This window comes from Klebsiella sp. CN_Kp091, from assembly GCF_040065095.1.
Lineage (GTDB): Bacteria > Pseudomonadota > Gammaproteobacteria > Enterobacterales > Enterobacteriaceae > Klebsiella > Klebsiella aerogenes.
The window spans coordinates 1-57,671 of the sequence record NZ_JBEAIO010000037.1 but is presented as its reverse complement, the minus strand read 5'-3'; the positions used below and the strand labels follow the sequence as shown (position 1 = coordinate 57,671).

50 protein-coding genes (1 of these 50 running past the window's edge) are annotated in these 57,671 nt (G+C 55.3%); 30 read left to right on the top strand and 20 right to left on the bottom strand.

Annotated elements, in window-relative coordinates:
* On the bottom strand, positions 1-1,029 hold the 5' portion of the coding sequence (locus ABLV17_RS14770; RefSeq protein ID WP_113374408.1) for an MFS transporter. The gene continues 282 nt to the left of window position 1, outside the view; only the first 1,029 of its 1,311 coding nucleotides appear in the window; it begins with the start codon at positions 1,027-1,029; its stop codon lies beyond the left edge, outside the window.
* Positions 1,030-1,259: 230 nt separating this feature from the next.
* Between ABLV17_RS14770 and ABLV17_RS14765 the strand changes: the two genes are divergently transcribed.
* A complete protein-coding gene (locus ABLV17_RS14765) occupies positions 1,260-2,156 on the top strand; it encodes a LysR family transcriptional regulator (protein WP_087860899.1) in 897 nt (298 codons plus the stop codon).
* 37 nt (positions 2,157-2,193) lie between these two features.
* Here the strand turns inward: ABLV17_RS14765 and aroD are convergent, their stop codons facing one another.
* The 9 genes from aroD to leuL form a co-directional block, all read right to left on the bottom strand.
* Positions 2,194-2,949, bottom strand: a complete 756-nt coding sequence (gene aroD, locus ABLV17_RS14760) for a type I 3-dehydroquinate dehydratase (protein WP_087860898.1) — start codon at positions 2,947-2,949, stop codon at positions 2,194-2,196.
* A 29-nt stretch (positions 2,950-2,978) separates the two neighbouring features.
* Positions 2,979-4,193, bottom strand: coding sequence for an MFS transporter (locus ABLV17_RS14755; protein ID WP_308957709.1), 1,215 nt, complete (start codon positions 4,191-4,193; stop codon positions 2,979-2,981).
* Between the two features lie 10 nt (positions 4,194-4,203).
* Positions 4,204-5,067 (bottom strand): shikimate dehydrogenase, encoded by an 864-nt coding sequence (locus tag ABLV17_RS14750; RefSeq protein WP_045376448.1) that lies wholly within the window; start codon positions 5,065-5,067, stop codon positions 4,204-4,206.
* 11 nt (positions 5,068-5,078) lie between these two features.
* Positions 5,079-7,112 carry an FAD-dependent oxidoreductase gene (locus ABLV17_RS14745; protein WP_308957708.1) on the bottom strand — a complete coding sequence of 678 codons (2,034 nt, stop codon included), beginning with the start codon at positions 7,110-7,112 and terminating at the stop codon, positions 5,079-5,081.
* Between the two features lie 369 nt (positions 7,113-7,481).
* Positions 7,482-8,087 carry a 3-isopropylmalate dehydratase small subunit gene (gene leuD / locus ABLV17_RS14740; protein WP_087860895.1) on the bottom strand — a complete coding sequence of 202 codons (606 nt, stop codon included), beginning with the start codon at positions 8,085-8,087 and terminating at the stop codon, positions 7,482-7,484.
* Between the two features lie 10 nt (positions 8,088-8,097).
* On the bottom strand, positions 8,098-9,498 hold the full coding sequence (gene leuC, locus ABLV17_RS14735; protein ID WP_047065212.1) for a 3-isopropylmalate dehydratase large subunit: 1,401 nt from the start codon (positions 9,496-9,498) through the stop codon (positions 8,098-8,100).
* A 2-nt stretch (positions 9,499-9,500) separates the two neighbouring features.
* Positions 9,501-10,592, bottom strand: coding sequence for a 3-isopropylmalate dehydrogenase (gene leuB, locus ABLV17_RS14730; RefSeq protein ID WP_015368262.1), 1,092 nt, complete (start codon positions 10,590-10,592; stop codon positions 9,501-9,503).
* The gene (leuA, locus tag ABLV17_RS14725) at positions 10,592-12,163 is read right to left on the bottom strand and encodes a 2-isopropylmalate synthase (RefSeq protein WP_015368261.1); all 1,572 of its coding nucleotides are present in this window, start codon (positions 12,161-12,163) and stop codon (positions 10,592-10,594) included. Before leuA ends, leuB begins: the two co-directional genes overlap by 1 nt.
* A gap of 93 nt (positions 12,164-12,256) precedes the next feature.
* Entirely contained in the window at positions 12,257-12,343 is an 87-nt protein-coding gene (gene leuL, locus ABLV17_RS14720) for a leu operon leader peptide (RefSeq protein WP_020079614.1), read from the bottom strand.
* 603 nt (positions 12,344-12,946) lie between these two features.
* Between leuL and leuO the strand changes: the two genes are divergently transcribed.
* The 23 genes from leuO (at position 12,947) to mutT (ending at position 40,277) form a co-directional block, all read left to right on the top strand.
* Entirely contained in the window at positions 12,947-13,915 is a 969-nt protein-coding gene (leuO, locus tag ABLV17_RS14715; RefSeq protein ID WP_015368259.1) for a transcriptional regulator LeuO, read from the top strand.
* 390 nt (positions 13,916-14,305) lie between these two features.
* Positions 14,306-16,030, top strand: coding sequence for an acetolactate synthase 3 large subunit (ilvI, locus tag ABLV17_RS14710; RefSeq protein ID WP_087860893.1), 1,725 nt, complete (start codon positions 14,306-14,308; stop codon positions 16,028-16,030).
* Between the two features lie 2 nt (positions 16,031-16,032).
* Entirely contained in the window at positions 16,033-16,524 is a 492-nt protein-coding gene (gene ilvN, locus ABLV17_RS14705) for an acetolactate synthase small subunit (protein ID WP_015368257.1), read from the top strand.
* Between the two features lie 197 nt (positions 16,525-16,721).
* Positions 16,722-17,726, top strand: a complete 1,005-nt coding sequence (gene cra, locus ABLV17_RS14700) for a catabolite repressor/activator (RefSeq protein ID WP_087860892.1) — start codon at positions 16,722-16,724, stop codon at positions 17,724-17,726.
* Positions 17,727-18,364: 638 nt separating this feature from the next.
* On the top strand, positions 18,365-18,823 hold the full coding sequence (gene mraZ, locus ABLV17_RS14695) for a division/cell wall cluster transcriptional repressor MraZ (protein WP_015368255.1): 459 nt from the start codon (positions 18,365-18,367) through the stop codon (positions 18,821-18,823).
* Between the two features lies 1 nt (position 18,824).
* Complete coding sequence (gene rsmH, locus ABLV17_RS14690) at positions 18,825-19,766, top strand: 16S rRNA (cytosine(1402)-N(4))-methyltransferase RsmH (protein ID WP_015368254.1); 942 nt, start codon at positions 18,825-18,827, stop codon at positions 19,764-19,766.
* A complete protein-coding gene (gene ftsL / locus ABLV17_RS14685; protein ID WP_015704398.1) occupies positions 19,763-20,128 on the top strand; it encodes a cell division protein FtsL in 366 nt (121 codons plus the stop codon). The genes rsmH and ftsL overlap by 4 nt, the downstream gene beginning before the upstream one ends.
* Before the next feature lie 15 nt (positions 20,129-20,143).
* Positions 20,144-21,910 carry a peptidoglycan glycosyltransferase FtsI gene (locus ABLV17_RS14680; RefSeq protein WP_087860891.1) on the top strand — a complete coding sequence of 589 codons (1,767 nt, stop codon included), beginning with the start codon at positions 20,144-20,146 and terminating at the stop codon, positions 21,908-21,910.
* Positions 21,897-23,384: a UDP-N-acetylmuramoyl-L-alanyl-D-glutamate--2,6-diaminopimelate ligase gene (gene murE / locus ABLV17_RS14675; RefSeq protein ID WP_087860890.1), complete on the top strand. Its 1,488-nt coding sequence runs from the start codon at positions 21,897-21,899 to the stop codon at positions 23,382-23,384. Before ABLV17_RS14680 ends, murE begins: the two co-directional genes overlap by 14 nt.
* Positions 23,381-24,739 carry a UDP-N-acetylmuramoyl-tripeptide--D-alanyl-D-alanine ligase gene (murF, locus tag ABLV17_RS14670; protein ID WP_087860889.1) on the top strand — a complete coding sequence of 453 codons (1,359 nt, stop codon included), beginning with the start codon at positions 23,381-23,383 and terminating at the stop codon, positions 24,737-24,739. The genes murE and murF overlap by 4 nt, the downstream gene beginning before the upstream one ends.
* The gene (mraY, locus tag ABLV17_RS14665; RefSeq protein ID WP_087860888.1) at positions 24,733-25,815 is read left to right on the top strand and encodes a phospho-N-acetylmuramoyl-pentapeptide-transferase; all 1,083 of its coding nucleotides are present in this window, start codon (positions 24,733-24,735) and stop codon (positions 25,813-25,815) included. Before murF ends, mraY begins: the two co-directional genes overlap by 7 nt.
* A gap of 2 nt (positions 25,816-25,817) precedes the next feature.
* Positions 25,818-27,134, top strand: coding sequence for a UDP-N-acetylmuramoyl-L-alanine--D-glutamate ligase (gene murD / locus ABLV17_RS14660; RefSeq protein ID WP_271031932.1), 1,317 nt, complete (start codon positions 25,818-25,820; stop codon positions 27,132-27,134).
* On the top strand, positions 27,134-28,408 hold the full coding sequence (gene ftsW, locus ABLV17_RS14655) for a cell division protein FtsW (RefSeq protein WP_015368247.1): 1,275 nt from the start codon (positions 27,134-27,136) through the stop codon (positions 28,406-28,408). The genes murD and ftsW overlap by 1 nt, the downstream gene beginning before the upstream one ends.
* Positions 28,405-29,475: an undecaprenyldiphospho-muramoylpentapeptide beta-N-acetylglucosaminyltransferase gene (gene murG, locus ABLV17_RS14650; protein WP_113374414.1), complete on the top strand. Its 1,071-nt coding sequence runs from the start codon at positions 28,405-28,407 to the stop codon at positions 29,473-29,475. The genes ftsW and murG overlap by 4 nt, the downstream gene beginning before the upstream one ends.
* Positions 29,476-29,522: 47 nt before the next feature.
* Positions 29,523-30,998 (top strand): UDP-N-acetylmuramate--L-alanine ligase, encoded by a 1,476-nt coding sequence (gene murC, locus ABLV17_RS14645; RefSeq protein ID WP_020079611.1) that lies wholly within the window; start codon positions 29,523-29,525, stop codon positions 30,996-30,998.
* A complete protein-coding gene (locus tag ABLV17_RS14640; protein WP_045390016.1) occupies positions 30,991-31,911 on the top strand; it encodes a D-alanine--D-alanine ligase in 921 nt (306 codons plus the stop codon). Before murC ends, ABLV17_RS14640 begins: the two co-directional genes overlap by 8 nt.
* Position 31,912: 1 nt before the next feature.
* On the top strand, positions 31,913-32,746 hold the full coding sequence (ftsQ, locus tag ABLV17_RS14635) for a cell division protein FtsQ (RefSeq protein ID WP_087860884.1): 834 nt from the start codon (positions 31,913-31,915) through the stop codon (positions 32,744-32,746).
* Entirely contained in the window at positions 32,743-34,005 is a 1,263-nt protein-coding gene (ftsA, locus tag ABLV17_RS14630; protein WP_002888625.1) for a cell division protein FtsA, read from the top strand. Before ftsQ ends, ftsA begins: the two co-directional genes overlap by 4 nt.
* Positions 34,006-34,067: 62 nt before the next feature.
* Positions 34,068-35,219 (top strand): cell division protein FtsZ, encoded by a 1,152-nt coding sequence (gene ftsZ, locus ABLV17_RS14625; RefSeq protein ID WP_004857884.1) that lies wholly within the window; start codon positions 34,068-34,070, stop codon positions 35,217-35,219.
* Positions 35,220-35,319: 100 nt separating this feature from the next.
* The gene (lpxC, locus tag ABLV17_RS14620) at positions 35,320-36,237 is read left to right on the top strand and encodes a UDP-3-O-acyl-N-acetylglucosamine deacetylase (RefSeq protein ID WP_015368241.1); all 918 of its coding nucleotides are present in this window, start codon (positions 35,320-35,322) and stop codon (positions 36,235-36,237) included.
* Positions 36,238-36,559: 322 nt separating this feature from the next.
* A complete protein-coding gene (gene secM, locus ABLV17_RS14615) occupies positions 36,560-37,057 on the top strand; it encodes a secA translation cis-regulator SecM (protein ID WP_015368240.1) in 498 nt (165 codons plus the stop codon).
* 61 nt (positions 37,058-37,118) lie between these two features.
* On the top strand, positions 37,119-39,824 hold the full coding sequence (secA, locus tag ABLV17_RS14610) for a preprotein translocase subunit SecA (RefSeq protein WP_032709883.1): 2,706 nt from the start codon (positions 37,119-37,121) through the stop codon (positions 39,822-39,824).
* A gap of 60 nt (positions 39,825-39,884) precedes the next feature.
* Entirely contained in the window at positions 39,885-40,277 is a 393-nt protein-coding gene (mutT, locus tag ABLV17_RS14605) for an 8-oxo-dGTP diphosphatase MutT (RefSeq protein WP_213794604.1), read from the top strand.
* Positions 40,278-40,344: 67 nt separating this feature from the next.
* On the opposite strand, the gene yacG is transcribed toward mutT, so the two are convergent.
* From yacG to coaE, 3 genes are read right to left on the bottom strand one after another with little or no spacing between them, the layout of a single operon-like run.
* Positions 40,345-40,539, bottom strand: coding sequence for a DNA gyrase inhibitor YacG (gene yacG / locus ABLV17_RS14600; protein ID WP_015368237.1), 195 nt, complete (start codon positions 40,537-40,539; stop codon positions 40,345-40,347).
* A gap of 9 nt (positions 40,540-40,548) precedes the next feature.
* Positions 40,549-41,292: a cell division protein ZapD gene (gene zapD / locus ABLV17_RS14595; protein WP_087860882.1), complete on the bottom strand. Its 744-nt coding sequence runs from the start codon at positions 41,290-41,292 to the stop codon at positions 40,549-40,551.
* A complete protein-coding gene (gene coaE / locus ABLV17_RS14590; protein ID WP_271031933.1) occupies positions 41,292-41,912 on the bottom strand; it encodes a dephospho-CoA kinase in 621 nt (206 codons plus the stop codon). The genes zapD and coaE overlap by 1 nt, the downstream gene beginning before the upstream one ends.
* A gap of 337 nt (positions 41,913-42,249) precedes the next feature.
* Between coaE and ABLV17_RS14585 the strand changes: the two genes are divergently transcribed.
* Entirely contained in the window at positions 42,250-43,293 is a 1,044-nt protein-coding gene (locus tag ABLV17_RS14585) for a GMP reductase (RefSeq protein WP_015368234.1), read from the top strand.
* A gap of 30 nt (positions 43,294-43,323) precedes the next feature.
* Here ABLV17_RS14585 and hofC read toward each other — a convergent pair whose 3' ends face one another.
* The 4 genes from hofC to nadC form a co-directional block, all read right to left on the bottom strand.
* Positions 43,324-44,529 carry a protein transport protein HofC gene (gene hofC, locus ABLV17_RS14580; protein ID WP_348854344.1) on the bottom strand — a complete coding sequence of 402 codons (1,206 nt, stop codon included), beginning with the start codon at positions 44,527-44,529 and terminating at the stop codon, positions 43,324-43,326.
* Positions 44,519-45,904 carry a type II secretion system protein GspE gene (gene gspE, locus ABLV17_RS14575; protein ID WP_113374417.1) on the bottom strand — a complete coding sequence of 462 codons (1,386 nt, stop codon included), beginning with the start codon at positions 45,902-45,904 and terminating at the stop codon, positions 44,519-44,521. Before gspE ends, hofC begins: the two co-directional genes overlap by 11 nt.
* 10 nt (positions 45,905-45,914) lie before the next feature.
* Positions 45,915-46,346 (bottom strand): prepilin peptidase-dependent pilin, encoded by a 432-nt coding sequence (gene ppdD, locus ABLV17_RS14570; RefSeq protein WP_087860878.1) that lies wholly within the window; start codon positions 46,344-46,346, stop codon positions 45,915-45,917.
* A 180-nt stretch (positions 46,347-46,526) separates the two neighbouring features.
* Positions 46,527-47,420 (bottom strand): carboxylating nicotinate-nucleotide diphosphorylase, encoded by an 894-nt coding sequence (gene nadC / locus ABLV17_RS14565; RefSeq protein ID WP_015368230.1) that lies wholly within the window; start codon positions 47,418-47,420, stop codon positions 46,527-46,529.
* A 137-nt stretch (positions 47,421-47,557) separates the two neighbouring features.
* On the opposite strand from nadC, the gene ampD reads away from it, so the two are divergent.
* On the top strand, positions 47,558-48,121 hold the full coding sequence (gene ampD, locus ABLV17_RS14560; RefSeq protein WP_308958823.1) for a 1,6-anhydro-N-acetylmuramyl-L-alanine amidase AmpD: 564 nt from the start codon (positions 47,558-47,560) through the stop codon (positions 48,119-48,121).
* Entirely contained in the window at positions 48,118-48,972 is an 855-nt protein-coding gene (gene ampE / locus ABLV17_RS14555) for a beta-lactamase regulator AmpE (protein WP_087860876.1), read from the top strand. Before ampD ends, ampE begins: the two co-directional genes overlap by 4 nt.
* A 76-nt stretch (positions 48,973-49,048) precedes the next feature.
* Here ampE and ABLV17_RS14550 read toward each other — a convergent pair whose 3' ends face one another.
* The 3 genes from ABLV17_RS14550 to aroP all read right to left on the bottom strand — a co-directional run bounded on the left by ABLV17_RS14550 (position 49,049) and on the right by aroP (position 52,956).
* Entirely contained in the window at positions 49,049-50,005 is a 957-nt protein-coding gene (locus ABLV17_RS14550; RefSeq protein ID WP_348854343.1) for a family 43 glycosylhydrolase, read from the bottom strand.
* Complete coding sequence (locus ABLV17_RS14545) at positions 50,005-51,411, bottom strand: MFS transporter (RefSeq protein WP_015368226.1); 1,407 nt, start codon at positions 51,409-51,411, stop codon at positions 50,005-50,007. Before ABLV17_RS14545 ends, ABLV17_RS14550 begins: the two co-directional genes overlap by 1 nt.
* A gap of 171 nt (positions 51,412-51,582) precedes the next feature.
* Positions 51,583-52,956, bottom strand: coding sequence for an aromatic amino acid transporter AroP (gene aroP, locus ABLV17_RS14540; RefSeq protein ID WP_183269049.1), 1,374 nt, complete (start codon positions 52,954-52,956; stop codon positions 51,583-51,585).
* A gap of 645 nt (positions 52,957-53,601) precedes the next feature.
* Between aroP and pdhR the strand changes: the two genes are divergently transcribed.
* From pdhR to ABLV17_RS14525, 3 genes are all read left to right on the top strand, one after another.
* Positions 53,602-54,381, top strand: coding sequence for a pyruvate dehydrogenase complex transcriptional repressor PdhR (gene pdhR, locus ABLV17_RS14535; RefSeq protein ID WP_015368223.1), 780 nt, complete (start codon positions 53,602-53,604; stop codon positions 54,379-54,381).
* Between the two features lie 140 nt (positions 54,382-54,521).
* Positions 54,522-57,185 (top strand): pyruvate dehydrogenase (acetyl-transferring), homodimeric type, encoded by a 2,664-nt coding sequence (gene aceE / locus ABLV17_RS14530; RefSeq protein ID WP_015368222.1) that lies wholly within the window; start codon positions 54,522-54,524, stop codon positions 57,183-57,185.
* A gap of 14 nt (positions 57,186-57,199) precedes the next feature.
* Positions 57,200-57,671 (top strand): biotin/lipoyl-containing protein (locus ABLV17_RS14525; RefSeq protein WP_348854342.1); only part of this gene is annotated, 472 nt, incomplete at its 3' end.

The window sequence follows — 57,671 nt, the reverse complement described above, 5'->3', positions numbered from 1 at the left end:
CACCGTCGAATTCGCACTGACCCAATTAGCGGCGATAATGCAGCTAGAAAGGAGCAGTCCGGAAATTATTGGAAGTTTTCGGCTAATGTTTGCCGAACCGGTACGCTTAAGTAGCCTGTCGGAAAGCCAGCCGCCGAAGATGATGCCAACCGCGGCGGCCAGGAATGGCCAGGTGGCGAAAAATCCCACGTGAAGCCACGGCAGATGGCGTTCGTTGGCCAGGTAAGTGGGGAACCAGGTAAGGAAAAAGACTAGCGTAGTGTTACCGGCAAACTGCCCCAGACTGGCGCCGATAATTTGTCGGCAGCAGAGTAGCCGTTTGGCATCGCGCCAGTTAAATGGAATATTTTCACTCGTATTGGTAATCTGGTTGGCGCCAATATAATCCAGCTCTGCTTTATTTGCCGTTTTTGATTCATGTGGCTCATGATAAAAACGCCACCATACGAAAGTGAATAAAATACCCAGCCCGCCGGTCAGGAAAAATAAGGTTCGCCAGCCGTGATGTTCAAGAATTAAATATAGCAATGGCGAGAAGGCGGCTAATCCAATATATTCCCCAACTGTATAAGTGGCGGTGGCTCTGGCGCGTTCATGCTGGGGAAACCATTTGCTGACGATGCGGCTATTGGCCGGAAAGCAGGGGGCCTCGCTGACACCTAGCCCCAGACGCAGAAGGAGCAAAGATTTCAGCCCCAGAGAGAAACTTTGCAGTAGGGTAAATAGCGACCAAAAGAAGATGGACAGGGCGTAGGTCAATTTATTACCGAAACGGTCTAAAAACATGCCGCCAGGAATTTGCGCCAGCGCATAAGTCCAGGCAAAAGCGGAAAAAACAATGCCCATCATTGCCGGGTCAATGTGGATTTCAGTGGTTAATTTTGGAGCGACGATTCCAAGAATGGTACGATCGAGATAATTAATCATCGTACCCAGCGATAACAGCGTTAAAATAAAAATACGCGTTCTGCTTCTTTTTAGCGTGCCGGGCGATGACGCCAGGCTTCCTTGAGAGCCAGGTATAGACATAAAGATTTCCTTTAAAGTTTAAAATATTTTTGCATGTATTTATGCATGCAGAAATATTCTAATGACTCATAGACTGGGTCTATGAATGGCAACGCTTTGTTACGCACAAAAGAAAATATCAAATAATATTTGATGTGAATCTGATATTGACTCGTTGTAGCGTATTATCAACCTGCCGCATGGTATATTAAACGCAGTGGTCTTATTCTTATATTATACGGACAAAAATAATGAACCTGAAGCAACTTTATTATTTTAAGCGATTGAGCGAGACGGAGCATTACACCGAAGCTGCCTCCAGCCTGTTCATCACACAACCTTCGCTAAGCCACGCCATATCTGAGTTGGAGAAAGAACTTGGCGTGGCGCTGTTCGCCAGAAAAGGGCGCAACGTCAAAATTACGCAAAACGGTAAACGTTTTTTACCCTATGTGGAAGATGCGCTCGCTTCTTTAGAGAATGGGCGGCTGACGCTGCAAAACAATGATAGCGAAAAGAAAGAGAATATTCGTATCGCCTTTATTTATACGATGGGTGAATTTGTTGTTCCGCAGTTAATTAATAAATACACTAATTCACCATCCAGTCACAAGGTGACTTTTTCCTTTACGCAAGGCACTTCGCTTTCGTTATTACAAGCGTTAAAGGCAGGAAAAACCGATCTGGCGATTTGTTCATATATTGCCGATGAACCAGACATCGATTTTATTCCCATCATTCAGCAGGAACTGGTGGTGGTGACGGCGAAAGATCATCCCCTTGCCAGATTATATGAAAATGAGGTCGATCTGGTTGAGACGATTCACTATCCCTATATCTACTTCTCGGAGAACAGCGGTTTGCGGCCTTTTATTGATAATGTCTTTATGCAGCAAAAACTGGTGCCGGATATCGCCTGCTACGTCGATGAAGATACCGCGATGGCGGGGTTGGTTAGCATCGATTATGGTATTGCGATTATGCCGAGGATCTCCGCACTGGCAAATTATAACGTGCACATTCTGAAAATAAAAAATGAGCTCCCCCCGCGTTATATCTACCTCGCAACGATGAAGGAAAGGGTACTTTCTTCAGCAATTCAATCGTTTAAAAACGTTATTATTAACGATAGCCAGAGAATCAACTGAGCAAGCGCCCGGAGAGTGGCTCCGGGCAGCCTGTTTATCAGGACAGAATGTCCATTAGCTCGCGCAGCTTAGCGATGGCAATCTGGCCCGGCGCGGAGGCCTGGCCGACGGTGCCAAAGGTCATCGCAGAACCGAACAAGCGTCCGGTTACCCGGCTAACGCCGCCGGATTTGCCCATCGACATGGTGATCAGCGGGCGCGTCGCGTACTTCTCTTTCATGGTCAGCGTGGCGGAAAGCAGAGTGAGAACGTCCTGAGGCGTCTGCGGCATCACCGCGATCTTTGGTAGATCGGCACCCAACTCCTGCATTCGACGCAGTCGATAGATGATATCTTCCTGTGCCGGCGTTTTATGGAAATCATGATTGCTCATGATCACTTTTACGCCGGCTTGATGCGCATCGTTCACCAGCGCGCGGATTTGCGCTTCGTCGTTAAACAGCTCGATGTCGATAACATCGGCTAATCCGCTTAGCGCCGCCTGACGGTTAAGTTCAAAATACGCTTCGTCGCTGATTTCCGTTTCGCCGCCCTCTTTCTTACTGCGAAAGGTGAACAGCAGCGGTAGAGCCTTCAGCGTATGACGGATTTCCGCCAGCGCGGCCAGCACCTGGGGGATTTCCCGGACGTGGGTAAAATGGTCAACTCGCCATTCGATAATATCAGCGCCAGCGTCAACCAGGCCCTGCGCATTAGTCAGCAGTTCATCCAGCGTTTTCCCGATCAGCGGTACGCAAATTAAGGTTTCGCCTTCCTTGAAGGTGATGTTCTTTACGGTTACTGCAGTTGTCATGTAGGTATCCATTATTGTTGTCGTGAACCTCAGGCGGTGACGGTGGTGCGAGACACTCTTTGCGCCGCGCGCGCCTGAAGTTGACGATAGCCGATGTACAGGGCGATCACAAAGCCGATAACGGCGATCAGGAAATCAAACCACATAATGCTGGCAATACTAATCTGTGAAAGCCTGGCGGTGATAAGCGGGATCGTGAAGCTCGCGATACTGCCTGCGGTGTAGAAGATCCCGGTCGCCTTGCCTTTGCCATTCGGAAAGCTCATTGCCATGATGGTCGCTCCCAGCTGCAATACCCCGCCGGCAGCGGCAAAGCCGATGACGAAGGCGAAACCGGTAACCATCAGCGGGGTGGGGAACAGGCACACTAACAGCAGTGAGACCATCGACAGGCAGGTATAGATGATCATCGCTACCGCAGAGCTGAATACCTCTTTGACGAAAGCGGCGGTCACGAAGACGCAGACCAGCGAACCGACGGTGTAGATGCTCAAGAGCTTGATCGCCGATGCATAAGGCATACCGACCACGAACTGACCATATTGCGCCAGCCACTGACTGACCAGGTAAAAAGTTGCCATGCCGATATAGCCGTACAGGGTAAAGACAACCATATCCAGTTTGTTGGCTTGCGGCTTAGCTGAAGCCGATGCCTGCGCCGCTGGAGTTTCTTCCTTTTTGGCCGCCTGGCTATCGGGGAACGGCATCTTGAGCAGATAGATTGCGCTCAGTACAAACAGAGCCGCCGCGATCACGAACGACCAGCCAAACCACAGATTTGCCCATATCAGCAGGCTGATAATGAACGGCAGCAGAAATTGCCCTGCGGAAACGAAGGCTTTGATGAGTACATTAGCGCGGCTGGCGGAGTGCGGGAAAGACTCCATCAGCGCCGGATAGGTTCCGGAGTCGAGGAAGCTGTTCGCCAGACCAGCCATGATGCCAAATACGTAGGCCAGATAAATATTTTTAGTCAGCAGAATGCCGACGAAGAAGATCAGATAACTCAGGATCCCGAGATAAATAAAAGGCTTGCGACCAAAGCGATCCGACAAAAAACCGGTCACGATCGTCGCCAGTTTACCGATACCTAATGAGGAGATAACGATCGATACGCCAGCAGCATCTGTTCCCCACTGTTCCTGAAGATGGGCCATGTTGAGGGTGATTAAAAGCACCCCCATGCCGTGGATCAGGTAGTTGAGATACAGCCCTGCCGCAGTAGGGATGTATTTGTTTTTCATCTCTTGCCTCTTAGAACAGAATGCTCTTGACGTAGTCAACCGGCATCTCTTTGCCCGTCCAGATTTCGAACGCGCGCGCGCCTTGCCACAGCATCATTCCCAGGCCGTTAAGGGTGCGGCAGCCTTTTTTCTCCGCCACTTCCAGCAGATGGGTTTTACGCGGGTTATAGACGACGTCGGAGACAATCAGGTCCGGGCGCAGGAAGCTGTCGTTTGGCAGCAGCATCTGGCCTTCGAATGGTTTCATACCGACGCCGGTGGCGTTGGTGAGGATCACGCTGCTGTCGATTTCGGCGCGCAGCTTGTCATGATCGTCGAGATCGAAAAGGTGGATCTCGCAGTCGGTGTTATCGCGGATCTTGGCGACGGTCTGCTCGGCATTGGCGAAGAACTTGTCTTTACGGTTGAAGATCGAGATGGCCTTCACGCCGTCGAGCGCGGCCTGTACGCTGATGGCGGTAGCCGCGCCGCCCGCGCCGAGGATGGTCATCTTTTTGCCGATGATATCGATACCGGCTTCTGACAGCGCGCGCATATAGCCGGTGCCGTCGGTAATGTGACCGGTCAGGACGCCATTATCGTTGACGACGGTATTGACCGCGCCGACCAGCTGCGCCGCCGGTGAAAGCTTGTCGAGATACTGACAAATCTCGGTTTTATTCGGCATTGAGACGTTGTAACCGCGCAGTTTCAGCGCGCGGAAGCCCTGCACGACATCTTTTAGCTCCTGGTTATCGACTTCGAACGCCAGGTAGGCGTAATCGAGACCAAGATGCGCAAAGGCTTCGTTGTGCATGGTCGGCGACATGCTGTGTCTAATCGGGGTAGCGATTAAGCCAATCAGCTCGGTATGACCGGTAAGACGTTCTGCCATGATAAATATCCTCAATATGTTAAAAATGGAATCTGTTGCGCTTCGCGATTGCCGAGTACGCCCATGTCTTCGAGTATTTCCAGCACGTTGCGGCCTTCGCGCACGCCGTCAATAATTCGCCGGGCCGACAGGCTGTCGCCGATATTCATGATTTTTACGTTGTTGTCGGCGGCCCACTGGGCGATGTCGTCGAGACCTGCGCGGTTGGCGCGCATTCCCAGGCACACAAAGCCGTAGTCGAAGGGAATATCGAACGTGCCGTTGATGGTATTAACGGTGAAATGGTCTGGAGCGACGGCGGTCAATCGGGTCTGCATGTGTTGCTCCACCTGGTGTTCTTCCAGCATGGTCAACATCGCGTTTTTGGTAATAATGTCGAGGTCCTGTCCCGGCGCGTCCTGCATTTCAATCAGCACCGTTTCGGCGCCGCGCGCGGAAAAGTATTCGATGACGTCCAGGCCGACGGCGCCGCCGCCAACCACCACGATGCGTTTACCTGCGGCATCGGCAAAGGCGTCAAGGTGTTCAATCATGCCGGTTATTGAGAACAGGCGGCCACCCTTGGCGTCAATGTTCTCGCGCAGGCCGTCGATCGGCGGCAGTAGGGGAACCGAGCCGGTGGCGTTAACGATGAGCTGTGGATGCAGCGCGGCGACTGAAGCGACGTCGGCGCGTTTACCGACCTGCAGCATCAGATTACTGAGCCCGGAAAGGCGGTTTTTCATAAACTGCGGGAAATCGGCGATGCGCTTTTTCTCCGGCAGCAGCGCAATGGTGCTGGCCAGGCCGCCGACGTGGCTTTTCTCTTCCAGCAGCCAGGTGTTGCAGCCGACTTCCGCGGCGGTGCAGGCAGCTTCCATTCCGGCCGTGCCGGCGCCGATTACCACGACGTTGGTTTCGCGCGAAACACGCTGCTGTTTGTAAGCGTCGCCGTGGATGATGTCCGGGTTGATCGAGCAGCGCAGCGGGCGAGAGCGGGCGATGCGGTGATCCGCGCAGCCGATATTACAGGAGATGCATTTGCGCATCAGACGCTCATTGCCGCTTTGTACTTTCTGCACCCATTCAGGCTCGGCAATCAACCCACGACCAATGGCGATCAGATCGGCATCGCCGGTCGCGAGGATATCTTCGGCGATTTTTGGCGAACGAATGTTGCCGGCGATCACCGTCGGCTTATGGAATTTGTCGCGTACCGCGCGGGAGAGATAGCGCTTCCAGCCATCTTCCAGCGACATCTGGTCGATTTGCAGGTTCAGGTTATCGTTCTGCGCGGCAGAGACGTTAATGATGTCGACTTTGTCCTGACACAGTTCGAGGATGCGCAGCGAATCTTCCAGCGTGTTGCCGCCCTTTAAGAAATCGTCGGCGCTGATGCGCAGACTTATTGGGAAACGCGGCCCGACGCAGGCGCGAACCTTATCGATAATCAGGCTTAATATGCGGGTGCGGTTTTCGATACTACCGCCGAATTCGTCGGTACGTTTATTAAATAGCGGCGATAAAAACTGGCTAATTAAATAGGAGTGGCCGCCATGAATTTCTACACAGTCAAAACCGGCGCGGCGTACGCGCTCCGCGGCGTCGCCAAATTTGTCTACCGCGTGATAAATTTCTTCATGGGTCATTGGCCGCGGAATATTACCGTGCTTTTTCGACGGCGTGCTGGATGCGGAAAGCGGCGTCTGCCCATTCAGGCGATAAGCATAAGCCGAAGCACCAGCGTGATTTAGCTGAATCGCTACGCAGGCGCCGTGTTTATGAAGGGTTTCGGTTAATTTAAACAGACGCGGAATATATTGATCGTTATCGATACGTAACTGCGTCGTGCCATTGGAGGCGAAGGGAAAATCGATGCAGATATTTTCCACGGTAATGAGCCCGGTGCCGCCTTTCGCCCGCAGCTCGTAGTATTCAAGCTGTTCCTGCGAGACCTCGCCGTTGAGGGTAGCCATATTGGTGCCCATCGGCGGCATAATAATACGGTTTTTTATGGTCATCCCGTTGATGGTTAGCGGGCTGAATAGATGAGGATAGTGGCTCATTTAGGCTCTCCACAAGAACGGCAGGCGGCCCACGTTGTGAAGCAGGCGACGTGACGTATCTAAAGTTAATATTTCTCTGTCAGGAAAGATAACGAGCCGGGGAGGGGAAAAATAATGCTTTTTTTTGTGCTGAGCTATAGGGGTTTTCTATGGAGTTAACCGTTAATTCACATATTGGACGGTTTGTTTTAAATACTTCTGCTGATTATTTACTTGTCATTGTGGATCTATACAAAAATAGCCCGGCAACGCCGGTATAAATGCACGATGAGGTACGGGAAGGATAAATTTATCTATAAATTATACGTAATAATAGGCGCCGGAAAGGAACACAAAGAGAAAGCCCGGCTTGTTCGCCGGGCTTGAAGGTTAGTTCATAAAGGCGGGCTGTTGGCGCTCGTAGGCGGAAATCGCCTCTTCATGCTGCAGCGTCAGGCCGATGCTATCCAGGCCGTTGAGCATGCAGTGGCGGCGGAAGTCGTCGATTTTAAAGCTGTAGGTTTTATCCCCGGCTTTAACCACCTGCGCTTCAAGATCCACTTCAAAGCGGATGCCCGGGCTCGCCTGTACCAGCTTGAACAGCTCGTCCACCTGCTCATCGCTGAGCGTCACCGGCAGCAGTTGGTTATTGAAGCTGTTACCGTAAAAGATATCGGCAAAGCTTGGCGCAATCACCACTTTGAAACCGTAATCGGTCAACGCCCACGGCGCGTGCTCGCGCGAGGAGCCGCAGCCGAAGTTTTCACGCGCCAGCAGGATAGACGCCCCTTTATATTGCGGGAAGTTCAGTACGAACTCCGGGTTCGGTTGCTGCCCCTGGTCGTCGAGAAAACGCCAGTCGTTAAACAGGTGCGCGCCAAAGCCGGTACGCGTTACTTTCTGCAGGAACTGCTTAGGAATGATCGCATCGGTATCGACGTTTGCGGCATCCAGCGGAACCACCAGGCCAGTATGTTGGGTAAATTTCTCTGCCATGATGGTCTCCTTATTTCAAGTTACGAATATCGGCGAAATGGCCGGTCACCGCTGCCGCCGCGGCCATTGCCGGGCTGACTAAATGAGTGCGTCCGCCGCGGCCTTGACGGCCTTCAAAGTTACGGTTGCTGGTAGAGGCGCAACGTTCGCCGGGATTCAGGCGGTCGTTGTTCATCGCCAGGCACATGGAGCAGCCCGGTAAGCGCCACTCAAAACCGGCGTCGATGAAAATCTTATCCAAACCTTCGGCTTCCGCCTGCGCTTTCACCGGGCCGGAGCCGGGGACAACCAGCGCCTGTACGCCCGGCGCCACTTTACGTCCTTTGGCGATTTCCGCCGCCGCGCGTAAATCTTCGATTCGCGAGTTAGTACAGGAACCGATAAAGACTTTGTCGATCGCGACCTCGGTCAACGGTACGCCGGATTTCAGCCCCATATAGGCCAGCGCTTTTTCGGCGCTGGCGCGCTCGACCGGATCGCTGAAAGACGCCGGATCCGGGATAATATCGGTGACGGAGATGACCTGGCCTGGATTGGTACCCCAGGTGACCTGCGGCGCAATCTCTTCTGCCTGCAGCGTCACCACGGTATCGAAGGTGGCGTCATCGTCGGTTTTCAGCGTTTTCCAGTATTCCACCGCGTCGGCGAAATCCTGGCCCTTCGGCGCGTGCAGGCGGCCCTGCACGTAATTGAAGGTGGTCTCGTCCGGCGCGACCAGACCCGCTTTGGCGCCCATTTCGATTGCCATATTGCACAGAGTCATACGGCCTTCCATGCTCAGGTCGCGAATGGCTTCGCCGCAGAATTCGACCACGTGACCGGTCCCACCGGCGCTACCGGTTTTGCCGATGATCGCCAGCACGATGTCTTTCGCGGTAATGCCCGGCGCCGCTTTGCCACGAACTTCGATTTTCATCGTCTTCGCGCGACCCTGTTTCAGGGTCTGGGTCGCCAGTACATGTTCAACTTCAGAGGTGCCGATACCGAATGCCAGCGCGCCGAATGCGCCGTGAGTGGCGGTATGGGAATCGCCGCATACGATGGTCATCCCCGGCAGGGTGACGCCCTGTTCCGGGCCCATGACGTGTACGATGCCCTGGAATGGGTGATTTAAGTCATACAGCTCAACGCCAAACTCTTTGCAGTTCTTAATCAGCTCCTGCATCTGAATACGGGCCATTTCGCCGGAGGCGTTGATATCTTTGGTCTGCGTTGAGACGTTGTGATCCATGGTGGCGAACGTTTTGCCCGGCTGACGCACCGGACGACCGTGCGCGCGCAGCCCGTCAAACGCCTGCGGAGAGGTGACTTCGTGCACCAGATGGCGGTCGATATACAGCAGTGGGGTTTCATTCTGCGCTTCGTACACCACGTGCGCATCAAACAATTTTTCGTATAAGGTCTTCGCCATGATTACACCCCTTCCGCGACATAGCGGGCAATGATATCGCCCATTTCATCTGTACTGACCGCCGCCGTACCGCGCGCTAAGTCGCCGGTACGAATGCCTTCTTCTAATGCGCGGTTGATAGCGCGTTCAATGGCGCTCGCCGCGTCGCCCGCATCCAGGCTGTAGCGCAGCAGCAGCGCCAGCGACAGGATTTGCGCAATCGGGTTGGCGATATTTTTGCCCGCGATGTCCGGCGCCGAGCCGCCCGCCGGTTCATACAGGCCAAAACCTTGCTCGTTGAGGCTGGCGGACGGCAACATGCCCATAGAGCCGGTGATCATCGCGCACTCGTCGGACAGGATGTCGCCAAACAGGTTGGAGCACAGCAGGACATCGAACTGCGACGGATCTTTGATGAGCTGCATAGTGGCATTATCGATATACATATGCGCCAGCTCGACGTCCGGATACTCTTTGCCAATCTCGTTGACGATTTCGCGCCACAGGATAGAAGACTGCAGGACGTTGGCTTTATCGATTGACGTCACTTTGTGACGACGCTTGCGCGCCGATTCAAAGGCAATACGCGCGATACGCTCGATTTCAAAGCGGTGGTATACCTCGGTGTCGAAGGCTTTTTCATGCTGGCCGCTGCCTTCACGGCCTTTCGGCTGACCGAAGTAAATGCCGCCGGTCAGTTCGCGCACGCACAGAATGTCGAAGCCGTTGGCGGCGATATCGGCGCGCAGCGGGCAGAACGCTTCCAGCCCCTGATACAGTTTAGCCGGGCGCAGGTTGCTGAATAATTTGAAGTGCTTACGCAGCGGCAGCAGCGCGCCGCGCTCCGGCTGCTCGGCCGGCGGCAGATGTTCCCACTTCGGGCCGCCGACGGATCCGAACAGAATCGCGTCAGCCTGCTCGCAGCCATCAACGGTGGCTTGCGGCAGCGGCATGCCCTGACGGTCGATGGCGATGCCGCCAACGTCGTACTGGCTGGTGGTGATACGCATTGAAAAACGGTTACGAACGGCTTCCAGTACTTTCATCGCCTGGTTCATCACTTCCGGGCCAATTCCATCACCCGGCAAAACGGCAATATGATAATTCTTCGACATTACACGGTTTCCTTGTTGTTCTCTTTATTCTGAGCTTGGCGTTGCAATTCTTTTTCGACTTCGGCGGCGCGCCAGATATTGTTCAGCACGTGTACCATCGCTTTTGCTGACGATTCGACGATATCGGTCGCCAGACCGACGCCATGGAAGCGGCGACCGTTGTATTCCACAACAATGTCCACCTGACCCAGCGCATCTTTGCCGTGGCCTTTGGCGCTTAAGCCATACTTCACTAAGTCGATGTTGTAGTCCGTCACGCGGTTGATCGCCTGGTAGATAGCGTCAACCGGGCCGTTGCCGTTGGCGGCTTCGGTTTTGATGTCATCACCGCAGGCCAGCTTGATAGAGGCGGTAGCGATATCGCTGGAGCCAGACTGGACGCTGAAGTAGTCGAGACGGAAATGCTCTGGTTCTTCCTGCTGTTTGTTAATGAAGGCCAGCGCCTCCAGGTCGTAGTCGAAGACCTGGCCCTTTTTATCCGCCAGCTTCAGGAAGGCGTCATACAGATGATCCAGGTTGTAGTCGCTCTCTTTGTAGCCCATCTCTTCCATACGGTGTTTCACCGCCGCGCGGCCGGAGCGTGAAGTCAGGTTCAGCTGTACCTGGTTCAGGCCGATGGATTCCGGGGTCATGATTTCGTAGTTTTCGCGGTTCTTCAGCACGCCATCCTGATGAATACCGGAAGAGTGGGCGAAGGCGCCGGTACCGACGATAGCTTTGTTAGCCGGGATCGGCATATTGCAGATTTGGCTGACGGTCTGGCTGGTACGCCAGATTTCGTGGTGATTGATGTTGGTGTGCACGTTCATAATGTCTTTGCGCACTTTGATCGCCATGATCACCTCTTCCAGCGCGCAGTTGCCGGCGCGTTCGCCGATACCGTTCATCGCGCCTTCTACCTGACGCGCGCCAGCGTGGACGGCGGCGAGGGCGTTGCCGACGGCGATGCCTAAATCATCATGGGTGTGGACTGAAATAATCGCTTTATCAATGTTTGGTACGCGTTCGTACAGGCCGCTGATGATGTTGGCGTATTCAAACGGCATGGTGTAGCCGACGGTATCCGGGATATTAATGGTCGTGGCGCCAGCGCGGATAGCCGCTTCGACAACGCGAGCCAGATCGTCGATCGGCGTACGGCCTGCGTCTTCACAGGAAAATTCGACGTCATCGGTATAGTTACGCGCGCGTTTCACCATGTAAATAGCGCGCTCGATGACTTCATCCAGCGTACTGCGCAACTTGGTGGCGATGTGCATCGGTGAGGTGGCGATGAAGGTGTGAATACGGAATGCTTCCGCCACTTTTAAGGATTCCGCCGCCACGTCGATATCTTTCTCAACGCAGCGCGCCAGCGCGCACACGCGGCTATTTTTGATGGTGCGAGCGATGGTCTGCACCGATTCAAAATCGCCTGGGGAAGAAACCGGGAAACCGACTTCCATCACATCGACGCCCATACGTTCAAGGGCCATGGCTATTTGCAGCTTCTCTTTCACGCTCAGGCTGGCCTGTAACGCTTGTTCCCCATCACGTAAGGTCGTATCGAAAATAATGACTTGCTGGCTCATGGTTTAGATCCTTAATCTGTTGCCTGGCGCCTTGCTTCGAGCATAAAAAAACCCGCGCAATGGCGCGGGTTTAGTGTCTTGCTGGAAGATGACTTAACGCTGAACGTCGCCCAACAGCCTACCGCGCACAATGGATGCGTTTAGTAGTAGTAGGCTGGTGAAGCGAGTAGTGCGAATCATGCGTCATACTCCAGTTGAAATCGATATGCTTTTAGAGTTACTGGATAGCGGTTTTGATGTCAACCCCAGGCAAGATAAAAACTGTTTTTCACAAGCCTGGTGAATTAGCTAATTGTGCTGGATTATCCCTTGTTTCGCCGACGATCCTATTTGAGACATTTATCTGCCTCTGGAAAAATAAAACAATTAGAAAAAATTTTATCATAAAGGGGGGCGATAAAGACAGGAGGGAGGAATGTGCTTATCTTAATGAAACATAAGGGATTAGTGGTGTTGTCGTTGCTGGTTTTGAGAATTACAGGCGAGAGGAAGGATAACAAAGTGTTAATTAATAGCAGAGGGAAAATAGATAGTTAATTGATACTTAAATTGCAATTAACTAATAGTGGTGTTGTTTATTCCTGTGATCTATGGGTACACTTTATATCATCAAGTAAATGATATGTTTTAGGCGGGTTCCGGTGATGTCCTGTGAGGTTTTTCGTCGCTACTCATAACCTTGATATATTCCTAAAATTCAACTTTACCCTTTTGCAGATTTAATATGCATGATAAATGATATTGTCTTAATTAATTACTGCACTTTGGTAAAAGGAATTTAGCGTGACGGTGGAGTTAGATATGTTAATTGAAAATACTGAATATAAATCAGCCCCGGGACAGGAAGTCGTTAAACCACAACTGCGGATGGTGGATCTCAACCTGCTGACCGTCTTTGATGCGGTGATGCAGGAACAAAATATTACCCGCGCGGCCCATACTCTCGGCATGTCCCAACCGGCGGTAAGTAACGCGGTATCGCGTCTTAAGGTGATGTTTAATGATGAACTGTTTGTTCGCTATGGGCGCGGCATTCAGCCAACGGCGCGGGCATATCAGCTGTTTGGCTCAGTACGCCAGGCATTGCAACTGGTGCAAAATGAGCTGCCGGGTTCCGGTTTTGAACCGCTGAGTAGCGAACGCGTATTTAACCTCTGCGTTTGTAGCCCATTGGATAATTACTTAACCTCGCTAATATTTAATAAAGTTGGTGAAATCGCGCCAAATATTCATCTGGTCTTTAAATCAGCGCTACATCAAAACACCGAACATCAGCTGCGTTATCAGGAAATTGAATTTGTTATCGGCTATGAAGAGTTTCGTCGTCCTGAGTTCGCCTGCATACCTTTATTCAAAGATGAAATGGTTCTGGTTGCCAGCCGTAAACATCCGCGTATTTCCGGGCCGTTAACGGAAGCGGATATTTATCAGGAAGAGCACGCGGTCGTCGCATTGGATCGTTATGCGTCATTTAGCCAGCCGTGGTATGACTCCGTAGATAAACAATCCTGTATTGCTTATCAGGGCAATGCCATGGTCAGTGTATTAAATGTAGTTTCGCAAACCCACATGGTGGCGATAGCGCCACGCTGGTTAGCCAATGAATTCGCGGATAAATTAGACCTGCAGATATTACCGCTGCCGCTGAAGGTAAATAGCCGCACCTGCTTCCTCTCCTGGCACGAAGCGGCCGGTCGCGATAAAGGCCATCAATGGATGGAAGAGTTACTGGCGAATATCTGCCAGCGCTAATTGCCGTTATCTACAAAGGGGAGCGAAAGCTCCAGCTTATCTGAATAAATAGCCAAAAAGCAGAATATTATTCTGTTTATCACCGCGGGTTCTCGCAACCCGACGGTGAAAAATGGATGATTTTCTGCCGTAAGCCATTTTCCCCGAGTATTGGCTGTCTCATTTTGCTATTCATGAAGCAATCCTCCATATATTTCTCCAGATGCTTTCTTTTCTGCTTTTGAGACCCGCTGCAGACCCCGGCAGGCGAATTGCCTGCCTGTTGGCGAGCAGTTATGGTAATGCACAGCAAGTCGTTCACCTCAATGCGCTGCCGCTGGCGGCGCATCATACGACGCGCGCGGAAAATGACTTCCGCCGTCGTGAAAACAATAAGCCTGGAGGCAAACCATGGAGATGTTGTCAGGAGCCGAGATGGTCGTCCAATCGCTTGTCGATCAGGGCGTCAAGCAAGTATTCGGCTATCCCGGAGGCGCAGTCCTCGATATCTATGATGCATTACATACCCTCGGCGGCATTGACCATGTGCTGGTGCGCCATGAGCAGGCGGCGGTGCATATGGCCGACGGGCTGGCGCGCGCGACTGGCGAAGTCGGGGTGGTGCTGGTGACCTCCGGCCCGGGAGCGACAAACGCTATTACCGGTATTGCAACGGCTTACATGGATTCTATTCCGCTGGTCATTCTTTCCGGGCAGGTCGCGACCTCGCTGATTGGCTACGATGCCTTCCAGGAGTGCGATATGGTGGGGATCTCGCGGCCGGTGGTCAAACACAGCTTCCTGGTGAAACAGACTGAAGATATTCCAGGTATTCTAAAGAAAGCGTTCTGGCTGGCCGCCAGCGGCCGTCCTGGGCCCGTGGTGGTCGATTTGCCGAAGGATATTCTTAATCCGGCGAAGAAGCTGCCTTACGTTTGGCCGGATGCGGTTAGCATGCGTTCCTATAACCCGACGACCAGCGGCCATAAAGGGCAAATTAAACGCGCGCTGCAAACGCTGGTGGCGGCGAAAAAACCGGTCGTATACGTTGGCGGCGGGGCAATCAATTCGCAGTGTGAAGCGCAGCTGCGTACGTTGGTCGAAAAGCTGAAGCTACCGGTGGTCTCTTCATTAATGGGTTTAGGCGCTTTTCCGGCGACTCATCAGCAGGCGCTGGGGATGTTGGGGATGCACGGTACCTATGAAGCCAACATGACTATGCATCATTCTGACGTTATTTTTGCAGTTGGCGTCCGCTTTGACGATCGCACCACCAACAATTTGGCTAAGTATTGCCCGAACGCCACGGTGCTGCATATTGATATCGATCCTACGTCGATCTCCAAGACCGTCCCGGCGGATGTGCCGATCGTCGGCGACGCGCGTCAGGTGCTTGACCAGATGTTTGATCTGCTTGAACAGGAAGAGAGCCAGCAGCCGCTGGATGAGATCCGCGACTGGTGGCAGCAGATCGAACAGTGGCGTTCCCGCCATTGCCTGCAATACGACACGCAAAGCGGCAAGATCAAACCGCAGGCGGTGATTGAGGCTATCTGGCGCCTGACCAACGGCGACGCTTACGTGACTTCCGACGTCGGCCAGCATCAGATGTTCGCCGCGCTCTATTATCCATTTGATAAACCAAGACGTTGGATTAACTCCGGCGGCCTCGGCACGATGGGCTTTGGTCTGCCTGCGGCGCTGGGCGTGAAGATGGCGCTACCGCATGAAACCGTTATCTGCGTGACCGGGGACGGCAGCATCCAGATGAACATTCAGGAGCTTTCCACCGCCCTGCAGTACGAACTGCCGGTACTGGTATTGAACCTGAATAACCGTTACCTCGGGATGGTGAAGCAGTGGCAGGATATGCTCTATTCCGGCCGCCATTCGCAGTCCTATATGGAATCGCTGCCGGACTTCGTGCGCGTCGCTGAGGCTTATGGCCACGTCGGTATTCGCATCAGCGAGCCGCAAGAGCTGGAGGCTAAACTGGCGGAAGCGCTGGAGCAGGTGCGTAATAACCGTCTGGTGTTCGTTGATGTTACGGTTGATGGTAGCGAGCATGTTTACCCCATGCAGATCCGCGGCGGCGGCATGGACGAAATGTGGTTGAGCAAAACGGAGAGAACCTGATTATGCGCCGGATATTATCTGTATTACTGGAGAACGAATCGGGGGCATTATCCCGGGTGATCGGCCTGTTTTCCCAACGCGGCTACAATATTGAAAGCCTGACGGTAGCGCCAACCGACGATCCGACGTTGTCCCGCATGACCATCCAGACGGTGGGCGACGAAAAAGCCATTGAGCAGATCGAAAAGCAATTACATAAGCTGGTGGACGTGCTGCGGGTCAGCGAACTGGGCCAGGGCTCCCACGTCGAGCGTGAAATCATGCTGGTGAAAGTGCAGGCCAGCGGTTATGGCCGCGAAGAGGTGAAACGCAACACCGAGATATTTCGCGGGCAGATTATTGATGTCACGCCTTCTATCTATACCGTGCAGCTTGCCGGAACCAGCGATAAGCTGGATGCCTTCCTGGCCTCCTTGCGCGACGTCGCGCGCATTGTTGAAGTGGCGCGCTCCGGAGTGGTCGGCCTGTCGCGCGGCGATAAAATCATGCGCTAAACGCTGAAAAAATGACGTAAAAATAGCCCGGCACAAACTGTCGGGTTATTTTTTTGCGAATTCCGTAGGAACTGTGGACGAAAGCGGTTGCCGCGCTAACTATTCTGCGTTTAGATGTTATAAAAATGGATCTCTATACTCTAATGAGTATATCTATTTAATGGTTGTTTTTTGTACTTCTTACCCAAGGGGCAATTGTGAAACTGGATGAAATCGCCCGGCTGGCCGGTGTTTCAAGAACCACCGCGAGCTATGTGATTAATGGCAAAGCGAAGCAGTATCGCGTCAGCGATAAAACGGTCGAGAAGGTGATGGCGGTGGTGCGCGAGCATAACTACCACCCGAATGCGGTCGCTGCTGGCCTGCGCGCAGGACGCACGCGTTCAATTGGTCTGGTGATCCCGGATCTCGAGAATACCAGTTATACCCGTATTGCGAACTATCTGGAGCGTCAGGCGCGTCAGCGCGGCTACCAGCTGCTGATCGCCTGCTCGGAAGATCAGCCGGATAACGAAATGCGCTGTATTGAGCATCTGCTGCAGCGCCAGGTGGATGCCATTATCGTTTCGACTTCATTGCCGCCTGAGCATCCATTCTATCAGCGCTGGGCGAACGATCCTTTCCCGATTGTCGCGCTCGACCGCGCGCTCGATCGTGAACACTTTACCAGCGTCGTCGGCGCGGACCAGGACGACGCTGAAATGCTCGCCGCCGAGCTGCGCAAATTCCCCGGTGACAATGTGCTGTATCTGGGAGCGCTGCCGGAGCTGTCGGTAAGCTTCCTGCGCGAGCAGGGGTTCCGTTCGGCGTGGAAGGATGACCCGCGGGAAGTGAACTTCCTCTATGCCAACAGCTATGAACGCGAAGCCGCGGCCCAGCTGTTTGAAAAGTGGCTGGAAACGCATCCGATGCCGCAACTGCTGTTCACCACCTCTTTCCCGCTGCTGCAGGGCGTGATGGACGTCACGCTGCGCCGTGAAGGCAAACTGCCATCCGAACTCGCCATCGCCACCTTCGGTGATAACGAACTGCTCGATTTCCTGCAGTGTCCGGTGCTGGCAGTTGCGCAGCGTCACCGCGACGTTGCCGAGCGTGTTTTAGAGATTGTACTGGCAAGCCTGGATGAACCGCGTAAGCCAAAACCAGGCTTAAGCCGTATTCGTCGTAACCTTTATCATCGCGGAAGTTTGAATCGCCGCTGATCCATTAGCGAAAAAAGATTAAGATTCTTCGTAGGTTATTCGCCAGATGGATTAGCATCTGGCGATAATCCATACAATTTACGTAGAGATTCGTAAATCTATTCGCTTTCAGACAAATCCCTAAACTTCTTTACGCCTTATTTTGTTTTATTCCTGAGAAAGATTTTTTTGTATCCAAATGGTGCAAGAAAATGCGCAATGCCATCTGTTAGTATTATTTTGTTACATTCATCGGAATAATTGCTGAATTAACAATCGCTTTATCCTGCCTTCATCGCCGTTGAGAGCGTCAGGCCGCGGCACAAGTGCTTCTCCGTCCACAACAGGCACTGTTAACGGACATCAGAATGGCCTAAAATGCCGCTCGCGTCGCAAACTGACACTTTATATTTTCCCGCTGAAGATATTTTGTCGCTTTTAACTGTTACGAGTTTGTTGGTTATTTTCTTACACGTATTCATAACGTTAATTTGCCTCGTTTGTTGGTGATTTATTCATCAGGGCTAATATCGGCTGTAAATAATGGGTTTTTGCGCTCCGTTGGCATTAGTGCTGGCTTGACAAGCTTTTCCTCCGCTCCGTAAACTCCTTTAGGTGGGAATTTGTGGGGTAAAGTGGCGAAAAGGGGTGAGGCTGGCATGTTCCGTGGAGCAACGTTAGTCAATCTCGACAGTAAAGGCCGTTTGGCCGTACCGACGCGCTACCGCGACGGGCTGATCGAGGATGCTTCTGGTCAAATGGTGTGCACCATTGACATTCATCACCCGTGCCTGCTGCTTTATCCTTTGCCTGAATGGGAAATCATCGAGCAAAAATTGTCGCGTTTGTCGAGCATGAATCCCGTTGAGCGGCGCGTACAGCGTCTGCTTTTGGGGCATGCCAGCGAATGTCAGATGGATAGCGCCGGACGATTGCTAATCGCGCCGGTGCTGCGGCAACATGCCGGGCTGACAAAAGAAGTGATGCTGGTCGGACAGTTTAATAAATTTGAACTGTGGGATGAAACGACCTGGTATCAACGGGTCAAGGAAGATATCGACGCTGAGCAGTCCGCTACCGGTGAACTGTCGGAGCGCCTGCAGGATTTGTCTTTATAAAATGATGGAAAATTTTAAACACACTACGGTACTTCTGGATGAAGCCGTTAACGGCCTGAATATTCGTCCAAATGGTATCTACATTGATGGAACCTTTGGCCGCGGTGGTCACTCGCGTCTGATCCTCTCCCAACTGGGGGCGGAAGGGCGCCTGCTGGCAATCGATCGCGACCCAACGGCTATTGCCGTTGCGCAAACCATCGATGACCCACGCTTTTCCATCGTACATGGTCCTTTCTCGCAGCTGGCTGACTACGTCGCCGAGCGCAATCTTACCGGCAAGATCGACGGTATTCTCCTCGATCTTGGCGTTTCTTCACCGCAGCTGGACGACGCGGAACGCGGATTCTCCTTTATGCGCGATGGTCCGCTGGACATGCGCATGGATCCGACTCGCGGTCAGTCCGCCGCCGAATGGTTACAGACCGCCGAAGAAGCCGACATCGCCTGGGTAATCAAAACCTTTGGCGAGGAGCGTTTCGGTAAACGTATCGCGCGCGCGATCGTTGAACGTAACCGCATTGAGCCGATGACCCGTACTAAAGAGCTGGCGGAAGTTATCGCGGCGGCGACGCCGGTGAAAGATAAGCACAAACATCCCGCTACCCGTACCTTCCAGGCGGTGCGCATTTGGGTGAACAGTGAACTGGAGGAGATAGAGCAGGCGCTAAAAAGCTCGCTCGGCGTGCTGGCCCCCGGCGGCCGGCTGTCGATTATCAGTTTCCATTCGCTGGAAGACCGCATTGTGAAGCGCTTTATGCGTGAACAAAGTCGCGGTCCGCAGGTTCCAGCGGGGATCCCGATGACTGAAGAGCAGCTCAGGAAACTGGGCGGCCGTCAGTTGCGAGCACTAGGCAAGTTGATGCCGGGCGAAGAAGAGGTGGCAGAGAATCCACGCGCCCGTAGTTCAGTGCTGCGTATCGCAGAGAGGACGAACGCATGATCGGCAGAGTGACAGTAGCCTTAAGCAAAGTTAAAGGATCGTTAGGAAGCAACGAGCGCCATGCCTTGCCTGGCGTTATCGGGGACGATCTTCTGCGGTTTGGGAAGCTGCCACTCTGCCTGTTCATTTGCATCATCATAACGGCAGTGACCGTGGTGACGACGGCGCACCATACCCGTCTGTTAACCGCGCAGCGTGAACAATTAGTTCTGGAGCGTGACGCTCTGGATATTGAATGGCGCAACCTGATCCTCGAAGAGAACGCCCTTGGCGATCACAGTCGGGTTGAGCGGATCGCGACAGAGAAGTTGCAGATGCAACACGTTGATCCATCACAAGAAAATATAGTGGTACAGAAATAAGGATTATTGCGACGCATGAAAGCAGCGCCGAAAACGCCAAAAGCAAAACGTCAGGAAGAACAGGCCAACTTTATCAGTTGGCGTTTTGCGTTGCTGTGCGGATGTATTTTAATCGCTCTCGCCTTCCTGCTTGGCCGCGTCGCGTGGCTGCAGGTGGTGAGTCCGGATATGCTGGTGCGTCAGGGAGATATGCGTTCCCTGCGTGTGCAGGAAGTGTCAACCGCGCGCGGCATGATTACCGACCGCTCCGGCCGCCCGCTGGCGGTCAGCGTGCCGGTAAAAGCCATCTGGGCCGACCCGAAAGAGCTGCATGATGCGGGCGGTGTGACGCTCGATAACCGCTGGAAAGCGTTAGCCGATGCGCTGAATATGCCGCTGGACCAGCTGGCATCGCGCATCAACAGCAACCCGCGGATGCGTTTTATCTATCTGGCGCGTCAGGTGAACCCTGACATGGCCGACTACATCAAAAAACTGAAGCTGCCGGGGATACATCTGCGCGAGGAGTCTCGCCGTTATTATCCGTCAGGCGAAGTAACCGCTCACCTCATTGGCTTTACCAACGTCGATAGCCAGGGGATCGAGGGGGTTGAGAAAAGCTTCGATAAGTGGCTAACCGGCCAGCCGGGCGAGCGTATCGTGCGTAAAGACCGCTATGGCCGCGTGATTGAAGACATTTCTTCCACCGACAGCCAGGCGGCGCATAACCTCGCGCTGAGCATCGACGAACGCCTGCAGGCGCTGGTGTATCGTGAACTGAATAATGCGGTGGCGTTCAACAAAGCGGAATCAGGCACTGCCGTTTTGGTCGACGTCAACACCGGTGAAGTGCTGGCGATGGCCAACAGCCCGTCGTACAACCCAAATAATTTCGCGGGTACGTCCAAAGATACCATGCGTAACCGCGCCATCACCGACGTATTTGAACCGGGTTCAACGGTGAAGCCGATGGTGGTGATGACGGCGCTGCAGCGCGGCATCGTCAATGAAAATACCGTGCTGAATACCATTCCATATCGAATTAACGGCCACGAAATCAAAGACGTGGCGCGCTACAGCGAATTGACCCTGACCGGGGTGCTACAGAAGTCGAGTAACGTCGGCGTTTCTAAGTTGGCGTTAGCGATGCCGTCCTCAGCGTTAGTAGATACTTACTCACGTTTTGGGCTTGGAAAGGCGACCAATTTGGGGTTGGTCGGAGAACGCAGTGGCTTATATCCTCAAAAACAACGGTGGTCTGACATAGAGAGGGCCACCTTTTCTTTCGGCTACGGGCTAATGGTAACACCGTTACAGTTAGCGCGAGTCTACGCAACGATTGGCAGCTACGGCATCTATCGCCCGCTGTCGATTACCAAAGTTGATCCACCGGTGCCGGGCGAGCGCGTATTCCCGGACTCACTGGTACGTACCGTCGTTCACATGATGGAAAGCGTGGCGCTTCCCGGCGGCGGCGGCGTGAAAGCAGCGATCAAAGGCTATCGTATCGCGATTAAAACCGGTACGGCGAAAAAAGTGGGGCCGGATGGCCGCTACATCAACAAATATATTGCTTACACCGCAGGCGTTGCGCCCGCCAGCCACCCGCGTTTCGCGTTGGTGGTGGTGATCAACGACCCGCAGGCAGGTAAATACTACGGTGGCGCCGTTTCCGCGCCGGTGTTCGGTGCCATCATGGGCGGCGTATTGCGCACCATGAACATCGAACCGGATGCGCTGGCAACGGGCGAAAAAAGTGAATTTGTGATTAATCAAGGCGAGGGAACAGGTGGCAGATCGTAATTTGCGCGACCTTCTCGCTCCGTGGGTGCCAAATGCGCCGGAGCGAATTCTGCGAGAGATGACGCTGGACAGCCGCGTGGCGGCGTCCGGCGACCTCTTTGTCGCGGTACAGGGTCATCAGGCGGACGGGCGTCGTTATATCCCGCAGGCGATAGCGCAAGGTGTTGCTGCCATTATTGCTGAGGCGCAGGGCGAGGCCGCAGACGGCGAAGTTCGCGAGATGCACGGCGTGCCGGTCATCTACCTGAGCCAACTGAACGAGCGGTTATCCGCGCTGGCCGGGCGTTTTTACCAACAACCTTCGCAGCAGATGCGTCTGGTGGGCGTCACCGGTACTAACGGTAAAACCACGACTACGCAGCTGTTGGCGCAGTGGGCGAAACTGCTCGGCGAAACCAGCGCGGTGATGGGGACCGTCGGTAACGGCCTGCTGGATAAAGTAGTGCCGACCGAGAACACCACCGGCTCTGCGGTTGATGTTCAGCACGTGCTTTCCGGCCTGGTAGGGCAGGGGGCGACTTTCGGCGCGATGGAAGTCTCTTCTCACGGCCTGGTGCAGCACCGCGTGGCGGCGCTGCAGTTTGCCGCCTCGGTGTTTACCAACCTGAGCCGTGACCACCTCGACTACCATGGCGACATGGAACATTACGAAGCGGCGAAATGGCTGCTCTATTCCACCCACCATTGCGGCCAGGCCATCGTCAACGCTGACGATGAAGTCGGGCGCCGCTGGCTGGCGAAACTGCCGGATGCGGTGGCGGTGTCGATGGAAGATCATATCAATCCGAACTGCCATGGCCGCTGGCTGAAGGCGACCGCGGTCAACTATCACGACAGCGGCGCGACCATTCAGTTTGACTCGAGCTGGGGTAAAGGCGAAATCGAAAGCCACCTGATGGGCGCCTTTAACGTCAGTAACCTGCTGCTGGCGCTGGCGACGCTGCTGGCGCTGGGCTATCCGCTGGCGGATCTGCTGAAAACCTCTTCGCGTTTACAGCCGGTGTGCGGCCGTATGGAAGTGTTCAGCGCGCCGGGCAAACCGACCGTGGTGGTCGATTACGCCCATACGCCTGACGCGTTGGAAAAAGCGCTGCAGGCCGCGCGTCTGCACTGTAGCGGCAAGTTGTGGTGCGTCTTCGGCTGCGGCGGCGACCGCGACAAGGGCAAACGCCCGCTGATGGGCGCTATCGCGGAAGAGTTTGCCGATATCGTGGTCGTGACTGACGATAACCCGCGTACCGAAGAGCCGCGGGCGATTATCAACGACATTCTGGCCGGCATGCTTGATGCCGGGCAGGTGAAGGTGATGGAAGGCCGCGCGGAAGCGGTGACCGGCGCGGTGATGCAGGCGAAAGCGAACGACGTTGTGCTGGTAGCGGGCAAAGGCCACGAAGACTATCAGATCGTCGGTAACCGCCGTCTGGATTACTCCGACCGCGTGACCGTCGCGCGTCTGCTGGGAGCGGTAGCATGATTCGCTTTACATTAAGCCAGCTCGCCGATATCACCCGCGGCGAACTGCAGGGTAGCGATATCGCTATCGATGACGTGACGTCCGATACCCGCAAAGTCACGGCGGGTTGCCTGTTTGTGGCGCTGAAGGGCGAGCGATTCGACGCGCATGATTTTGCCGAACAAGCGAAAGCGGCGGGCGCAGGCGCGCTGCTGGTTAGCCGCCAACTGGCCTGCGATTTACCGCAGGTGGTAGTGAAAGATACCCGTCTGGCTTTTGGCGAGTTAGCGGCCTGGGTGCGTCAGCAGGTGCCGACCCGCGTGGTGGCGCTGACTGGTTCGTCCGGTAAGACCTCGGTCAAAGAGATGACCGCGGCGATCCTCAGCCAGTGCGGCAACACGCTGTATACCGCCGGTAACCTGAATAATGATATCGGGGTACCGATGACGCTGCTGCGTCTGAACAAAGATCACCAGTATGCGGTGATTGAACTTGGCGCCAACCACCAGGGCGAAATCGCCTGGACCGTCAGCCTGACGCGTCCGGAAGCGGCGCTGGTCAACAACCTCGCCGCCGCGCACCTCGAAGGCTTCGGCTCGCTGGCGGGCGTGGCGAAGGCCAAGGGTGAAATCTTTACCGGCCTGCCGCAAAACGGCATCGCGATTTTGAATGCCGACAACAATGACTGGCTGAACTGGCAGAGCGTGATTGGCGATCGCAAAGTGTGGCGCTTCTCGCCGAACGCGGCGAACAGCGACTTCACGGCGACCAACGTACATATCACCAGTCATGGCACCGAATTTACGCTGCAGACCCCGTTCGGCAACGTCGACGTACTGCTGCCGCTACCGGGGCGCCATAACATCGCTAACGCACTGGCGGCAACTTCGCTGGCGATGGCGGTAGGCGCCGATCTGGCCGCGGTGAAAACCGGGCTGGCGCAGCTGCAAGCGGTGCCGGGACGTCTGTTCCCGATCCAACTGGCGGAAAACCAGCTGCTGCTGGATGACTCCTACAACGCCAACGTCGGTTCGATGACCGCCGCGGTACAGGTACTGGCGGAAATGCCGGGCTTCCGGGCGATGGTGGTCGGCGATATGGCTGAACTCGGTGCGGAAAGCGCGGCGTGTCATCGCGAAGTTGGCGAAGCGGCGAAAGCGGCGGGGCTGGATTGCGTCCTCAGCGTCGGTTCCCTGAGCGCGGATATCAGCAGCGCCAGCGGCGTGGGCGAACATTTTAACGATAAAGCCGCCGTCGTAGCTCGCCTGCGCGAGCTGCTGGCAGAGCATAAAATCATGACCATTTTAGTGAAGGGTTCACGTAGTGCCGCTATGGAAGAGGTAGTACGCGCATTACAGGAGATTGCGACATGTTAGTATGGCTGGCCGAACATCTGGTCAAATATTATTCCGGCTTTAACGTCTTTTCTTATTTGACGTTTCGCGCCATCGTCAGCCTGCTGACCGCGCTGTTCATCTCTCTGTGGATGGGCCCGCGCATGATCGCCCGTCTGCAAAAAATGTCCTTCGGCCAGGTCGTTCGTAACGACGGTCCGGAGTCCCACTTCAGCAAACGCGGTACCCCAACCATGGGCGGGATCATGATCCTTACCGCGATTACCGTTTCCGTCCTGCTGTGGGCTTATCCGTCAAATCCATACGTCTGGTGCGTACTGACGGTATTAATCGGCTACGGCATCATCGGGTTTGTTGATGATTATCGTAAAGTCGTGCGCAAAGACACCAAGGGTCTGATTGCCCGCTGGAAGTATTTCTGGATGTCGGTGATTGCGCTGGGCGTGGCGTTCGCGCTGTATCTGGCGGGGAAAGATACCCCGGCGACCGAACTGGTTGTGCCGTTCTTTAAAGACGTGATGCCGCAGTTAGGACTGTTTTACATCCTGTTGGCTTACTTCGTTATCGTTGGTACCGGCAACGCGGTCAACCTGACCGACGGCCTCGACGGCCTGGCGATTATGCCGACCGTCTTCGTCGCCGCCGGTTTTGCGCTGGTGGCGTGGGCCACCGGGAACATGAACTTCGCCAACTACCTGCACATTCCTTATCTGCGTCACGCCGGGGAACTGGTTATCGTCTGTACGGCGATTGTCGGCGCAGGTCTGGGCTTCCTGTGGTTCAACACCTACCCGGCGCAGGTCTTTATGGGCGACGTCGGTTCACTGGCGCTCGGCGGCGCGCTGGGCATTATCGCCGTACTGCTGCGCCAGGAGTTCCTGCTGGTGATTATGGGCGGCGTTTTCGTCGTGGAAACCCTGTCGGTTATCCTGCAGGTCGGCTCGTTCAAGCTGCGCGGTCAGCGCATCTTCCGTATGGCGCCGATTCACCACCACTATGAACTGAAAGGCTGGCCGGAACCGCGCGTTATCGTGCGCTTCTGGATTATTTCGCTGATGCTGGTGCTGATTGGCCTGGCGACGCTGAAGGTACGTTAATCATGGCAGATTATCAGGGTAAAAAAGTCGTCATTATTGGGCTGGGCATGACCGGCCTGTCATGCGTGGACTTTTTCATGGCGCGCGGCGTAACCCCGCGCGTGATGGATACCCGCGTCGCCCCTGCCGGGCTTGAGAAGCTACCGGAAGCCGTTGAGCGCCACGTTGGCGGCCTTAACGACGACTGGCTGCTGGCGGCGGATCTGATTGTCGCAAGCCCGGGGATTGCTCTGGCGCACCCTTCACTGAGCGCGGCGGCCGACGCTGGCGTGGAAATCGTCGGTGATATCGAGCTGTTTTGCCGCGAGGCGCAGGCGCCGATTATCGCCATTACCGGCTCTAACGGAAAAAGCACCGTCACTACCCTGGTGGGCGAGATGGCGAAGGCGGCGGGTGTGAACGTCGGCGTTGGCGGCAATATCGGCCTGCCGGCGCTGATGCTGCTGGATCCGGCGCGTGAACTGTACGTGCTTGAACTTTCCAGTTTCCAGCTGGAGACCACCTCCAGTTTGAAAGCCGTCGCGGCCACCATCCTCAACGTGACTGAGGATCATATGGACCGCTATCCGCTGGGGCTGCAGCAGTACCGCGCGGCGAAGCTGCGGGTCTATGAAAATGCTAAAACCTGCGTGGTGAATGCCGATGACGCGCTGACCATGCCGGTACGCGGCGCTGACGAACGCTGCGTCAGCTTCGGCGTCGATGTTGGCGACTATCACCTTAATCGCCAGCAGGGCGAAACCTGGCTGCGGGTGAAGGGTGAGAAAGTGCTGAACGTGAAAGAAATGACCATCAGCGGCCAGCACAACTACAGCAATGCCCTGGCGGCGCTGGCGCTGGCGGATGCCGCGGGCTTACCGCGCGCCAGTAGCCTGAAGGCGCTCACCACCTTCACCGGCCTGGCGCACCGTTTCCAGCTGGCGCTGGAGCATAACGGCGTGCGTTGGATCAATGACTCCAAGGCGACCAACGTCGGCAGTACCGAGGCGGCGCTGAACGGCCTGCATCTCGACGGCACGCTGTATCTGCTGTTGGGCGGCGACGGTAAATCCGCCGACTTTACGCCGCTGAAACGCTATCTTGGCGGCGAGAACGTTCGTCTGTACTGCTTCGGCCGCGACGGCGCTCAACTGGCGGCGCTGCGTCCGGAAATTGCGGTACAAACCGAAACCATGGAACAGGCGATACGGCAGATCGCTTCGCAGGTCAAATCAGGCGATATGGTCTTACTGTCGCCAGCCTGCGCGAGCCTGGACCAGTTTAAAAACTTTGAACAACGGGGCGATATCTTTACCCGTCTGGCGAAGGAGTTAGGTTGATGCGTTTCTCTCTCCCACGCCTGAAAATGCCACAGCTGGGCTTGCCCCGGTTGAAGCTGCCGCGACTGCCGGGGATGTTTATTTTTGCCTGGCTTTTCGCCGCGCTGAAAGGTTGGGTGATGGGCTCGCGCCCGAAAGATAACGATAGCCTGGTCATGTATGACCGGATGCTGCTGTGGCTGACCTTCGGCCTGGCGGCGATCGGTTTTATCATGGTGACCTCGGCATCAATGCCGGTCGGACAGCGTCTGGCGAACGATCCGTTCCTGTTTGCTAAGCGTGATGGTCTGTACATTGTGCTGGCCTTCGCGCTGGCGATGATTACGCTCCGTCTGCCGATGGAGTTCTGGCAGCGCCACAGTACCGCAATGCTGATCGCCTCGATTGTGATGCTGCTGATCGTACTGGTGGTGGGGAGTTCGGTTAACGGCGCCTCGCGTTGGATCGCGCTCGGGCCGCTGCGTATTCAGCCGGCGGAGTTTACCAAGCTATCGCTGTTCTGCTACATCGCCAACTATCTGGTGCGTAAAGCGGATGAGGTGCGTAACAACCTGCGCGGCTTCTTAAAACCGATGGGCGTGATTTTCGTACTGGCGATTTTGCTGCTGGCGCAGCCTGACCTCGGTACGGTAGTCGTACTGTTCGTGACCACGCTGGCGATGTTGTTCCTGGCCGGCGCGAAACTCTGGCAGTTCATCGCCATTATCGGCATGGGGATCTCGGCGGTGGTGCTGCTGATCCTCGCCGAACCGTATCGTATTCGCCGCGTCACCTCCTTCTGGAACCCGTGGGAAGACCCGTTTGGCAGCGGCTATCAGCTGACCCAGTCGCTGATGGCCTTTGGCCGCGGCGAGATGTGGGGACAGGGTCTCGGCAACTCGGTACAGAAACTGGAGTATTTGCCGGAAGCGCATACCGACTTCATCTTCGCGATTATCGGCGAAGAACTCGGTTATATCGGTGTGGTACTCGCGCTTTTAATGGTATTCTTCGTCGCCTTTCGCGCCATGTCGATTGGCCGTAAAGCGCTGGAGATTGACCACCGCTTCTCCGGCTTTTTGGCCTGTGCTATCGGCGTGTGGTTTAGCTTCCAGGCGTTGGTTAACGTCGGGGCGGCGGCGGGAATGCTGCCGACCAAAGGTCTGACCCTGCCATTGATTAGTTATGGTGGCTCCAGTCTGCTGATTATGTCGACGGCCATTATGTTTTTATTGCGAATAGATTATGAAACGCGCCTCGAGAAAGCGCAGGCGTTTACACGGGGTGTTCGATGAGCGGTCAGGAAAAGCGGTTAATGGTGATGGCGGGCGGCACTGGCGGACACGTGTTCCCGGGGCTGGCGGTCGCGCACCATTTAATGGACCAGGGCTGGCAGGTTCGCTGGCTGGGCACCGCCGATCGTATGGAAGCGGATTTAGTGCCGAAACACGGCATTGATATCGATTTTATTCGCATCTCCGGCCTGCGTGGCAAAGGGATAAAAGCGCAACTGTTAGCGCCGGTGCGGATCTTCAACGCCTGGCGACAGGCGCGGACGATCATGAAGCGTTTCCAGCCGGATGTGGTGCTGGGCATGGGCGGTTATGTTTCCGGGCCTGGCGGTCTGGCGGCATGGTCGCTCGGGATCCCTGTGGTGCTGCATGAACAAAACGGGATTGCCGGCCTGACCAATAAATGGCTGGCGAAGATTGCGAAGAAAGTGATGCAGGCGTTTCCCGGCGCCTTTCCGCACGCAGATGTCGTCGGGAATCCGGTGCGTACTGACGTTCTCGCACTACCGCTGCCGGGACAGCGTCTGGTGGGGCGGCAGGGGCCGATTCGCGTGCTGGTGGTCGGCGGCTCTCAGGGCGCGCGCGTACTGAACCAGACTATGCCGCAGGTGGCCGCGAAGCTCGGCGATACGGTGACTATCTGGCATCAGAGCGGGAAAGGCGGCATGGATACCGTGCGCCAGGCGTACGCCGCCGCCGGTCAGCCGCAGCATAAAGTGACTGAGTTTATTGATGATATGGCGGCAGCCTATGCCTGGGCCGATGTGGTTGTTTGTCGTTCTGGCGCGCTGACGGTCAGCGAAATTGCCGCCGCAGGTTTACCGGCGTTGTTCGTCCCGTTCCAGCACAAAGATCGTCAGCAGTACTGGAATGCGCTGCCGCTGGAAAAAGCCGGCGCAGCGAAAATTCTCGAACAACCCGAGTTCACGGCCGATGCCGTGGCGGCCACCCTGGCCGGTTGGGATCGGGAAACCCTGATGGATATGGCGGAACGAGCGCGTGGCGCTTCGATTCCGGATGCTACCGAGCGGGTAGCGGAAGAGGTCAGCGCCGTAGCTTTGGCGCGCTAATCGCGGTGATTTTCACCGCCCGAATAAAGAAGTTGATGGCGTAAAGAATGAATACACAAGATTTGGCAAAACTGCGTTCCATAGTGCCCGAGATGCGTCGCGTTCGGCACATTCACTTTGTCGGCATCGGCGGTGCCGGTATGGGCGGTATTGCCGAAGTGTTGGCGAATGAAGGCTACCAGATTAGCGGCTCCGATCTTGCGCCGAATCCGGTGACTCAGCAATTGTCGCAGCTTGGCGCCACCATTTATTTCAACCATCGCCCGGAAAACGTGCGCGATGCCAGCGTTGTCGTGGTGTCCAGCGCGATCTCCGCGGATAACCCGGAAATCGTCGCCGCGCACGAAGCCCGCATTCCGGTGATCCGCCGCGCGGAAATGCTGGCGGAACTCATGCGTTTCCGTCACGGGATTGCGATTGCCGGTACGCACGGCAAAACCACGACCACCGCGATGGTATCCAGCATTTACGCCGAGGCCGGCCTCGATCCGACCTTCGTCAACGGCGGGCTGGTGAAGGCGGCGGGCGTGCATGCTCGTCTTGGCCATAGCCGCTATCTGATTGCGGAAGCGGATGAGAGCGATGCGTCGTTCCTGCATCTGCAGCCGATGGTCGCCATTGTGACCAACATCGAAGCTGACCATATGGATACTTACCATGGCGACTTCGAGAACCTGAAGCAGACCTTTATTAACTTCCTGCACAACCTGCCGTTCTACGGGCGCGCGGTGATGTGCGTGGATGACCCGGTGATTCGTGAACTGCTGCCGCGCGTTGGCCGCCAAATCACCACCTACGGTTTTAGCGATGACGCCGACGTACGCATTGAAGAGTATCGCCAGGTCGGCGCGCAGGGCCATTTCCGCCTGGTACGCCAGGATAAAGAGGTCATGCAGGTGACGCTGAACGCGCCGGGTCGCCATAATGCGCTCAACGCTGCCGCGGCCGTTGCCGTCGCGACGGAAGAAGGCATTGAAGATGAGGCGATTCTGCGCGCGCTGGAAAGTTTCCAGGGCACCGGCCGCCGCTTCGACTTCCTTGGCGAATATCCGCTGGCGGAAGTCAACGGCAAGAGCGGTAGCGCGATGCTAATCGACGATTACGGTCATCACCCGACGGAAGTTGACGCCACCATCAAAGCGGCGCGTGCCGGCTGGCCGGATAAAAATCTGGTGATGGTATTCCAGCCGCACCGTTATACCCGTACTCGCGATCTGTACGATGATTTCGCCAACGTGCTGACCCAGGTTGATGCGCTGCTGATGCTGGATGTGTATCCGGCGGGCGAAGCGCCGATCCCTGGCGCCGATAGCCGCTCGCTATGCCGTACGATCCGCGGTCGCGGCAAAGTTGACCCGATTCTGGTTTCCGATCCGGCGCAGGCCGCGGAGATGCTGGCGTCGGTATTGACCGGCGACGATCTGGTGCTGGTGCAGGGCGCCGGTAACATAGGAAAAATCGCACGTCACCTGGCTGAAATCAAACTGGTACCGCAAAAAACGGAGGAGGACCGACATGGCTGATAAAATCGCGGTTCTCTTCGGCGGAACCTCCGCTGAACGTGAAGTCTCGCTGAACTCAGGCGCGGCGGTGTTGGCCGGGCTGCGTGAAGGCGGGGTGGATGCCCACCCGGTCGATCCGCGCGACGTTGATATCACCCAGCTGAAAAACATGGGCTTTCAGAAAGCGTTTATTGCCCTGCACGGGCGCGGCGGCGAAGATGGCACGCTGCAAGGCCTTCTGGAACTCATTCAACTGCCGTACACCGGCAGCGGCGTAATGGCTTCCGCTATTTCGATGGATAAACTGCGCAGCAAATTACTGTGGCAGGGGGCGGGATTACCGGTCGCGCCGTGGGTTGCATTGACTCGTGCCCAGTTCAACGCAGGACTTTCTGCTGGCGTTTCTGAGCAGATTGCGGCGCTGGGGCTGCCGGTTATCATCAAGCCGAGCCGCGAAGGGTCCAGCGTCGGCATGTCGAAAGTTAGCGAAAGTTGTGCAATGCAGGATGCATTGGCGCTGGCTTTTCAGCATGATGATGAAGTTCTGATTGAGAAATGGCTCAGTGGCCCGGAATTTACCGTCGCTATCGTCGGTGAAGAAATTTTACCGTCAATTCGTATCCAGGCGGCTGGAACCTTCTATGATTATGAGGCGAAGTATCTCTCTGATGAGACGCAATATTTCTGCCCTGGCTTTGAGGAACCCGCCCGCGAGACAGAAATCCAGAGCCTGGTGCTTAAAGCCTGGAATGTTCTGGGTTGCAAAGGATGGGGACGTATTGACGTGATGCTGGACAGCGATGGCCAGTTTTATCTGCTGGAAGCGAACACCTCACCGGGTATGACTAGTCATAGTCTGGTGCCGATGGCGGCCCGCCAGGCGGGGATGAGCTTCTCGCAGCTTGTTGTACGAATTCTGGACCTGGCGGGGTGATATGTCGCAGGCGGCGCTGAATACGCGGAACCAGGAAGAAGAATCGATTGCTTCTTCGCGTCGGAATAATGGAACCCGGCTGGCAGGGATCGTTTTCCTGCTGGCGGTGTTGTGTACCGTGTTGGTCAGCGGATGGATGGTTCTTGGTTGGATGGAAGATGCGCAGCGTCTGCCGTTGTCGAAAATGGTCGTCACCGGCGAACGTCACTACACGCGTAACGATGATATCCGTCAGGCGATTCTGGCGTTGGGCTCGCCGGGCACCTTTATGACTCAGGATGTCAATATCATCCAGAGCCAAATTGAGCGCCTGCCGTGGATTAAACAGGCGAGCGTAAGAAAACAGTGGCCCGATGAATTGAAGATTCATCTGGTTGAATATGTGCCGATTGCGCGCTGGAATGATCAACATATGGTAGACGTGGAAGGAAATTCTTTCAGCGTGCCGGCGGATCGCACCAGCAAACAGAACTTACCGATGTTATACGGCCCTGAAGGCAGCGAAAATGAAGTGCTACAGGGATACCGCAACATGGGGCAGGTGCTGGCAAAGGATAAGTTCACGTTGAAAGTGGCGGCAATGACCGCGCGTCGCTCCTGGCAGTTGACGCTTAATAACGATATTAAGCTCAACCTTGGCCGCGGCGACACCATGAAACGGCTTCAGCGCTTTATGGAACTCTACCCGGTTCTTCAGCAGCAGGCACAGACCGATGGCAAACGGATAAGCTACGTTGATTTGCGCTATGACTCGGGTGCGGCGGTAGGTTGGGTACCTGCTCCCGTAGAGGAAAATAATCAACAACAGAATCAGGCACAGGCAGAACAACGATGATCAAGGCGACGGACAGAAAACTGGTAGTTGGACTGGAGATTGGCACCGCGAAGGTTGCCGCTTTAGTAGGGGAAGTTCTGCCCGACGGTATGATTAATATCATTGGCGTGGGCAGTTGCCCATCGCGCGGCATGGATAAAGGCGGGGTGAATGACCTCGAGTCGGTAGTGAAATGCGTACAGCGCGCTATCGACCAGGCTGAACTGATGGCCGATTGCCAGATCTCATCAGTGTATCTGGCGCTTTCAGGTAAGCATATTAGCTGTCAAAATGAGATTGGCATGGTGCCTATCTCCGAAGAAGAGGTGACGCAGGATGACGTGGAAAACGTCGTTCATACCGCGAAATCGGTACGCGTACGCGACGAGCATCGCGTACTGCACGTCATCCCGCAGGAATACGCCATCGACTACCAGGAAGGTATTAAAAACCCGGTAGGGTTATCCGGCGTGCGTATGCAGGCGAAGGTACATCTGATTACCTGCCATAACGATATGGCGAAAAACATTGTTAAAGCGGTTGAACGTTGTGGTCTGAAAGTTGACCAACTTATTTTCGCCGGTTTAGCGGCCAGTTATTCCGTATTAACGGAAGACGAACGTGAGCTGGGTGTCTGCGTAGTGGACATCGGCGGTGGTACAATGGATATCGCCGTGTATACCGGCGGCGCGCTGCGTCACACCAAAGTGATCCCTTACGCGGGCAACGTGGTGACCAGCGACATCGCCTATGCCTTCGGTACGCCGCCGAGCGACGCCGAAGCCATCAAGGTTCGTCACGGTTGCGCATTAGGTTCAATCGTCGGTAAAGACGAAAACGTGGAAGTACCGAGCGTAGGCGGACGTCCGCCGCGTAGCCTGCAGCGTCAGACGCTGGCAGAGGTGATTGAACCGCGTTATACCGAACTGCTCAATCTGGTTAACGAAGAAATCCTGCAGCTGCAGGAACAGCTCCGTCAGCAAGGGGTCAAACACCATCTGGCGGCGGGGATTGTATTAACCGGCGGCGCCGCGCAAATTGAAGGCCTGGCGGCCTGCGCGCAGCGCGTGTTCCATACGCAGGTGCGCATTGGCGCGCCGCTGAACATTACCGGTTTAACGGATTACGCTCAGGAGCCGTATTATTCGACGGCGGTTGGGCTGCTGCACTACGGAAAAGAGTCACATCTCAGTGGTGAAGCAGAAGTAGAAAAACGCGTGACGGCGTCGGTGGGCTCGTGGATTAAGCGGCTCAACAGCTGGCTGCGAAAAGAGTTTTAATTTTTTAAGAGAACGCAGACAATTAGCGTTCTCAGGCGACAGGCACAAGACGGAGAGAAACTATGTTTGAACCTATGGAACTGACCAACGACGCGGTGATTAAAGTCATCGGCGTCGGTGGCGGCGGCGGTAATGCCGTTGAACACATGGTGCGCGAGCGCATTGAGGGTGTTGAATTCTTCGCGGTAAACACCGATGCGCAGGCGCTGCGTAAAACGGCTGTTGGCCAGACTATCCAGATCGGTAGCGGTATTACCAAAGGTCTGGGTGCAGGCGCGAACCCGGAAGTTGGCCGTAATGCGGCTGACGAAGACCGTGAAGCGCTGCGCGCTGCGCTTGATGGCGCGGACATGGTCTTTATCGCGGCGGGTATGGGCGGCGGTACCGGTACCGGTGCGGCGCCAGTGGTCGCGGAAGTGGCGAAGGATCTGGGTATCCTGACCGTTGCGGTCGTCACTAAGCCATTTAATTTCGAAGGCAAGAAGCGCATGGCGTTTGCTGAGCAGGGGATCACCGAGCTGTCCAAGCACGTTGACTCACTGATCACCATCCCGAACGACAAGCTGCTGAAAGTACTGGGCCGCGGTATCTCTCTGCTCGACGCTTTCGGCGCGGCGAACGACGTACTGAAAGGCGCGGTGCAGGGTATTGCCGAACTGATTACCCGTCCGGGTCTGATGAACGTCGACTTCGCGGACGTCCGTACCGTGATGTCGGAAATGGGCTACGCGATGATGGGCTCCGGCGTGGCGAGCGGTGAAGACCGTGCGGAAGAAGCGGCTGAAATGGCTATCTCTTCTCCGCTGCTGGAAGATATCGATCTGTCTGGCGCGCGCGGCGTACTGGTCAACATCACCGCTGGCTTCGACCTGCGTCTGGATGAGTTCGAGACCGTTGGTAACACTATCCGCGCCTTTGCTTCGGATAACGCGACCGTGGTTATCGGTACCTCTCTGGACCCGGATATGAACGACGAACTGCGTGTAACCGTTGTTGCCACCGGTATCGGTATGGACAAGCGTCCGGAAATTACCCTGGTGACCAACAAACAGGTACAGCAGCCGGTAATGGATCGCTACCAGCAGCACGGTATGGCTCCATTGACTCAAGAGCAGAAACCGGTGGCCAAAGTGGTGAACGACAATACGCCGCAAACCGCGAAAGAGCCGGATTATCTGGATATTCCAGCTTTCCTGCGTAAGCAAGCTGATTAAGAATTGGCTGGAAGTTGGGCATCTGCGCTCTTTGTGCTAAACTGCCCTGCCGAATGTATAGTACACTTCGGTTGGATAGGTAACTTGGCGAGATTATACGATGATCAAACAAAGGACTCTTAAACGTATTGTTCAGGCGACTGGTGTCGGTTTGCATACCGGCAAGAAAGTCACGCTGACTTTACGCCCTGCGCCGGCAAATACCGGGGTCATCTATCGTCGCACCGACTTGAATCCACCGGTTGATTTTCCGGCTGATGCCAAATCTGTGCGTGATACCATGCTCTGTACTTGCCTGGTGAACGAGCATGACGTGCGGATTTCTACAGTCGAGCACTTAAATGCCGCACTGGCTGGCCTGGGTATCGACAACATTATTGTTGAAGTCGATGCGCCGGAAATCCCGATTATGGACGGTAGCGCCGCTCCGTTCGTTTATCTGTTGCTGGATGCCGGCATCGATGAACTGAACAGCGCCAAGAAATTTGTGCGTATCAAAGAGACGGTTCGCGTTGAAGATGGCGACAAATGGGCTGAGTTTAAGCCGTACAATGGTTTTTCGTTGGACTTTACCATCGACTTTAACCATCCGGCGATCGACTCCAGCACCCAACGCTATGCGCTGAACTTCTCGGCTGATGCGTTCATGCGTCAGATTAGCCGTGCTCGTACTTTCGGTTTCATGCGTGATATCGAATATCTGCAGTCCCGTGGCCTGTGCCTGGGCGGCAGCTTCGATTGTGCCATCGTTGTTGACGATTATCGCGTACTGAACGAAGACGGTCTGCGCTTTGAAGATGAATTTGTTCGCCACAAAATGCTGGATGCGATCGGTGACCTGTTTATGTGTGGTCACAACATTATCGGCGCATTCACGGCGTTCAAATCCGGTCACGCGTTAAATAACAAACTGCTGCAGGCTGTTCTGGCAAAACAGGAAGCCTGGGAGTATGTGACCTTCGAAGACGACGCAAAACTGCCGCTGGCATTCCGCGCACCGTCAATGGTTCTGGCGTAAGCCTGACCATTCAGTAAATTCGACTGGTAACCTGGTACTCTCTCCGTCCAGGGAACCAGTCGTTTTTCTTTTTAGCCTCCCCAAACCGCTTTTGACTGTGTTTCGCTGGCAATAACCTGTGCGCGTTCGCTGCTTTATTAAGCGTTTTCCCGCAGCATTAGCGTTCATTCCTGCTGTCTCGGCGCGGTATTAATGTTAGTATTTGGGCGCAAAATTTTTCTCTGGGTTGCTTTATCCTGTCGATTTCAGGCTGTACTGCGAAGACCGCCAATAAAATGGACCGCCTGAAAGGACGCAGGAATACCAACTAAAGGTAAAGAAAGTGAGTGGATTGCTGACGCGTTGGCGACAGTTTGGCAGACGGTATTTTTGGCCGCATCTCCTGTTGGGGATGGTCGCGGCTAGCCTCGGCCTGCCTGCGCTTAACAACAGCCACGAAACCACTACGCCGGCGAAAGCCACGGCCAGCAACCATAACCCGAATAAAGTTAACTTCTCCCAGCTGGCGCTGCTGGAGGCCAACCGTCGGCCGAACTTTACCGTCGATTACTGGCATCAGCATGCGATTCGCACCGTCATTCGCCATCTGTCGTTTGCGATGGCGCCGCAGGCTTTACCGGTGGCGGAAGAATCATCGCCGCTTCAGGCCCAGCATCTGGCCCTGCTCGACACGCTCAGCGCGCTGCTGACCCAGGACAGCAAACCGCCGGTGGTTATCCGCCAGGCGGCGTATATCCCTTCCTCTTATTCTGCCTTCCGCGTCAGCGCCTGGATAAGCCAGGTGGCGGGGATACGCGCAGGGCCTCAACGTCTCAGCTGAAAATAAACACGGACCATCCTATTTTTTTGACTCCGCACCGCGGGGCGTTTGAGATTTTATTATGCTAATTAAAATGTTAACTAAAGTGTTCGGTAGCCGTAACGACCGTACGCTGCGTCGTATGCGCAAAGTCGTCAATATCATCAACGGTATGGAACCGGCGATGGAAAAGCTCTCTGATGATGAGCTGAAAGCCAAAACCGGAGAATTCCGCGCGCGTCTGGAGAAAGGTGAAAGCCTTGAAAGCCTGATCCCGGAAGCTTTTGCCGTAGTGCGCGAAGCGAGTAAACGCGTCTTCGGCATGCGCCACTTCGACGTGCAGCTGCTGGGCGGTATGGTACTGAACGACCGCTGCATCGCGGAAATGCGTACCGGTGAAGGTAAAACCTTGACCGCGACCCTGCCGGCCTACCTTAACGCGCTGACCGGTAAAGGCGTTCACGTCGTTACCGTCAACGACTATCTGGCGCAGCGTGACGCCGAAAACAACCGTCCGCTGTTCGAATTCCTCGGCATGAGCGTGGGCATCAATATGTCAGGCCTGCCTGCGCCGGCGAAGCGTGAAGCCTACGCAGCCGACATCACCTACGGTACCAACAACGAATACGGCTTCGACTATCTGCGCGATAACATGGCGTTCAGCCCGGAAGAGCGCGTACAGCGTAAACTGCACTATGCGCTGGTGGATGAGGTGGACTCCATCCTGATCGACGAAGCGCGTACGCCGCTTATCATTTCCGGCCCGGCTGAAGACAGCTCCGAAATGTATCGCAAGGTGAACAAAATTATTCCGCACCTGATCCGCCAGGAAAAGGAAGACTCCGACACCTTTACCGGTGAAGGCCACTTCTCCGTGGATGAGAAAGCTCGCCAGGTTAACCTGACCGAACGCGGTCTGGTACTGATCGAAGAGCTGCTGGTGCAGGAAGGCATCATGGAGGAAGGCGAATCGCTGTATTCTCCGACCAACATCATGCTGATGCACCACGTTACCGCCGCGCTGCGCGCCCATGCGCTGTTTACCCGCGACGTTGACTACATCGTGAAAGATGGCGAAGTCATCATCGTTGATGAACACACCGGCCGTACGATGCAGGGGCGTCGCTGGTCCGATGGCCTGCACCAGGCGGTAGAAGCCAAAGAAGGCGTGGAGATCCAGAACGAGAACCAGACTCTGGCATCCATCACCTTCCAGAACTACTTCCGTCTGTACGAGAAGCTGGCGGGGATGACCGGTACCGCGGACACCGAAGCCTTTGAATTCAGCTCCATCTATAAACTGGATACCGTTGTCGTCCCGACTAACCGTCCGATGATCCGTAAGGATATGGCGGATCTGGTCTACATGACCGAAGCGGAAAAAATTCAGGCGATTATCGAGGATATTAAAGATCGTACCGCTGCCGGTCAGCCGGTGCTGGTCGGTACTATCTCAATCGAAAAATCTGAAGTGGTTTCCCGCGAACTGACGAAAGCCGGCATCAAGCACAATGTCCTGAACGCCAAGTTCCACGCCAGTGAAGCGGATATCGTCGCTCAGGCGGGTTATCCGGCTGCGGTCACTATCGCCACCAACATGGCGGGCCGTGGTACCGATATTATGCTCGGTGGTAGCTGGCAGGCAGAAGTCGCCGCGCTGGAAAATCCAACGCCGGAGCAGATTGAAAAAATCAAAGCTGACTGGCAGGTGCGCCACGATGCGGTCCTGGCCGCAGGCGGTCTGCACATCATCGGTACCGAGCGTCATGAATCCCGCCGTATCGATAACCAGCTACGTGGCCGTGCTGGCCGTCAGGGTGATGCCGGTTCTTCCCGCTTCTACCTGTCGATGGAAGATGCCCTGATGCGTATCTTCGCCTCCGATCGCGTATCCGGCATGATGCGTAAACTGGGGATGAAGCCGGGCGAAGCTATCGAGCACCCGTGGGTGACCAAAGCGATTGCCAACGCTCAGCGTAAAGTGGAAAGCCGCAACTTCGATATTCGTAAACAGCTGCTGGAATATGATGACGTCGCCAACGATCAGCGTCGCGCTATTTACACCCAGCGTAACGAGCTGCTGGATATCTCCGACGTGAGCGAAACCATCAACAGCATCCGCGAAGATGTCTTCAAAGCCACTATCGATGCGCACATTCCGCCGCAGTCGCTGGAAGAAATGTGGGATATCGAAGGCCTGCAGGAACGTCTGAAAAACGACTTCGACCTTGATCTGCCAATCAAAGAGTGGCTGGATAAAGAGCCGGAGCTGCACGAAGAGACCCTGCGCGAACGTATTCTGCAGAGCGCGGTAGAAACCTACCAGCGTAAAGAAGAAGTGGTCGGCGCCGAAATGATGCGTCACTTCGAGAAAGGCGTCATGCTGCAAACGCTGGATTCCCTGTGGAAAGAGCACCTGGCGGCGATGGACTACCTGCGCCAGGGTATTCATCTGCGCGGCTATGCGCAGAAAGATCCGAAGCAGGAGTACAAGCGCGAATCCTTCTCAATGTTCGCAGCTATGCTCGAATCGCTGAAGTATGAAGTCATCAGCACCCTGAGCAAGGTGCAGGTGCGGATGCCGGAAGAAGTCGAAGAGATGGAACAGCAACGTCGTGAAGAGGCGGAGCGTCTCGCGCAGATGCAGCAGCTGAGCCATCAGGATGACGATACTCTGGCTGCCGCCTCGCTGGCTGAGCAGACCGGCGACCGTAAGGTTGGCCGTAACGATCCGTGCCCGTGCGGTTCCGGTAAAAAATATAAACAGTGCCACGGCCGTCTAAGCTAAGGGCTGATAAAAAGCAAACCAGGGCGCAGATTTCTGCGCCTTTTTTATGGAGCTGATTCAATGAAAAAACTGCAAATCGCCGTCGGGATAATTCGCAATCCGCAAGGCGAAATATTTATTACCCAGCGTGCCGCAGACGCGCATATGGCTAATAAACTGGAATTCCCCGGCGGCAAAATAGAATCAGGTGAAACGCCGGAACAGGCGCTGATACGTGAACTGCAGGAAGAGGTCGGGATTACGGTGACGACGTCTGCGTTGTTCGACAAACTGGAGTATCAGTTCCCTGACCGCCATATCACGCTATGGTTCTTCCTGGTGGAAAACTGGCAAGGCGAGCCGTGGGGCAAAGAAGGACAACCGGGGCAGTGGATGGCGCAGCAGGCGCTGGATCCGCAGGCATTTCCGCCGGCGAACGAGCCGATAATCAATAAACTTATTACGCTTGCCTGAGCGCCGGGCAACCCGGCGCCTGCCTGAAACGCTAATCCGGATCGTCCCGGGTTAGCGATAGGGAAGGTTACTGCTGCGGCTCGCTCCAGTCATCGCTGTCGGACAAGTCGCCGGAACTGGGTATACGTTTCTCTTCCGCCGCCCACTCGCCAAGATCGATAAGCTGGCAGCGTTTCGAGCAAAACGGGCGAAACGGGCTTTGCTCGCTCCAGACGACGTTTTTACCGCAGGTTGGGCAGTTAACGATAGTCTCTTCTGACATAGTGTCTCCTTAGCAACAAGCCAGTTCAAAATCAAAGCGTTCCGGCACGATGCCATGCTCGCTGTCCAGTGGCAGGAAACGGATAGCAAAGCGGCTTTTATGGCCGGAAATTTGCGGATACAACTGGCTTGCGAGATCCAGGCGCAGGCGCAGCAGATCGGCATCGTCGCCGTTATCCTGATAAAAACCATTGAGGCTGGTTTGCTTACGGAAAGGCGCGGAGTTACGAATCAAATCAAGGATCAGCTCCAGCGACTGCATCAGCGGCGTCAGGCTCGCTAACCATCTCGCCACCTGCTCATCACGATACTCTTGCGGCATATGCAGCCAGATATGCAGCGTTGGTAAATCAAAGCCGCAACAGCCTCCAGGGATGCTCAGACGCTGGCGCACCAGGCCAATCAGCCGATCTTCACGAAGAAACTGGCCAATGCGCGGAGCGGAGATCAAGGTGCTGCCGGACTGTTTAAGCTGCTGACGTAGGGCTTCAATACGCTGCTGGTCGACGCCGGGCACTTCGGCCCAGGTTTGTAATTTCCGCTGTTGTCGCTCCAGCTCTTTCAGCAGATCGGTACGCACTTCACCGCGTTCCAGCACATCCAGTAGATCGCCGGTATTGCGGAAAAAATGGAGGGCGTCCGCATAGCTGGCGATGGTGGGGCGAGAAGAGAGCTGCTGAAATAAAAATTCAATGCGCAGCCAGGTGCGCATTTTCTCATTGAGCGGATGTTCGAAGAGAACAGGGGTATGCATTACGGTTTTTCCTGTGAGGCGGCCTGCGATGCCAGCATTAAATACTTTTCGTGCAGGCGGGCGACGTGGGATGCGACGGCATCCGCGGAGCCCATGTTTTCAATAACATCATCCGCTGCGGCAAGACGCTGTTCGCGTGTCGCCTGGGCGGCAAGAATATGTTCAGCGTGTTCGCGACTGACCCCATCGCGGCGCATGGTGCGCTCGATTTGCGTCTCTTTCGGCACATCGACAACCAGTATGCGATCGGCTTTATCGGTCAGGCGGTTTTCGACCAGCAAGGGTACGACCCAGAGGAGATAAGGTGAGGTTGAGGCCTGCATCTGACGGCGCGTTTCTTGCTGAATCAGCGGATGCAGCAGCGCGTTAAGCCAGACCTTGTCCTCGCTATGAGCAAAAATGCGTTCGCGTAAGCGGCGGCGATTCAGGCTGCCATCGTCGTTGATCATCTGCGGACCAAATCTTTCGGCAATGGCGAGCAGGGCAGGTGTACCGGGCTCTACAACCTGACGCGCAATAATATCGGCGTCGATGACGGTTACGCCCAGGTGAGCAAACTCGTCGGCGACGGTACTTTTACCGCTACCGATGCCGCCTGTTAACGCTACCGTATACCCCATACACTTCAATCCCGATGTCACATTATTGTTCAAAACCCTGGCGATTCACCGCGCCCGTCAGGCGCCGGGGATAGCTTAATCGAGATTTTGCTAAATCGAAAAAGTATCCATTATGTGAATCGTTACTTTCTTTATATATGAAAATCAATTGGTTAAAAATGATGCACTGGTAAGGAAAGCACACGAGCGTGTTTTTCGCTATTCACCAGGTAAATTTAAACGATTGTAGCGTAAAAAAAGTGAAAATCGCAGTCTTGCGCGGCTATGATTCGTGCGTATGATAGCGTCACTGGAGTTGTGCTCTCACATTAATGCAATTAACCCCAGGAATTCGCACATGCGTATTGAAGAAGATCTGAAGCTAGGTTTTAAAGACGTTCTTATCCGCCCGAAGCGCTCTACCCTCAAAAGCCGTTCTGATGTTCAGCTGGAACGTGAATTCACCTTTAAGCATTCAGGCCAGACCTGGTCCGGCGTACCGATTATTGCTGCTAACATGGATACCGTCGGCACCTTCAGCATGGCGAAAGCCCTGTCCGCTTTTGGAATTCTGACCGCCGTGCACAAGCACTACAGCGTTGAAGAATGGCAGGCGTTTGTGCAGAGCGAATCCGCAGAAGTGCTGCAGCATGTGATGGTGTCCACCGGCACCTCTGACGCGGACTTTGAAAAAACTCAGCAGATCCTGACCCAGAATCCACAGCTGAACTTTGTCTGCATCGACGTGGCTAACGGCTACTCTGAACACTTTGTTCAGTTCGTGGCGAAAGCACGCGCCGCCTGGCCGCAAAAAACCATTATTGCCGGCAACGTAGTGACCGGTGAGATGTGTGAAGAACTGATTCTTTCCGGCGCTGATATCGTTAAAGTCGGCATCGGCCCAGGTTCCGTCTGTACTACCCGCGTGAAAACCGGCGTTGGCTATCCGCAGCTGTCTGCGGTGATTGAGTGCGCTGATGCCGCGCACGGTCTCGGCGGCCAGATCATCAGCGATGGCGGCTGCACCATGCCGGGCGATGTCGCGAAAGCTTTTGGCGGCGGCGCCGATTTCGTGATGCTCGGCGGGATGCTGGCGGGCCACGAGGAGAGCGGCGGTACCGTGGTTGAAGAGAACGGTGAAAAATTCATGCTGTTTTACGGTATGAGCTCTGAGTCGGCGATGACACGCCACGTCGGCGGCGTCGCGAAGTACCGCGCGGCGGAAGGTAAAACCGTCAAGCTGCCGCTGCGCGGCCCGGTGGATAATACCGCGCGTGATATCCTCGGCGGCCTGCGTTCAGCATGCACCTATGTCGGGGCTTCTCGCCTGAAAGAGCTGACTAAACGTACAACCTTTATCCGCGTACAGGAACAAGAGAACCGCGTGTTCAACAGCCTGTAATGACGTTGGCTGGCGCTCTGGCGCCAGCCATTAACTCCCCATTGTGCCCAGCGCATCCCCCAGATGAAAAACAGGTAGGTACATCGCTACCACCAGCACGCCGACGATCGTTCCGGTCACCACCAGCAGTATTGGCTCCAGCAGCGTCGCCAGATTATCCGCTTGTTGATGAGTTTGCTCGCTATGATGGCGCGCCAGGTTATCGAGCATCGTATCCAACGCTCCCGATGCCTCGCCGGTACGAATGAGCTGCAGGCACAGCGAGGTGAATCCGCCGCAATTCGTCAGCGCCTGCCAGATTGGATTGCCGTGGATGATATCTGCGCGCGCCTGTGCAATCCGCTTCCGCCATAGCGGGCAGCTCACAGTTTCCTCGACGCTCTCCAGCCCCTGGACAAAGCTTATGCCCGCGCTTTGGGTCAGTGAAAGAATGGTAAATATCTGGCTCAGTTGCTGGCCGTTGATCAGCCGACCGGCAATCGGAATCGCGTGTAATAATCTTTGCCTTAACAGCAGCCAGCGTGGCCGACGCCGGGCCAATCGGTTGAGAAATAGCGGAATAGCAAAAAGAGGCGGCAGCAACGGCCAGTAGCGGGCCAACGCATTGCCGATGTGAATGACCATTTGCGTCAGCAGGGGAAGCGGCGTGTTGAAGGTCCGATAGATGGCGGTAAATTCCGGCAGAACGAAAAACAGCATCGCCACGACCAGCGTCAGCGCTAATATCAGGATAATGAACGGATAGCGCAGCGCCTTCTTTACCTTTTCTGTCAGACGCTGCTGTTCCTGCTGTTGTCGCGCGAGCTGAAAGCAGCAGCGTTCCAGCTTACCGGTGAGCTCGCCGGTGCGGATCATCGCCAGATAGAGCGGAGGGAAGACCTGCGGCCATTGCGCCAGGGCGCTGGAAAGAGATACGCCCTGCACCAGTTCCTGCGCCAGCATTCGCAGTAGCGCCTGCCACTGTTTGTGCGGCTGTTGTTGGGCCAGCAGCTCAAGCCCTTCGGCCAGCGGTAAACCAGCCTGCAGCAGCGTGGCAAGCTGGTGTATAACCTCGCTGCTATAGCGCGGACGCCATAGCGAACCCTGTACCGTCTGGCGGCGCAGCGTCAGCAGCAGTATCTGCTGCTGTTCCAGTGATGCCAGCGCCTGCGCGCGCGTTTCTTGCCACAGGGCGCCCTCGCACGGCATTCCTTGCTTATTCATCCCCCGCCACTGCCAAAGCTGCTTAGTCGCCATGCTGGATCCCCAGCACTCGGATAATCTCTTCAAGAGTGGTTAATCCACGCTCCACCGCTTCACAACCGCTTTCAAACAGCGTCATCATGCCGGCTTCGCGGGCCAGCGTTTCGATTTCCGCCGCGCTGAGATCGCAATTAATGGCCTGACGTAGCGCGCTATCCACCGGCAGCAGTTCGAATAAGGCCAGGCGGCCGTAGTAACCGTGGTAGCACTGTGGGCAGCCAACCGCCAGCCAGCCGGGCAATGGGCGTGGCCAAAGACTGTGCGGCACCTCGGTAGGGCGGCCTCCATCGCGCCGGCAGTGGGGGCACAGTTTTCGCACCAGCCGCTGGGCGACCACCAGCGAGAGCGCCGAGGAGATCATCCAGCGCGCTACGCCCATTTGTTGCAGGCGAATCAACGTTTCGCTGGTGGAGTTAGTATGCAATGTAGAGAGCACCAGATGCCCGGTCTGTGCGGCTTTAATGGCGATTTCCGCGGTTTCGGCATCGCGAATTTCTCCGACCATGACGATGTCCGGATCCTGACGCAGCAGCGCCCGCAGGACGCTCTGGAAGGTAAGCCCGGATCGCGGGTTGATCTGCGTTTGGTTGAGCCCGGTAAGCGGGATCTCCAGCGGATCTTCCACGCTGCAGATATTGACCTCTTCGCGGTTTCGCGCCTGCAGCGCGCTATACAGAGTGACGGTTTTGCCGCTCCCCGTAGGCCCGGTGACCAGTAGCAACCCCTGCGGCTGGTTCAATGCGGCGCGGAAAAAAGCAAGCTGACGAGAGGAGAGCCCCAGAGCTTCCAGATCCAGCGCCTGCTCCACCTGGTGTAATAAACGCAGGACGATTTTTTCCCCGCCGCGGCAGGGGAGGGTTGCAATGCGAAAGGAGACCGTGCGCCCGGCCAGCGTCAGAGTGAACTGTCCATCCTGCGGCAGACGATGCTCGGCAATATCGAGGTTGCCCAGCACCTTAAGCCGTGCGGTCATTGGCGCAGCCAGCGCGGCCTCAAGTCGCGGTAGGGCATGCAACACGCCATCGACGCGCAGGCGTATCCGCAGCTGATTTTCCGCCGGCTCAATATGGATATCAGAGGCACGCTGGCGCAGCGCCTGCTCCAGAATTTGATTCAGTAGATCGGTTACGCCCTGGGTGTTACCCGTGGCGGACTTTGATGCTGACTGTTGCGCCTCATGCTGACGCTTATCCATCCGCTCCTGGCTCCAGCATTCAATATCGATGCGCTTTTGGGTAGCGAAGCGCAGCGCTTCCATCAGTTCTGGCGCCGGCGCATCCACGACGGCGATAACAATGGTCTGCTCATCGCTCTTCAACAACAGCGCGTGATGGCGCTGACAGAGTGAGAGTAGCTGTTCGGTTTTCATGGCTGTCACCTCAGTTAAAGCGGAAGACATCTTCGCAGGCCTGCTTTAACGCGCTGTCATCGCTGATGGCGCAGACGCGCTGCCAGCCGGTGATACCGTTGGCGTTATCCCAGGAAGGGGTCAGGGTGACGGCCAGCCCGTTCAGGCTCTCCTGGCCGGTCAGGGTGACCACGCCTTGGGCGACGCTCATCGCCGATACATAGCGGGTGGTCGTTGGTGAGGGGATACCGTTGCTGCCGCCATCACAGCTGGATAGCCCGCCGTGGTCCAACGCGCACAGCTCTATTGCCGTGCGGTAGGGCACAAAGGTTTGCAGCATATCGGTGAGGGCGGCTTTGCGCAGGTAATTCTGGTAGGCGGGGATGCCGATGGCGCTGAGGATGGCGATAATGCCGATAACCACCATTAATTCGATCAGGGTAAAACCACGTTGCTTATCCATAAGTCACTCCTTGTTCGTTGTGGGGTGACTTTGGCGCGATTACGTCGCGGCGGCGAGGAGGAAAAATACGCTTAGGATGAAGGCATCCAGCTTTTCGGTAGCGCTTTCAAAGATGCACGGTAAGCGTGCGAGGCGTCTCGCAAAAATAGCCCCGATACCCGGCGGATATCGGGGAGAGAATTAACGAAAACGCATGGACAGGTCGAGGGCCCGTACGTGCTTAGTGAGTGCGCCGACGGAAATATAGTCAACGCCAGTTTCCGCGAATTCGCGAATGGTATCGAAGGTAACGTTGCCGGAGACTTCCAGCGCCGCCTGGCCGTTGGTACGTTTTACCGCCTCGCGCATCAGGTCGGTGGTGAAATTGTCGAGCATGATGATATCAGCGCCGGCCTTTAACGCTTCGTCCAGTTCATCCAGCGTTTCGACTTCGACTTCCACCGGTACGTCCGGGTGCAGCCAGAAGGCTTTTTCCACCGCCTGACGTACCGAACCGGAGGCAATGATGTGGTTTTCTTTGATCAGGAAGGCGTCGAAAAGGCCCAGACGGTGGTTCGCGCCGCCGCCGCACAGTACCGCGTACTTCAACGCGGTGCGCAGGCCGGGTAACGTTTTACGCGTATCAAGCAGTTGCGTTTTGGTGCCTTTGAGCAGGTCGACGTAGCGGCGCACTTCGCTTGCTACCCCGGAGAGGGTCTGCACGAAATTTAGCGCGGTGCGTTCGCCGGTTAGCAGCACCCGCGACGGCCCGTCCAGTTCGAACAGCGGCTGATCGGCTTTTACCGTATCGCCGTCAGCCACGTGCCAGGTGATGCTGACATCGTCGCCGGCAAGCTGAATGAAAACTTCTTCTACCCAACGCTTACCGCAGAATACCCCATCTTCGCGGGTGATAACGACGGCGTGAGAGCGCGCGTCCGACGGCAATAGTTGCGCGCTAATATCGTTGTTAGCGTCAACTTCGCCGCCCAGATCTTCGCGTAGTGATTGCGCGACGGCGTCGGTAATATCGAGATTAATACGTTCCAGCAGCGCGTCACGGCGGCGGTCGGGGCTGTAGCGACGAGGCGTCATGATAAAGCTCCAGATAGATAAGATTCAGAAGTGGGAAACATGCTAACCTGAACCACGTTTCTGTACCACACATACCCAATGGATTTCGCGTCGCCTGTGGGGCCGCCGGGATCTACGTTTGCGAAAGGAGATTCCCCATGCAGTTGAATGGCGGATGGCTGGTGGGCGCGCGTCGGGTGCCTTCGCCGCATCACGATTGCCGCCCGGACGATGAAAACCCTTCTTTACTGGTGGTACACAATATCAGCCTGCCGCCGGGGGAGTTTGGCGGCCCGTGGATTGACGCGCTATTTACCGGTACGTTGGATGCCGACGCGCATCCTTACTTCGCCGGGATTGCTCATCTGCGCGTTTCGGCGCATTGTCTGATTCGCCGCGATGGCGAAATAGTCCAATATGTGCCCTTTGATAAGCGCGCATGGCATGCGGGCGTCTCCAGCTATCACGGCCGCGAGCGCTGCAATGATTTTTCGATCGGCATTGAGCTGGAAGGGACGGATACTCAGGCCTACACCGAGGCGCAGTACCAGCAGCTAGTGGCGATTACCCAAGCGCTTATCCAGCGTTATCCTGGTATTGCTGATAATATTACCGGCCATTGCGATATCGCGCCGGTACGCAAAACGGATCCCGGCCCGGCCTTTGATTGGGCAAAATACCGCGGTATGTTGGCCGCATCGTCACATAAGGAGATACCATGACGTTGTTTACTACGCTGCTGGTTCTCATCGCCGAGCGTCTGTTCAAGCTTGGCGAGCACTGGCAGCTCGATCATCGCCTGGAGGTACTGTTCCGCCGCGTGAAGCATTTCTCGCTGTTCGGCACCGTGCTGATGACCGTCGTCGCGGTGGCGGTGGTATATGTTATTCAACGCCTGCTACAGGGGCAGCTATTTAACGTACCGCTGCTGGTGTTCTGGATTTTGCTTGGCCTGCTGTGTATCGGCGCGGGTAAGGTGCGCCTGCATTATCATGCCTATCTGAAGGCGGCGGCGAACAACGATAGCCACGCCTGCGATTCGATGGCCAGCGAGCTAACGCTTATTCACGGCGTGCCGCCGGGCTGCGATCGTCAGGAATATCTTCGCGAGCTGCAAAACGCGCTGCTATGGATTAACTATCGCTACTATCTGGCGCCGTTGTTCTGGCTGGTGGTCGGCGGCCCGTGGGGGTTATTGACGCTGACGGCCTATTGCGTCCTGCGCGCCTGGCAGACCTGGCTTGCGCGCTATCAGACGCCGCGCCATCGTTTACAGTCCGGCATTGACGGTATTCTGCATATTGTCGATTGGGTGCCGGTGCGGTTGGTTGGCGTGGTATACGCGCTGCTGGGACACGGCGAAAAAGCGCTGCCGGCGTGGTTTGCCTCGCTAGGCGACCGTCACTCTTCGCAGTATCAGGTATTAACTCGTCTGGCCCAGTTCTCGCTGGCCCGCGAGCCGCACGTCGATGCGGTTGAGACGCCAAAAGCGGCGGTTTCCATGGCGAAGAAAACCTCGCTGGTGGTGGTGGTGATTATGGCGCTGCTGACCATCTACGGGACTTTGATTTAACAGCCCGAAGCCAGGCGCTGCTGGGCTTGGCGCACTCATGTCGCCGGATGGCGCTGCGCTTATCCGGCCTACGGTCCTATAACCGTAGCGAGTCAGCGGGCGGGATGCCGAAGTCGGGCATCCCGTTTTCTTGCCAGCGTACCAGCTTTAGCCGGGTATGACGGTTAGGATCGTACAGCGGGTCGCCTTCAATTTCGGTGTAGTTGCGCGCGTGGTACACCAGCACATCTTCCCCCTGCGGCGTTTGCGTAAAGCTATTGTGGCCGGGACCATACTGGCGGTTTTCATAGCTGGTGCGAAATACCGGCTGCGGGGATTTATGCCAGTTTTCAGCCACCAGCGGGTCGGCTTCACGGTCGATCCATAATAATCCCATGCAGTAGTTTTCATCGGTCGCGCTGGCGGAATAGCTGATAAACAGCTTATCGCCGTGTACCAGCACCGCAGGCCCCTCATTGACCATAAATCCCCGGCATTCCCAGGCGAACTCCGGCTTGCTCAGCATGAGCGGCGCGCCTTTTAGCGTCCACGGGTTTTCCAGCTCCGCCAGATAGAGATTGCTATTGCCGGCGATCTGCGGGTCTTTCTGCGCCCATAAATACCAGCGTTTCCCTTGATGGCTGAAGGTGGTGGCGTCGAGGGCAAAGGTATCGAACGGGGTGATAATTTGCCCTTTTTCATGCCAACGGCCGCTGAGCGGATCGCTGTCTGTACACTCAAGGGCAAACATCCGGTGCTGGAACATCCCCTGGGCGTCGAGGTCATGGGTCGGGGCGGCGGCGAAATAGATATACCACTTGCCGTCGATGTGGTGGAGCTCCGGCGCCCAAATCAGCTGGCTCATCGGCCCGCTTTGCGGCTTGCGCCAGACGGTCACCGGCTCGGCTTCACGCAGGCCTTCCAGCGTGGAGGCGCGGCGAATCTCCAGCCGATCATATTCCGGTACGGAGGCAATAAAATAGTAGTGGTCGTGATGGCGCAGGATAAAAGGGTCCGCGCGTTGTTCAATAAAGGGGTTAGGCCAGTTGTTCATCAGGCTTTCCTTACGTGTTCACTGGTTTTCAATTCCTGGAGTTCATTCAGTTCGCTGTAGTTACTGCGGCGCTTTTCCAAATCACTCTGGATTTGGCGCATCAGATCACGGTCAACTTTCAGTAGGCGTACGACGCCTGCGGTAATCAGGTAGCCAACGCCGGGGATCACTGAGAACAGCAGCACGATACCATTTAGCGCCGAGGCGCTTTGCTGCTTCGCGCCGGCATCGTAGCCGTACCACGACAGCAGGAAACCCACCATAGCCCCGGCGACCGCCAGCCCAACTTTCAGGAAGAACAGGTTGCCGGAGAAGCTGATGCCGGTGATCCGTTTACCGGTTTTCCACTCGCCGTAGTCATCAACGTCGGACATCAGCGACCAGTGCAGCGGCGACGGGATTTGATGCAGGATATTGAGCAGGAAGTAGAGCACCAGAATCAGCGTCGTGGCATGCGGATTAAAGAAGTAGAACGCGCAGGAGAAGACCGCCAGTACAATGTTGGTCCAGAAAAAGACCTGCAGTTTACACCAGCGGTCGGTCAGCACTTTCGCCAGCATGCTGCCGATCATCATGCCGACCACGCCAAGGCTGATAAACAGAGTGGCGAAGTGGGTGCTTTGCCCCATCACCCAGGTGACGTAGTACATGGTGGCGGCCATGCGGATAAAGCCGGGGCAAACGTTGCACAGGGTTAAGAGCAAAATGCGAACCCACTGGTCGTTTTTCCACACATCTTTGAGGTCTTTTTTCAGCTCGTCGTTGGTTTGGACCGCCGGGCGGATGCGCTCGCGTACGGTGGCGAAGCAGAACAAAAACATACACATGCCGATGAACGCCAATACGGTCATCGCCATTTGATAACCTTTGGCTTTATCAGCGCCGCCGAACCACTCCGCCATAGGCAGCAGAGTCAGCGAGAGCAGAAGCGTCGCGATACCGACCAGCACAAAGCGGTATGACTGGCAGGCGACACGTTCTTGTGGGTCGGATGTCATCACTGTCCCCAAAGAGCAGTAGGGGATATTTATCGCGGTATAGGTTATCGACAGCAGGAAGTAGGTGACGAAGGCATAGATAACCTTGCTGTTGTAGGTCCATTCCGGGGTGGTGAACATCAGTACGCTGAACAGGGCGTAGGGGAAGGCCATCCACAGCAGCCATGGGCGAAAGCGGCCATATTTACTGCGGGTGCGGTCGGCCATCGCTCCCATGATCGGGTCGGTGACGGCATCGATGACGCGCACCGAAAGCAGCAGCACCCCAACCAGCGCCGGCGCAAGACCAAAAATATCCGTATAAAAGTAGTTAACGAACAACATGATGGCGCCAAAGATAATGTTACATCCGGCGTCGCCCATCCCGTAGCCAATCTTTTCTTTCAGCGAAAGTGTATTGCCTGTCATCCTGGAACTCTCCATTGCAGTCTGGAGAGAATTATTGGTCTTAGCGTCGGGAATTACGTTGCAGTAATCCGTCATCGATATGGAGAAAACTGTTACAGGAAGGAAAGTGTGAAGCAGATAACAATGCGCCGTGCCCGTCGGTAAAGGACGGACACGGCGTGACGAGATATATTATTGTGCTTTTACGACGCCGGCGCTTTTCTGTTTAAACAGATAGCCAACGCCGAGAACGGCAATCCATACCGGTATCAGCCACACCGAAATCGCCATCCCCGGGGTCATCAGCATGATGGCCAGTACCGCGACCATAAATAGCAGGCATACCCAGTTACCCAGCGGGTAGAACAGCGCTGGGAAACGCGTTTTCACGCCTTCCTGCTGCTTAGCGCGACGGAATTTGATGTGCGCGAGGCTAATCATCGCCCAGTTAATTACCAGCGCGGAGACCACCAGCGCCATCAGCAGTCCGAACGCCGATTCCGGCGCCAGGTAGTTGATCAGCACGCACAGCGCGGTGACTACGGCGGACACCAGAATGGTGTTGACCGGTACGCCGCGTTTATCGAGAGTCAGCAGCGCTTTCGGCGCATTACCCTGCTGCGCCAGGCCGAACAGCATACGGCTGTTACAGTACACGCAGCTGTTGTAAACCGAGAGCGCGGCGGTCAGCACCACGATGTTGAGGGCGTTTGCCACCAGCGTGTCGCCGAGTTCGTGGAAGATCAGCACGAACGGGCTGGTATCGGCGGTGACGCGCGTCCACGGCAGCAGCGAGAGCAGCACGGCCAGGGAGCCTACATAGAAAATAAGGATACGGTAGATAACCTGGTTGGTGGCTTTCGGGATGCTCTTTTCCGGGTTGTCCGCTTCTGCCGCGGTGATGCCCACCAGTTCCAGACCGCCGAAGGAGAACATAATGATCGCCATCATCATCACCAGCCCGGTGAAGCCGTGCGGCAGGAAACCGCCCTGATCCCACAAGTTTCTGACCGTCGCCTGCGGGCCGCCGTTGCCGCTGAACAACAGCCAGGCGCCGAACAGAATCATGGCCACTACTGCGACGACTTTAATAATCGCGAACCAGAACTCCATTTCGCCGAACACTTTTACGTTGGTCAGGTTAATGGCGTTAATGGCGATGAAGAAGACCGCCGCGGAGGCCCAGGTAGGGATTTCCGGCCACCAGAACTGGATATATTTGCCCACGGCGGTCAGTTCCGCCATGGCGACAAGCACATACAGCACCCAATAGTTCCAGCCGGAGGCAAAGCCGGCAAAGCCGCCCCAGTATTTATAAGCAAAATGGCTGAATGAACCGGCTACCGGTTCTTCGACGACCATTTCGCCGAGTTGGCGCATGATCAGGAAGGCGATAAACCCGGCGATAGCGTAGCCGAGAATAATACCAGGACCTGCAGATTGAATCACTGACGCACTACCCAGGAATAAGCCCGTACCAATAGCGCCTCCTAGCGCAATGAGCTGTATATGGCGGTTCTTCAAGCCGCGCTTGAGTCGATCGCCATGCTGTTGACCTTCCATCATGAAACCTCGTGTGTGGTTATTATGTTTATACGCTTCATCCTTCAGGTTGCTGCTTTGCTGTCCGTCTCTGCCAAATAGCATAGTTAGCTAATTTCAAGGCGTTTGAGGCCAGTTTTTACCCGAGTGACGCAACGCACACATTGTTGTGTTTGTGTAATTATGAAATTCCATTTTTGTATTGATTTCTTTACGGAAAGCAAAGCGGAAATTCCCTCAAAGACCTTTCGCCTGATGAAGAATAATGGTAAGGGCGTGCGAATGCACCTGCTTTATGAAGGGATGATGACGGAACGAACAAAAAGACACCGTTTGTCATTTTTTCTTACCACCGCCACCGCTACCCTTTATTGGTTATCTATTCACTTTATTGGTTTATAAATGCACTTTTTCGCTTCTTGAATCGGTTCAGAAAGCGTAATTTTTCGTTTATATAAAGTTAATGCTACCCCTTGCTGGGTAAATGTAAGTTTTGTGCAAGGTTACATTTCTGAAACGTTATTTCTGTAAGGTTGTTAAAAAAGGCCAGGTTTACTGATTTCAATCAAAACCTGTATGGACAGGAGGTGAATACTTTGTTACTTTAGCGCTACGAACTTTAAATTGGTAAGACCAATTGACTCCGGGCGAATGGCAGAGACAGGGAATATGGCCTACAGCAAGATCCGCCAACCAAAACTTTCTGATGTGATAGAGCAGCAGCTGGAGTTTCTGATTCTTGAGGGGACGTTGCGCCCCGGTGAAAAACTCCCGCCTGAACGCGAACTGGCAAAACAGTTCGACGTTTCCCGTCCCTCGCTCCGTGAGGCGATTCAACGCCTCGAAGCCAAGGGCCTGTTGCTTCGTCGCCAGGGCGGTGGAACCTTTGTACAAAGCAGCCTGTGGCAGAGCTTTAGCGACCCGTTGGTCGAGCTCCTGTCCGACCACCCTGAATCCCAATTCGATTTGCTGGAAACCCGTCACGCGCTGGAAGGCATCGCGGCTTATTACGCGGCGCTGCGCAGCAATGATGAAGATCGCGACCGTATTCGCGAGCTGCATCAAGCCATTGAGCGGGCCCAACAGTCCGGCGATCTCGACGCCGAATCCGGCGCTGTCGTCCAGTACCAAATCGCCGTCACCGAAGCGGCGCACAATGTGGTGTTACTCCATCTGCTAAGGTGTATGGAGCCGATGCTGGCACAAAACGTTCGTCAGAACTTTGAATTGCTGTATGCCCGCCGGGAAATGCTCCCGTTGGTCAGCAACCATCGTACTCGCATTTTCGAGGCGATAATGGCCGGGGAGCCGGAGCAGGCGCGTGAGGCGTCGCACCGTCACCTGGCGTTCATTGAGGAAATTTTGCTGGATCGTAGCCGTGAACAGAGTCGTAGAGAACGTTCATTGCGTCGTTTACAGCAACGAAAGGACGAGAACTCCGGTTCTTAAGCGCCATTTTTTAGAGCGCGGCAACTAAACGCAGAACCTGTCTTATTGAATTTTTGGTTGTTCATCAGAGTGAAACGCTAAAGAGTTCAATGGGACAGGTTCCAGTTAAATCAACGATTAGATAGATAAGGAATACCCCCATGTCAGAACGTTTCCAGAATGACGTGGATCCGATCGAAACTCGCGACTGGCAACAGGCGATCGAATCGGTCATCCGTGAAGAAGGTGTTGAGCGTGCTCAGTATCTGATCGACCAGCTTCTTTCTGAGGCCCGCAAAGGCGGCGTGAAAGTAGCGGCCGGTGCGGCAGCGCATAATTACGTCAACACTATTGCCGTTGAAGATGAACCGGAATACCCGGGCAATCTGGAGCTGGAACGCCGTATTCGTTCAGCGATCCGTTGGAACGCCATCATGACCGTTCTGCGCGCATCGAAGAAAGATCTGGAGCTGGGTGGCCACATGGCATCCTACCAGTCTTCCGCAACCTTCTACGAAGTCTGCTTCAACCACTTCTTCCGTGCGCGCACTGAGAAAGACGGCGGCGATCTGGTTTACTTCCAGGGCCACATCTCTCCGGGCGTATATGCACGTGCCTTCCTGGAAGGTCGTCTGACTGAAGAGCAGATGAACAACTTCCGTCAGGAAGTTCACGGTAATGGTCTGTCCTCTTATCCGCACCCGAAACTGATGCCGGAATTCTGGCAGTTCCCGACCGTATCGATGGGTCTGGGGCCGTTGGGCGCTATCTATCAGGCTAAATTCCTGAAATATCTGGAACACCGTGGTCTGAAAGACACCTCTGCGCAAACCGTTTACGCCTTCCTGGGCGATGGCGAGATGGATGAGCCGGAATCTAAAGGCGCTATCACCATCGCGACCCGTGAAAAACTGGATAACCTGGTCTTCGTCATCAACTGCAACCTGCAGCGTCTGGACGGCCCGGTCACCGGTAACGGTAAAATCATTAACGAACTGGAAGGCATCTTCGGTGGTGCTGGCTGGAACGTTATCAAGGTTATCTGGGGCGGTCGTTGGGATGAGCTGCTGCGTAAAGACACCAGCGGTAAGCTGATTCAGCTGATGAACGAAACCGTTGACGGCGACTACCAGACCTTCAAATCCAAAGACGGCGCCTACGTTCGTGAGCACTTCTTCGGTAAATATCCGGAAACCGCCGCGCTGGTTGCCGACTGGACTGACGAGCAGATCTGGGCCCTGAACCGTGGCGGTCACGATCCGAAGAAAGTCTACGCTGCACTGAAAAAAGCGCAGGAAACCAAAGGCCAGCCGACCGTGATTCTGGCGCATACCATTAAAGGTTATGGTATGGGCGACACCGCGGAAGGTAAAAACATCGCGCACCAGGTTAAGAAAATGAACATGGACGGCGTTCGCTACGTCCGCGATCGTTTCAACGTGCCGGTGGCTGATGCCGATATCGAAAAACTGCCGTACGTGACCTTCCCGGAAGGTTCCGAAGAGCACACTTACCTGCACGCTCAACGTGAAAAGCTGAACGGCTACCTGCCGACTCGTCAGCCGAAATTCACTGAGAAACTGGAGCTGCCGACCCTGGCCGACTTCAGCGCGCTGCTGGAAGAGCAAAACAAAGAAATCTCTACCACTATCGCTTTCGTTCGTGCCCTGAACGTGATGCTGAAGAACAAGTCGATCAAAGATCGTCTGGTGCCGATCATCGCCGATGAAGCGCGTACTTTCGGTATGGAAGGTCTGTTCCGTCAAATCGGTATCTACAGCCCGAACGGCCAGCAGTACACCCCGCAGGACCGTGAGCAGGTTGCATACTACAAAGAAGACGAGAAAGGCCAGATTCTGCAGGAAGGTATTAACGAGCTGGGCGCAGGCGCATCCTGGCTGGCTGCTGCGACCTCCTACAGCACCAACGACCTGCCGATGATTCCGTTCTACATCTACTACTCGATGTTCGGCTTCCAGCGTATCGGCGATCTGTGCTGGGCGGCAGGCGATCAGCAGGCGCGCGGCTTCCTGATCGGTGGTACTTCCGGTCGTACTACGCTGAACGGCGAAGGTCTGCAGCACGAAGATGGTCACAGCCACATTCAGTCGCTGACTATCCCGAACTGTATCTCCTACGACCCGTCTTACGCGTACGAAGTCGCTGTCATCATGCATGACGGTCTGGTACGTATGTACGGCGAAGCGCAAGAGAACGTTTACTACTACATCACTACGCTGAACGAAAACTACCACATGCCGGCCATGCCGGAAGGCGCCGAGGAAGGTATCCGTAAAGGTATCTACAAACTCGAAACCCTCGAAGGTAGCAAAGGTAAAGTTCAGCTGCTGGGCTCCGGTTCTATCCTGCGTCACGTTCGTGAAGCAGCGCAGATCCTGGCGAAAGACTACGGCGTGGGTTCTGACGTGTATAGCGTCACCTCCTTCACCGAACTGGCGCGTGATGGCCAGGATTGCGAACGCTGGAACATGCTGCACCCGCTGGAAACTCCGCGCGTACCGTACATCGCTCAGGTGATGAACGACGCTCCGGCTGTAGCATCCACTGACTATATGAAACTGTTCGCCGAGCAGGTTCGTACTTACGTACCGGCTGATGATTACCGCGTACTGGGTACCGATGGCTTCGGTCGTTCCGACAGCCGTGAAAACCTGCGTCACCACTTCGAAGTCGATGCTTCCTATGTGGTCGTTGCGGCGCTGGGCGAACTGGCTAAACGTGGTGAAATCGATAAGAAAGTCGTGGCTGACGCCATTGCTAAATTCGACATCGATGCAGAAAAAGTTAACCCGCGTCTGGCGTAAGAGGTAAGAGAATAATGGCTATCGAAATCAAAGTACCGGACATCGGGGCTGATGAAGTTGAAATCACCGAGATCCTGGTCAAAGTTGGCGACAAAGTTGAAGCTGAACAGTCGCTGATCACCGTAGAAGGCGACAAGGCCTCTATGGAAGTTCCGTCTCCGCAGGCTGGCGTCGTGAAAGAGATTAAAGTCTCCGTCGGCGACAAAACCGAGACTGGCAAACTGATCATGATTTTCGATTCCGCCGAGGGTGCAGCAGCCGCTGCACCTGCGCAGGAAGAGAAAGCAGCTGCTCCGGCACCGGCAGCAGCGCCGGCGGCAAGCGCAGCGAAAGAAGTTCACGTACCGGATATCGGCGGCGATGAAGTTGAAGTCACCGAGATCATGGTTAAAGTGGGCGACACCATCGCCGCTGAGCAATCCCTGATCACTGTCGAAGGCGACAAAGCTTCTATGGAAGTTCCGGCGCCGTTCGCGGGTACCGTAA

Bases quoted from the DNA above. Each gene is read 5' to 3' on its own strand.
- ftsZ (WP_004857884.1), top strand. From the start codon at position 34,068: ATGTTTGAACCTATGGAACTGACCAACGACGCGGTGATTAAAGTCATC.
- pdhR (WP_015368223.1), top strand. From the start codon at position 53,602: ATGGCCTACAGCAAGATCCGCCAACCAAAACTTTCTGATGTGATAGAG.
- gspE (WP_113374417.1), bottom strand. From the start codon at position 45,904: ATGAAAACCGAACAGCTACTCTCACTCTGTCAGCGCCATCACGCGCTG.
- ABLV17_RS14640 (WP_045390016.1), top strand. From the start codon at position 30,991: ATGGCTGATAAAATCGCGGTTCTCTTCGGCGGAACCTCCGCTGAACGT.
- ABLV17_RS14765 (WP_087860899.1), top strand. From the start codon at position 1,260: ATGAACCTGAAGCAACTTTATTATTTTAAGCGATTGAGCGAGACGGAG.
- ABLV17_RS14755 (WP_308957709.1), bottom strand. From the start codon at position 4,193: ATGAAAAACAAATACATCCCTACTGCGGCAGGGCTGTATCTCAACTAC.
- leuA (WP_015368261.1), bottom strand. From the start codon at position 12,163: ATGAGCCAGCAAGTCATTATTTTCGATACGACCTTACGTGATGGGGAA.
- aceE (WP_015368222.1), top strand. From the start codon at position 54,522: ATGTCAGAACGTTTCCAGAATGACGTGGATCCGATCGAAACTCGCGAC.
- ppdD (WP_087860878.1), bottom strand. From the start codon at position 46,346: ATGGATAAGCAACGTGGTTTTACCCTGATCGAATTAATGGTGGTTATC.
- hofC (WP_348854344.1), bottom strand. From the start codon at position 44,529: ATGGCGACTAAGCAGCTTTGGCAGTGGCGGGGGATGAATAAGCAAGGA.
- leuL (WP_020079614.1), bottom strand. From the start codon at position 12,343: ATGATTCGCACTACTCGCTTCACCAGCCTACTACTACTAAACGCATCC.
- murF (WP_087860889.1), top strand. From the start codon at position 23,381: ATGATTCGCTTTACATTAAGCCAGCTCGCCGATATCACCCGCGGCGAA.
- ilvI (WP_087860893.1), top strand. From the start codon at position 14,306: ATGGAGATGTTGTCAGGAGCCGAGATGGTCGTCCAATCGCTTGTCGAT.
- ABLV17_RS14750 (WP_045376448.1), bottom strand. From the start codon at position 5,067: ATGGCAGAACGTCTTACCGGTCATACCGAGCTGATTGGCTTAATCGCT.
- ftsW (WP_015368247.1), top strand. From the start codon at position 27,134: ATGCGTTTCTCTCTCCCACGCCTGAAAATGCCACAGCTGGGCTTGCCC.
- murC (WP_020079611.1), top strand. From the start codon at position 29,523: ATGAATACACAAGATTTGGCAAAACTGCGTTCCATAGTGCCCGAGATG.
- mutT (WP_213794604.1), top strand. From the start codon at position 39,885: ATGAAAAAACTGCAAATCGCCGTCGGGATAATTCGCAATCCGCAAGGC.
- ampD (WP_308958823.1), top strand. From the start codon at position 47,558: ATGCAGTTGAATGGCGGATGGCTGGTGGGCGCGCGTCGGGTGCCTTCG.
- ABLV17_RS14545 (WP_015368226.1), bottom strand. From the start codon at position 51,411: ATGACAGGCAATACACTTTCGCTGAAAGAAAAGATTGGCTACGGGATG.
- mraY (WP_087860888.1), top strand. From the start codon at position 24,733: ATGTTAGTATGGCTGGCCGAACATCTGGTCAAATATTATTCCGGCTTT.
- mraZ (WP_015368255.1), top strand. From the start codon at position 18,365: ATGTTCCGTGGAGCAACGTTAGTCAATCTCGACAGTAAAGGCCGTTTG.
- ABLV17_RS14680 (WP_087860891.1), top strand. From the start codon at position 20,144: ATGAAAGCAGCGCCGAAAACGCCAAAAGCAAAACGTCAGGAAGAACAG.
- rsmH (WP_015368254.1), top strand. From the start codon at position 18,825: ATGATGGAAAATTTTAAACACACTACGGTACTTCTGGATGAAGCCGTT.
- ABLV17_RS14550 (WP_348854343.1), bottom strand. From the start codon at position 50,005: ATGAACAACTGGCCTAACCCCTTTATTGAACAACGCGCGGACCCTTTT.
- ftsA (WP_002888625.1), top strand. From the start codon at position 32,743: ATGATCAAGGCGACGGACAGAAAACTGGTAGTTGGACTGGAGATTGGC.
- murG (WP_113374414.1), top strand. From the start codon at position 28,405: ATGAGCGGTCAGGAAAAGCGGTTAATGGTGATGGCGGGCGGCACTGGC.
- zapD (WP_087860882.1), bottom strand. From the start codon at position 41,292: ATGCATACCCCTGTTCTCTTCGAACATCCGCTCAATGAGAAAATGCGC.
- secA (WP_032709883.1), top strand. From the start codon at position 37,119: ATGCTAATTAAAATGTTAACTAAAGTGTTCGGTAGCCGTAACGACCGT.
- ABLV17_RS14585 (WP_015368234.1), top strand. From the start codon at position 42,250: ATGCGTATTGAAGAAGATCTGAAGCTAGGTTTTAAAGACGTTCTTATC.
- coaE (WP_271031933.1), bottom strand. From the start codon at position 41,912: ATGGGGTATACGGTAGCGTTAACAGGCGGCATCGGTAGCGGTAAAAGT.
- ilvN (WP_015368257.1), top strand. From the start codon at position 16,033: ATGCGCCGGATATTATCTGTATTACTGGAGAACGAATCGGGGGCATTA.
- aroP (WP_183269049.1), bottom strand. From the start codon at position 52,956: ATGATGGAAGGTCAACAGCATGGCGATCGACTCAAGCGCGGCTTGAAG.
- leuB (WP_015368262.1), bottom strand. From the start codon at position 10,592: ATGTCGAAGAATTATCATATTGCCGTTTTGCCGGGTGATGGAATTGGC.
- lpxC (WP_015368241.1), top strand. From the start codon at position 35,320: ATGATCAAACAAAGGACTCTTAAACGTATTGTTCAGGCGACTGGTGTC.
- aroD (WP_087860898.1), bottom strand. From the start codon at position 2,949: ATGACAACTGCAGTAACCGTAAAGAACATCACCTTCAAGGAAGGCGAA.
- ABLV17_RS14745 (WP_308957708.1), bottom strand. From the start codon at position 7,112: ATGAGCCACTATCCTCATCTATTCAGCCCGCTAACCATCAACGGGATG.
- leuD (WP_087860895.1), bottom strand. From the start codon at position 8,087: ATGGCAGAGAAATTTACCCAACATACTGGCCTGGTGGTTCCGCTGGAT.
- ftsQ (WP_087860884.1), top strand. From the start codon at position 31,913: ATGTCGCAGGCGGCGCTGAATACGCGGAACCAGGAAGAAGAATCGATT.
- ampE (WP_087860876.1), top strand. From the start codon at position 48,118: ATGACGTTGTTTACTACGCTGCTGGTTCTCATCGCCGAGCGTCTGTTC.
- murD (WP_271031932.1), top strand. From the start codon at position 25,818: ATGGCAGATTATCAGGGTAAAAAAGTCGTCATTATTGGGCTGGGCATG.
- leuC (WP_047065212.1), bottom strand. From the start codon at position 9,498: ATGGCGAAGACCTTATACGAAAAATTGTTTGATGCGCACGTGGTGTAC.
- nadC (WP_015368230.1), bottom strand. From the start codon at position 47,420: ATGACGCCTCGTCGCTACAGCCCCGACCGCCGCCGTGACGCGCTGCTG.
- ftsL (WP_015704398.1), top strand. From the start codon at position 19,763: ATGATCGGCAGAGTGACAGTAGCCTTAAGCAAAGTTAAAGGATCGTTA.
- yacG (WP_015368237.1), bottom strand. From the start codon at position 40,539: ATGTCAGAAGAGACTATCGTTAACTGCCCAACCTGCGGTAAAAACGTC.